The sequence below is a fragment of the Streptomyces sp. NPDC028928 genome, assembly GCF_055564915.1.
Window position 1 is genome coordinate 206,916 of record NZ_JBVHVI010000008.1, and the last position, 56,296, is coordinate 263,211.

Sequence of the window (56,296 nt, forward strand, 5' to 3'; positions counted from 1 at the left end):
GGAAGCGGCCTGGGCCCTGGCCGCGATGACGCTGATGCGCTTCTGCTACGGCGCACTCCTCGTCCTGCTGCTCATGCTCTGCCGTTACGCCCTCGCCGGAACCCCCGAGGAGGGGCTGCGGCTGCTCGGGCTGGCGCTGGCGCTGTCCGGCGCGGGATTCTTCGCGGCGGCGGTGGTGACGCCCTGGACGGCGGGGCGGCTCGGCCCCGGCCGCTGGATCGTGGTGTGTTCCGGGGCGGCCATGGTGCTGGAACCCGCCCTGGGTCTTCCGTTCGCCACCGGGCCGCTCATGGTCGCGTCCTTCGTTCTGGGCCTGATCACCCAGGGCGCCAAGATCGCCACGGACACGATCGTGCAGGCCTGTGTCGAGGACGGCTTCCGCGGTCGCGTCTTCTCCGTGTACGACGTGCTCTTCAACGTCGCTTTCGTCGGCGCGGCGGGGGCGGCAGCCCTGATGCTGCCGCCGGACGGCCGCTCGGCGGCGCTGGTGGTTCTCGTCGCCGTTCTCTATGGAGTGGTCGCCGCCGGGCTGACCCGCGTCGAGCGTCGCTAGGACAGGGCGAGGGGCGATGTTTCACGTGAAACATCGCCCCTCGGCGCCGGCGGTCGGTGCCGCCCTGCTGTGTCGCCGGTTCCGGACGGGTGTTTCACGTGAAACACCCGTCCGGTTCTCCCTCAGCCCTGCTCGGCCCACCACTCCTTGAGAGCCGTCACCGCAGCGTCGTGCTCCATCGGCCCGTTCTCCAGGCGCAGCTCCAGCATGTGCTTGTACGCCTTGCCGACGGCCGGGCCCGGACCGATGCCCAGGATCTCCATGATCTGGTTGCCGTCCAGGTCGGGACGGATCGCGTCCAGCTCCTCCTGCTCCTGCAGCTGGGCGATGCGCTCCTCCAGGCCGTCGTAGGCCCGGGACAGCGCCGCCGCCTTCCGCTTGTTGCGCGTGGTGCAGTCGGAGCGGGTCAGCTTGTGCAGGCGGTCCAGCAGCGGACCCGCGTCACGGACGTACCGCCGGACCGCCGAGTCCGTCCACTCCCCGGTGCCGTAGCCGTGGAAGCGCAGATGGAGCTCGACCAGCCGGGAGACGTCCTTCACCAGCTCGTTGGAGTACTTCAGGGCGGTCATGCGCTTCTTGGTCATCTTGGCGCCGACCACCTCGTGGTGGTGGAAGGAGACCCGGCCGTCCTTCTCGAAGCGGCGGGTGCGCGGCTTGCCGATGTCGTGCAGGAGCGCGGCCAGGCGGAGCGTGAGGTCCGGGCCGTGCTCCTCCAGCGCGATCGCCTGCTCCAGGACGATCAGTGTGTGCTCGTAGACGTCCTTGTGCCGGTGGTGCTCGTCCCGCTCCAGGCGCAGCGCCGGCAGCTCGGGCAGCACATGTCCGGCGAGCCCGGTGTCGACGAGCAGCGACAGCCCCTTGCGCGGATGTGCGGAGAGGATGAGCTTGTTCAGCTCGTCCCGGACCCGCTCCGCCGAGACGATCTCGATCCGCCCGGCCATCTCCGTCATGGCGGTGACGACCTCGGGGGCGACCGTGAAGTCCAGCTGGGCGGCGAACCGGGCGGCCCTCATCATGCGCAGGGGATCGTCCGAGAATGACTCCTCGGGAGTGCCCGGCGTCCGCAGCACCCGCGCCGCGAGATCCTCCAGACCGCCGTGCGGGTCGATGAACTCCTTCTCCGGCAGCGCCACGGCCATGGCGTTGACCGTGAAGTCGCGGCGGACCAGATCCTCCTCGATGGAGTCGCCGTACGACACCTCCGGCTTGCGCGAGGTGCGGTCGTAGGCCTCCGACCGGTAGGTGGTGATCTCGATCTGGTAGCCGCCCTTGTGCGCGCCGACCGTGCCGAAGGCGATTCCCACCTCCCAGACAGCGTCCGCCCAAGGCCGGACGATCTTCAGTACGTCCTCGGGGCGGGCGTCTGTGGTGAAGTCCAGGTCGTTGCCGAGCCGGCCGAGCAGCGCGTCGCGGACCGAGCCGCCGACGAGGGCGAGTGAGAACCCGGCCTCCTGGAATCGGCGGGCGAGATCGTCGGCGACAGGGGCCACCCGCAGCAGCTCGGCGACCGCGCGCTGCTGCGCCTGGCTCAGGGCAGAGGGAGTGTCTTCGTTGGGGTTCGGCACAACAGAAGAGGGTACGTGCCCCGCACGACCAGGGGCGCCCCCATTAAGGCCGTGCGGACAGCTCCCGGCATACCCGCCGCAAGCGCTGCTCTTGCGGCGTACAGCCGCTCTCCCCTCGATACTGGATATAGAGGACGGGCCGCGGCTGTTCTTGGATCTTGTGGAGGAGACCGCGGCACTTCCGTTCCGCGCGCATCGTTACCATGCGTGGACGCACATTCCGACGACCACTGACGACGACGAGGGACGGGCGAGCGCGTGGCCGAGGCGGCTGACTTCCAGGGGACCAGTGCCTCACCTGCCCGCCGGTGGCTGCGGCGCGCCGGAGCACTGCTCACCGGAGCACCACTGCTGGCCGGCCTGCTCCAGCTGCCCGCCGCCGGAGCCGCGCAGGCCGCGTCCTCCGACACGGTGTCCGTCTCCCTGGACTCGCTCAGCCCCAGCGCCCCCACGGACGGCGACACGCTGACCGTGTCCGGCACGGTGACCAACAACGGCAAGCAGGCCGTCACCGACGCCCACGTGGGCCTGCGGGTGGGCTCCCAGCTGACCACCCGGTCGGAGATCGACTCCGTCGCCCGGCACTCGGACGAACTGCAGGGCAGCACCGGCTCCGAGGTCGACGACAAGTACGAGGACACGTTCGACACGCTGGCCCCGGGCGTCGCCCAGCACTTCAGCATCTCCGTCCCCGTGGACAAGCTCGACCTCGGCGAGGACGGCGTCTACGAGCTGGGGGTCACCCTTTCCGGCGAGACCTCGGCCCAGGCGTGGGACCACGTACTCGGCATCCAGCGGACGTTCCTGCCGTGGCAGCCGTCGGAGGCCGACACCAAGACGAAGACCACGTTCCTGTGGCCGCTGATCTCCACGGTCCACATGACGGCCAAGACGGGCGCGGGCGAGCTGCAGACGCCGGAGTTCCTCAACGACGACCTGGCCAAGGAGCTGGCCCCCGGTGGCCGGCTGGCCCAGATGGTGGACCTGGGCAAGGACCTCGACGTCACCTGGGTGATCGACCCGGACCTGCTGGCCTCGGTCGACGCGATGGCCGCGGGCAACTACCGGATCCAGGGCGCGGACGGCACCAGCACCCCCGGCTCACGGGAGCACCAGACGGCCGCCAAGCAGTGGCTGGCCGGCCTGCAGAAGGCGGTGGCCGGCAAGGAGGTCGTCGCGCTGCCGTTCGCCGACCCGGACCTGGCCTCCCTGGCGCACAGCGGCACCAGCGTCACCGGCTCGCTCAGCCACCTCAAGGACGCCACGGACGTAGCCGCGGTCACCGTCAAGACGGTGCTGCACGTCACGCCGAGCACCGACTTCGCCTGGCCGGTGGAGGGCGCGGTGGACCCGTCGATCATGAAGGTCGCGACCTCCGCCGGAGCCGACCGGGTGATCGCCCGCAGCGACAGTCTCCAGGACACCGCCGGGCTGCCGTACACGCCGTCCGCGCCCCGCCCGGTCGGCGGGGGCACCACGGCGGTGGTCGCCGACGCCCGGCTGTCCACGGCTTTCGAGGACGACCTGTCGAAGGCGGGCTCGGCCACTCTCGCCGTCCAGCGGTTCCTGGCCCAGAGTCTGGAGCTGAACGCGCAGACGGACAAGCAGCGCAGCATCGTCGTCGCCCCGCAGCGCAGGCCCACGGCGAGCCAGGCCCAGGCGATGGCGGCGGCGGTGAAGGCGCTCCAGGGCGGCACCTGGTCGCAGTCCCAGAACCTCACCGCGGCGGCCAAGGACAAGCCCGACCCGGGCGCCACCACGCGCATCCCGTCGAGGTCCGCCTACCCGAAATCGCTGCGCCGGCAGGAGCTGCCGCGGACGGCGTTCGAGCAGATCGCCCGCACTCAGGAGAAGCTCGACAAGTTCCGGGTGATCCTCTCCGACCAGTCCCGCGTGGTCACCCCCTTCGGGCGGGCCATAAACCGCGAGATGTCCACGTCCTGGCGGGGCCGGAGCGGCCCGGCGGACGGCTACCGCGGCGGCGTGGAGGCATGGCTCGACGAGCTGGCCGACCAGGTCAAGCTGATCGACAAGTCCGAGACCAAGCTCTCGGGCCGCAGCGCCACCATCCCGGTGACCGTCCAGAACAACCTCGTCCAGCCCGTCGGCCATCTGGTCCTGCGCCTGACCTCGACCATGCCGACCCGCCTGAAGATCGGCGGCAAGGCGTACTACGAGCAGCCCGTGGAGGTCTCCGGCGGGCACAGCCAGTCGGTGAAGTTCACCACCTCCGCCAACGCCAACGGCCGGGTCACGGTGATCGCCCAGTTGTACACCGAGGACGGCCAGGAGTACGGCGACCCCGTCAGTTTCGACGTGAAGGTCACCGAGGTCACGCCCACCGTGATGCTGGTCATCGGCGGCGGTGTGCTGCTCCTTGTGCTCGCCGGCTTCAGGATGTACACCCAGCGCAAGCGCGCCGCCGCCCGGCAGGCCGAGGAGGACGGCCCCGGTACGACGGGGGAGGACCCCGACGAGCCCGGGAACCCCGGAGCGCCCGGGGACCGTCTCACCGAGGAATCCGACTCCGCCCCCGGGGCAGACGACCCGGAGCAGCCGAGTGACCCTGCGCCGGACACCGCACCGGAAAGCGCCGACCCGTCCGGGACGGGTGAGAGAGTGGACCGTTGAGCGATGTCGTGGCCGGTGGGCCCGGGACGATGAGGTGGGGTAAGCATGAACGCGCCGTACGACGGTGACCGCGGCCAGGGCGCGGCCGGCTCGGGCTACCCCGAGCCGCCGCCCGAGTCCGGCCAGGTGCCGCCGCAGCACGCTGCGGACATGTATCTCCAGGACGCCTACGAGCAGGATCCCTACCGGGCGCACGACCTGGCCGCCCAGGACCCGGTCGCCGAGGCGCTGTACGACCGCGCCGCGCACCCGCCGCCACCCCCGGGCCCGTACGACCAGCAGCAGCCGCTGTACGCCCCGCCCGCCCAGTCGCCCTACGCCCCCGACCCCAACGTGTGGGCGCAGACCCCGGCGCCGGAGCCGGGAGGCGCGACCCAGTACCTGCCGTACGGCGAGGACCCGCGCACGACCCAGTTCGTCGGCGTGGACGACCTCGTCACGCACTCCGGCGAGGAGTACCACGAGCCGGACGCCTTCGCGCACCTCTTCAAGGACCAGCAGCAGGGCGGCGGGCACACGCCCATGGATCCCGCGGCCGTCCCGGGACCGGCCGCCGCGCCGGACGGTGGGGTCGGCCCCGGCGGCCAGTACCCGCCGTCGCACGGCCGGAGCCCGCAGCAGGGCCCCCCGTACGCCGGCGCGGGGTACCCGGCCGGTCCCTCCGCCGCCGCCTACCCTGCGCAGTCCCCGGTGCCCGCCCCGGCTCCCGGCGCTCCCTCCGGGGCCGTCGAGCCGGAGGCCGTCACGGCCGAAGCCGCTCCCGCAGCCCCCGCCAAGAAGGGCGGGCGGGCCGCCGGGCTGCTGAAGTCCAGCGCGGTCATGGCGGCGGGCACGATGGTCTCCCGTCTCACCGGTTTCATCCGCTCCGCGCTGATCGCCGCAGCGCTGGGCCTCGGCTTCCTCGCCGACTCCTTCCAGGTGGCCTACCAGCTGCCGACGATGATCTACATCCTCACCGTCGGCGGCGGCCTGAACTCCGTGTTCGTGCCGCAGCTGGTCCGCTCCATGAAGGAGGACGAGGACGGCGGCGAGGCCTTCGCCAACCGGCTGCTGACCCTGGTGATGGTGGCCCTGGCCGCGCTGACCGGGCTCGCGATGCTGGGCGCGCCCCTACTGGTGCGGGCGCTGGCCAACCCGGTGGCCAACAACCCGGCCGCGAACGAGGTCGCGGTCACCTTCACCCGCTACTTCCTGCCCTCGATCTTCTTCATGGGCATCCACGTGGTGATGGGGCAGATCCTCAACGCACGCGGCAAGTTCGGCGCGATGATGTGGACCCCGGTCCTGAACAACATCGTCATCATCGTGACGCTCGGCATGTTCATCTGGGTCTACGGCACCGCCGCGAACTCGCACATGACCGTCGACAGCATCCCGCCGGAGGGCCAGCGCCTGCTCGGCGTCGGTGTACTGCTCGGCCTGGTCGTCCAGGCCCTGGCGATGATCCCCTACCTGCGCGAGACCGGCTTCCGGATCAGGCTGCGCTTCGACTGGCGGGGCCACGGCCTGGGCAAGGCCGCGATGCTCGCCAAGTGGACGGTGCTGTTCGTCCTCGCCAACCAGGCGGGCGCCCTGGTGGTCACCCAGCTGTCCATCGCCGCAGGCAAGGACTCCGGTGTCGTGGGCACCAGCTTCGCCGCCTACGCCAACGCCCAGCTGATCTGGGGGCTGCCGCAGGCCATCATCACCGTGTCCTTGATGGCCGCCCTGCTGCCGCGGATCTCCCGCTCGGCCGCCGAGGGGGACTCGGGTGCCGTCCGCGACGACATCTCCCAGGGCCTGCGCACCACCGCGGTCGCCATCGTCCCCATCGCCTTCGGGTTCATCTCGCTCGGTGTCCCGATGTGCACGCTGGTCTTCGGCTCCGCCGGCACCGGCTCGGCCACGAATATGGGCTACATGCTGATGGCCTTCGCCCTCGGCCTGATCCCGTACTCCGTGCAGTACGTCGTCCTGCGTGCCTTCTACGCCTACGAAGACACCCGCACCCCCTTCTACAACACGGTCATCGTGGCGGCGGTCAATGCCGGTGCCGCAGCGCTGTGCTACTTCCTGCTGCCGGCGCGCTGGGCGGTCGTCGGGATGGCCGCCGCCTACGGTCTCGCCTACGCCATCGGTGTGGGCGTCGCCTGGAGCCGGCTGCGCAGGCGGCTCGGCGGGGACCTGGACGGGGCCCGGGTGCTGCGCACATACGCGCGGCTGGGCATCGCCTCGGTGCCGGCGACCCTGCTCAGCGGCGCCGTCTGCTACGGCATCGGGCACACCCTCGGCCAGGGCGTCGTCGGCTCCCTCGCCGCACTGATCGCCGGCGGTGCCGTGTTGTTCGGAGTCTTCTTCGTCGCCGCCCGCCGGATGCGGATCGAGGAACTCAACTCGCTCGTCGGTATGGTGCGCGGGCGTCTGGGGCGTTGAGGCGGGGGTAGGCGCACAACCATCGTCCGCCGCCGTGTGTCGTGCATAGCGGCGGACTGTGGGCACAATTGGTTTCGGCGTCGGACAGCGTGCAACGGATGGGGAGGCAGGGACGACGGTGGCGGAACGGAGCACGGCTGCCGTCGACGTGGCAGACAACAGCGGTGAGCAACCGCTGACCGCCAAGGCGGACCAGTCCACGGCCGACGGGGTGGCCAAGAACCCGGAGCGGGACACGGACAGCGACGAGGCACAGGGCGGTGGAGCCGAGGGTCCCGGCCGGAAGGCCTCTCCTCCGGAGCTGCACAGCGGCCACAAGCTCGCCAGACGCTACCGGCTGGAGGAGTGCGTCACCCGTCTGGACGGATTCAGCAGCTGGCGTGCGGTCGACGAGAAACTCCGTCGTGCCGTTGGCGTCCACGTACTGCCCGCGGACCACGCCCGGGCCCGCTCCGTCCTCGCCGCCGCCCGGTCCTCGGCCCTGCTCGGCGATCCGCGCTTCGTCCAGGTCCTCGACGCCGTCGAGGAGAACGACCTCGTCTACGTCGTCCACGAGTGGCTGCCCGACGCCACCGAGCTGTCCACGCTCCTCGCCGGCGGCCCGCTGGAGCCGCACGACGCCTACCAGATGGTCAGCCAGGTCGCCTCGGCCATGGCGGCCGCGCACCGGGAGGGCCTGGCCCATCTGCGCCTGAACCCGAACGCCGTGCTGCGCGCCTCCACCGGTCAGTGGCGCATCCGGGGCCTCGCCGTGAACGCGGCGCTGCGGGGCGTCAGCTCCGACACGCCACAGCGCACCGACACCGAGGCGATCGGCGCCCTGCTGTACGCGGCGCTGACCCAGCGCTGGCCGTACGAGAACGACGCCTACGGCCTGTCCGGCCTGCCCAAGGACATCGGTCTCATCGCCCCGGACCAGGTGCGGGCCGGTGTGCACCGCGGCCTGTCCGAACTGGCCATGCGGGCCCTCGTCAACGACGGGGCCACGGCGTCCCGGCACGAGGCGCCGTGCACCACGCCGGAGGAGCTGGTGAAGGCGATCGGCGAGATGCCGCGCATCCGCCCGCCCGAGCCGGCGTTCACGGCCCCGCCGGAGTACCAGCGCACCACCTACCAGCAGGGCACCTACGGCCGCTCCGCGCCGCACGCCGGTGCCACCCAGCCGCTCACGGCCCCGCCGCCCCCGCTCCAGAGCCGCACCGGCAGGGCCCTGAAGTGGGCGGTGTCGGCCCTGCTCATCGCCGCCCTCGGGCTGGGCAGCTGGCAGCTGGCGGACGCTCTGATGGACCAGAGCGACAAGTCGGACGACACCCACAAGAGCCAGACGACGGAAGGCGGCGACAAGAACCGGAAGAAGCCGGCGTCCGGCAAGCCGATCGCCATCAAGGGCGCCCGTGACTTCGACCCGTTCGGCCCGGATGGTTCTGAAAAGCCGCGCGACATAGGCAAGGCGTACGACAACAGCACGGCCACGTACTGGCAGACGGACTTCTACCTGAGTCCGGAGTTCGGCAACCTGAAGTCAGGCGTCGGCATCATTCTCGATCTCGGCAAGGTGCAGCAGGTCGGCAAGGTCACGGTCACGTTCGTGGGCGAGACCTCGGTGGAACTACGGGCCGCCCCTGCCGACGCGGGGTCGGAGCCGACGTCGTTCGACGCCTACAGCAAGGTTGCCGACGGCTCGGGCACCACCGTGGTGCTCCAGCCCGGCAAGTCCTTCAAGAGCCAGTACCTCCTCGTCTGGCTGACCAAGCTGCCGGCGGACAGCGAAGGCCATTGGCGAGGCCGAGTGGCGGACATCAAGGTGACCAGCTGAGACGGCAAAGACTGTTGTCGTTGCCGGAAGGGCCGGGGCGCGAGAGGTGATCACATCGACACCGAGGTGACGGACGCGGACCTGCTCGCCCGCCACGTGGAAGGCGACCCGGAAGCCTTCGGCGAGATCGTGCGGCGGCACCGGGACCGGCTCTGGGCGGTCGCCCTGCGAACCCTGGGGGACCGCGAGGAGGCCGCTGACGCGGTCCAGGACGCCCTGGTCTCGGCCTACCGGGCCGCCCACACCTTTCGAGGACAGTCGGCTGTCACGACCTGGCTGCACCGGATCACGGTGAACGCCTGCCTGGACCGGGCGCGGAAGGCGGCCTCGCGCAAGACGGCTCCGGTCGACGACACCGAGCGGCTGGAGCAGCTGCTGGAGCCGTACGAGTCCGCCTCGGCGCCGGCCGAGCGGAAGGACGTGCACCGCCAGCTCGTCGAAGCGCTCGGCACGCTTCCACCGGAGCAACGGGCCGCGCTGGTCCTGGTCGACATGCAGGGATATCCCGTGGCGGAGGCCGCGCGGATCCTGGACGTGCCGACGGGGACGGTGAAGAGCCGGTGCGCCCGAGGCCGGGCCCGGCTGCTCCCCCTGCTCACACATCTACGGCCCGAAGGCACCGCGAACCCACGAACGAGTGGTAGCGGGGCCGGGAAAGAAACCGGCTCGGGACGGAACCGCGGACAGGGGTCATCCGTCCCACCGGCAACGGGGCCACCGAGCGGGCGCCCCAAGGAAGCGGGACCGAGCGATTCAGCCGTAGTGAAGGGCGGAGGTGGGCGAGCGTGACTTCCACGACAGACACGGCCGGGCACCCGGACGTCGCGGAGATCTCCGACCTCACCGAGGGCCTGCTGGCGCCGGACCGCAGCACGGATATACAGCGTCATCTGGACGCGTGCGAATCGTGCGCGGACGTGTATGCCTCGCTGGAGGAGATCCGGGACCTGCTGGGCTCCGTCCCGGAGCCCGAACGGATGCCGGACGATGTGGCCGCACGCATCGATGCCGCGCTCGCTGCCGAGGCACCACTGACGTTCACCGGCGAGGACGCCGCGGGTCGTGTTTCACGTGAAACATCGCCCCCAACCGGTCGCGCCACTGAGCACGCTACCGATCACCCCGCTGAACCCGCTGCTGACCGTCCCGCAGGCCGTCCGCGTGCGGCCACGGGGCCCGGGCGTAAAGAAACCAAGCGAGGGCGGCGGCGCGGCCGGTTCGTCCTGGGTGCGGTCCTCACCGCCGCGGTGCTGGGCGCCGGCAGCCTGGTCCTGACATCGCTGGGCGACAAGGGCGACCACACGACGGCCCACGGGACGCCGACCCCCTCCGCCGACACCTTCTCCGGCGACAGCGTGCAGCATCAGGCGCAGGCCCTCCTCACCACCAAGAAGGGGTTGCAGCGGGGCAGTGAGAAGCCCCGGCTGAACCCCGGTGGTGGGTCGGAGACGCCCTCGACCGAGGGTCCGAACACGTTGATCCAGACCGCGACCCCTGTCCCTGACTGCGTCCGACAAGCGCTCCACCACAGCGCTGACGTCCTGGGCGCCAAGACGGGAACGTACGGGGGCAAGGCCGCCTACCTCGTCGTCGTGGCCGACCACCAGGACAGCAAGCGGGTCACGGCCTATGTGGTCGACGCGGCCTGCGTACACCAGCAGACCGCCTCCGCCGGCAAGGTTCTGCTGAAGCAGTCCGTCGCGCGTCCCTGAGTCCGCTGGAACACTTCTTCGGTCGGTCGCCCCTGGGCACGCGTGTGCCCGGACACACCGGGAATGCGCGCCCCGTAGGATCCGTTGGGTGGGGTGAGAGTCCCGAAAGGGGCCTCGCACCGGTCGACTGACGCAGACCAGAGACGAGGAATCAAGCCGTGAGCGACGTCCGTAACGTGATCATCATCGGCTCCGGGCCCGCAGGCTACACGGCGGCGCTCTACACCGCCCGTGCGTCGCTGAAGCCCCTGGTGTTCGAAGGCGCCGTCACCGCGGGTGGTGCGCTGATGAACACCACCGAGGTCGAGAACTTCCCGGGCTTCCGCGACGGCATCATGGGCCCCGACCTGATGGACAACATGCGTGCCCAGGCCGAACGCTTCGGCGCCGAGCTGGTTCCGGACGACATCGTCTCCGTCGACCTGACCGGTGAGATCAAGACGGTCACCGACACCGCGGGCACGGTCCACCGGGCCAAGGCCGTCATCGTCGCCACCGGCTCTCAGCACCGCAAGCTGGGCCTGCCCAACGAGGACGCGCTCTCCGGCCGTGGTGTCTCCTGGTGCGCCACCTGTGACGGATTCTTCTTCAAGGAGCACGACATCGCCGTGATCGGCGGCGGTGACACCGCGATGGAGGAGGCCACCTTCCTCTCGCGCTTCGCCAAGTCCGTGACGATCGTCCACCGCCGGGACACCCTGCGCGCCTCCAAGGCGATGCAGGAGCGCGCCTTCGCCGACCCGAAGATCAAGTTCATCTGGGACAGCGAGGTCGCCGAGGTCCAGGGCGAGCAGAAGCTCTCCGGCCTGAAGCTGCGCAACGTCAAGACCGGCGAGCTGTCCGAGCTGCCCGTGACGGGCCTGTTCATCGCGATCGGCCACGACCCGCGCACCGAGCTGTTCAAGGGCCAGCTGGACCTGGACGAGGAGGGCTACCTGAAGGTCGACTCCCCGTCCACCCGCACCAACGTGACCGGTGTCTTCGCCGCCGGTGACGTGGTCGACCACACCTACCGTCAGGCGATCACCGCGGCCGGCACCGGCTGCTCCGCCGCTCTGGACGCCGAGCGCTTCCTCGCCGCCCTCGCCGACGAGGACCAGGCGGAACCCGAGAAGACCGCCGTCTGACCTTCCCCTTCCCCTCCGCCCCACCGCACGACCAAGGTAAGGAGCCCCCCGTGGCCGGCAACCTGAAGATTGTGACCGACGACTCCTTCGATCAGGAAGTCCTCAAGAACGACAAGCCCGTCCTCGTGGACTTCTGGGCGGAGTGGTGCGGCCCGTGCCGCCAGATCGCCCCGTCCCTGGAGGCGATCGCTGCCGAGCACGGCGACAAGATCGAAATCGTCAAGCTGAACATCGATGAGAACCCGGGCACGGCCGCGAAGTACGGCGTCATGTCCATCCCGACCCTGAATGTCTACCAGGGCGGCGAGGTCACCAAGACCATCGTCGGTGCGAAGCCCAAGGCCGCGCTTCTCCGGGACCTCGAAGAGTTCATCGCGGAGTGACGTTTCACGTGAAACAAGAATGGGCCAACCCCTCGGGGTTGGCCCATTCGCATAGAACGGACTGCTGCTGGAACGGCCTCGGACTACAGCGGTCTCAGCGCCGGCTCCTTCTGGACCGCCCCCAGCAGCCGGTCGAGTGCCATCTCCACGTCTTCCTTCCAGGAGAGCGTGGACCGCAGCTCCAACCGCAGCCGGGGATGGGCGGGATGCTGGCGGACCGTCTTGAAGCCCACGGCCAGCAGATGGTCGGCGGGCAGCACGCAGGCGGGCTCCTTCCAGCGGGCGTCTCCGAACGCCTCGATCGCCTTGAAGCCCCGGCGCAGCAAGTCCTTGGCGACCGTCTGGACCAGCACCCGGCCCAGCCCCTGCCCCTGATAGCCGGGCATGACGAAGGCCGTGATCAGCTGGACCGCGTCCGGCGACACCGGGCTCGTGGGAAACGCCGTCGAGCGGGGGACGTAGGCCGGCGGAGCGTAGAGGACGAAGCCCACCGGTACGTCATCGACGTACACCACACGGCCGCACGATCCCCAGTCCAGCAGGACGGCGGAGATCCAGGCTTCCTTCTCCAGCGCGGAGGTACCCGCCTTCACCGCCGCTTCGCCGCTGACCGGGTCCAGTTCCCAGAAGACGCATGAGCGGCAGCGATGGGGAAGGTCCTGAAGGTTGTCCAGCGTGAGCGGCACGAGCCGACGCCCCATGAAGGCTGATCCTCGCTTCCTTCGCCCGCCGTATCGCGAACGGCTGTCCGAGCGGGCAGACGGTGTCCGGTGGATGTGCCCTATCTGATCGCATCGTATCCACGATGCGATTCACTCGATACCGCCTCAAAGCAAAGAGCGGACCGTGTTCCGGTACACACCGGACACGATCCGCTCCACTGCCTCGCTGGGCGGCACCACACGAGGGTCAGTCGTACGTCTCCTCGCCGTCGCTCTCCTGGAGGCTCTTCTGGAGGGCCAGCTTCTCGCCCGGGGCGAGCGTGCTGAGGATCCTTTCGAGGTCGTCCGCGGAGGCGAACTCGACGGTGATCTTGCCCTTCTTCTGGCCCAGCTCGACCTTCACCCGGGTCTCGAAGCGGTCCGAGAGCCGCGTGGCCAGCTCGCTCAGCGCGGGAGAGGGCACGGAACCGGCCCGAGGACCCCGGGCGCGCGAGGCCTTCTGCGGCCGCGAGCCCATCAGCGTCACGATCTCTTCCACGGACCGCACCGACAGCCCCTCGGCCACGATCCGGTGTGCCAGCCGGTCCTGCTCCTCCGAGTCCTCGACGGCCAGCAGCGCCCGGGCATGGCCGGCCGAGAGCACCCCGGCGGCCACCCGCTTCTGGACGGTCGGGGAGAGCTTCAGCAGCCGCAGGGTGTTGGAGACCTGCGGGCGGGAACGCCCGATCCGGTCGGCCAGCTGGTCGTGTGTGCAGTTGAAGTCCTTCAGCAGCTGATCGTAGGCGGCGGCCTCTTCGATCGGGTTCAGCTGCGCGCGGTGCAGGTTCTCCAGCAACGCGTCCAGGAGGAGCTTCTCGTCCTCCGTGGCCCGGACGATGGCCGGGATGGCCTCCAGGCCGGCCTCACGGCAGGCGCGCCAACGGCGCTCGCCCATGATCAGCTCATAGCGGCCGGGCCCCAGCTGTCGTACCACGACGGGCTGGAGGAGACCGACCTCCTTGATGGAAGTGACCAGTTCCTGCAGCGCGTCCTCGTCGAAGATCTCACGCGGCTGACGAGGGTTCGGCGTGATGGCGTCGAGGGGGATCTCGGCGAAGTGGGCCCCCAACGGGGGCGCGGGCACCTCGGCGGCCGGGCTCGCCGGGATCTCCTCGGGTTCCTGTGCCACCGGCGGCAGCGTGGCCACCTTCGCCGCGGCCACTCCGCGGTCGGTCGTCAGCACCGGCACGGCCGCGGGGGAGGCGGACGCTCCGCCCCCCATCGCCGCCGGGGCCGGGGTCTTCTCGGTCGGGGCAGCGGGGATCAGTGCGCCGAGACCACGCCCCAGCCCCCTCCGTCGCTCACTCACTGGATCCCCTCCACCATGCTCGGGTCTTTCTGGGCGCCGATGTGGGCCTGGCTCGCGTCGTAGCTGATGCCGACGCCCCTCAGCGCGATTTCTCGGGCCGCCTCAAGATACGAGAGGGCGCCGCTCGATCCTGGATCGTAAGTCAGCACCGTCTGCCCGTAACTCGGCGCCTCGGAGATACGGACGGAGCGGGGAATGCTCGTCCGCAGCACCTCGTCGCCGAAGTGGTTGCGCACCTCTTCCGCGACCTGGGAAGCAAGACGCGTCCGGCCGTCGTACATGGTGAGCAGGATGGTCGACACATGCAGGGTCGGGTTGAGGTGACCCCGCACCAGGTCGACGTTGCGCAGGAGCTGGCCGAGGCCCTCCAGCGCGTAGTACTCGCACTGAATCGGGATGAGGACCTCGGCGCCCGCGACGAGCGCGTTGACCGTCAACAGGCCGAGCGAGGGCGGGCAGTCGATGAGGATGTAGTCCAACGGCTGCTCGTACGCCTGGATGGCGCGCTGCAGCCTGCTCTCCCGGGCCACCAGGGACACCAACTCGATCTCCGCACCGGCGAGATCGATGGTGGCGGGGGCGCAGAAGAGGCCTTCCACATCAGGGACGGGCTGGACGACCTCGGCGAGCGGCTTGCTCTCGACCAACACGTCGTAGATGGAAGGCACCTCGGCGTGGTGGTCGATCCCGAGAGCCGTGGATGCGTTGCCCTGGGGGTCGAGGTCGATCACCAGGACGCGGCCACCGTGCAGAGCCAGCGAAGCGGCAAGGTTGACGGTCGTCGTCGTCTTGCCCACGCCGCCCTTCTGGTTGGCGACCACGATGACTCGGGTCTGCTCCGGTCGTGGCAGGCCTTCGCCGGCGCGGCCGAGAGCCTCCACCGCCAGTTGGGCCGCACGACCGATGGGAGTGTCGTCCATCGGGGGCGGTGTTTCACGTGAAACATCCGCCCCCATCGACTCGGTACGGGGACCGGGGACCGGATCGGTCATCGGTCCCGCGATGTTGGCGTCGGACCGCAAGGATTCACTCTCCTCGACTTCAGGCTCGCAATGAACAGAGCCTCCCATGTCTTCGGGGTCGTGAACCAGTGAGGCCTGGTCTTCTGTGGAGAAATCCACCTCTGTGGACAACTCCGTGCCCCTTGAGGGGGACGGAGTCTCCGGGGAAGGGGGCTCCTCTCGGAGTGAACCGAGAGGCTTCCGGTCGCGAGGTTCGGCCGCAGCGCGGCCACGACTGATGATGCCGTGCAGCAGTGAGCGACGTTTCACGTGAAACACGATGCACAGCGGCTGCGACCGGACCTTCGCGACACTCCGGCTTGCATAGGTTTGGCAGCTTGTGTGGAGTACGTCTCGTCGTCAGGACGGATCAGCGACGCCGACGTGCCCGCCCTGTCCGCGCGGCCTTCGCGCGCTTCGCGGCGAAGCGCACACCGCCCGGGCTCTCCCCGACCTCGACCCGCACGACCGTGGACGGCGGGTCCACCACACCCTCGCCGACATGCAGGATGGACGTCTCGACGGCACCCAGCTTGCTGAGGGCGGTGGCCGCGGCCTTCAGCTCCTCCTCGGCGGTGTCGCCCTTGAGCGCGAGCATCTCCCCGTACGGGCGCAGCAGCGGAATGCCCCAGGTGGCCAGGCGGTCCAGCGGGGCCACGGCCCGGGCGGTCACCACATGGACCGGCGGCAGCTTGCCCATGACCTCCTCGGCGCGGCCGCGCACCACGGTCACATGGTCCAGGCCCAGCAGCTCGACAACCTCGTTGAGGAAGTTGGTCCGCCGCAGCAGGGGCTCCAGCAGGGTGATGTTCAGGTCGTCGCGGACCAGGGCCAGCGGGATGCCCGGCAGCCCGGCGCCGGAGCCGACGTCGCAGACCGTCACCCCCTCGGGAACGGCCTCGGAGAGCACAGCACAGTTCAGCAGGTGCCGCTCCCACAGACGGGGCACTTCCCGCGGGCCGATCAGACCCCGCTGCACGCCCGCCTCGGCGAGCAGCTCCGCATAGCGCACCGCATCGGCGAAGCGATCACCAAACACTTCCCGCGCCTGTTCGGGCGCGGGGGGAAGCTCCGCTGCCTCCGTCACGGGGACCGTCCTTCCGTACAGCGCCGGCGCTTCGCGCACCGGCCACCAGAACAACCAGGCTGACAAAATTCGGCCCCGCCTGCTCAACAGACGGGGCCGGTGGAACGAGGGACCGATCAGGCGGGCAGTACGACGACGAACCGCTGCGGCTCCTCGCCCTCGGACTCGCTGCGCAGTCCCGCGGCCTTGACCGCGTCGTGCACGACCTTGCGCTCGAACGGGGTCATCGGCTTGAGCTTCACGGGCTCACCGGTGCTCTTCACCTCGGCGGCGGCCTTGGCGCCCAGCTCGGACAGCTCGGACCGCTTCTTGGCCCGGTATCCCGCGATGTCCAGCATCAGCCGGCTGCGGTCGCCGGTCTCCCGGTGCACCGCCAGGCGCGTCAGCTCCTGCAGCGCCTCCAGCACCTCGCCGTCCCGGCCGACCAGCTTCTGCAGGTCGCGGCTGCCGGTGTCGCTGATGATCGACACGGAGGCGCGGTCGGCCTCGACGTCCATGTCGATGTCGCCGTCGAGGTCGGCGATGTCCAGCAGACCCTCCAGGTAGTCCGCCGCGATCTCACCCTCCTGCTCCAGTCGGGTGAGGGTGTCTGCACCCTCGACAGCGGCGGAGGTGGTGCCTTCCGTCACGGGATGGGCTCCTTCTTACTTCTTGGACGGGGACTTGGGCCGCTGCGGGCCACCCTTGCGCTGGCCGGACTGGGCCTTGCTACGGGTGCCGGAGCCGGGCTTCTGGGACTGCTTGGCAGCGGCGGGCCGGGTGTCCTGCGGCTCGTCGGACTTCTCCAGCGACGGGGTGTCGCCCGCCTGCTTGGGCCCGCCGGACTGACGCTGGGACTTGCTCTGGCGCTTGGGCTGCTGGCGCCGGACGGCGGTGGCCGTGGCGGTGCCGGTGACCGCGCCTTCCTCGGTCTGCGCCGCGGCCTGGACCGTGCTCTTGGCCACGGTGCCGTCGGCCTGGGCGGCGAGGCCGGCCTTGTTCAGCGCGTTGATGAACTTGCGCTCGAACTCGTTGCGGTCGCGGCCCTTGGCGACGATCGCCTTGACGATGACCTTCTCGCTGCGCCGGCGGACCTTGCCGTGCTGCGTGACGTGCTTGGTCAGGCGCTCCAGGTAGGCGGCCTGGGCCTTGGAACCCGGGGTCGGGTTGTTGTGGATGACGTACATCTGCTGGCCCATGGTCCACACGTTGGTGGTCAGCCAGTAGACGAGGACACCGACCGGGAAGTTCACACCGAAGACGGCGAACATGACCGGGAAGACGTACATCAGCATCTTCTGCTGCTGCATGAACGGCGTCTTCACCGTGGTGTCGACGTTCTTCGTCATCAGCTGGCGCTGCGTGTAGAACTGCGACGCCGACATCAGCACGATCATGATCGCGGTGACGACACGGACGTCGGTCAGCGAGGCGCCGAGGGCGCTGATCTGGCTCTCGCTGCTGAAGAACTTGGCGGCCAGCGGCGCACCGAAGATGTGCGCGTGCCGGGCGCTGGCGAGCAGCGGCTCGTTGATGACGCCGATGGTCTTGCCCGTGGCAATGCCGTTGAGCACGTGGTACAGGGCGAAGAAGAACGGGGACTGCGCCAGGATGGGAAGGCACGAGGAGAGCGGGTTGGTACCCGTCTCCTTGTACAGCTTCATCATCTCTTCGGACTGACGCTGCCGGTCGTTCTTGTAGCGCTCCTGGATCTTCTTCATCTCCGGCTGGAGCGTCTGCATCGCGCGCGTCGACTTGATCTGCTTCACGAAGAGCGGGATCAGGCAGATGCGGATGAGGATCACCAGGGACACGATGGACAGGCCCCAGGCCCATCCGGTGTCAGGGCCGAAGATCGCCCCGTACACCTTGTGGAACTGGACGATGACCCAGGAGACGGGCCAGGTGATGAAACTGAAGAGGCTGGCAATCGTGTCCACTAATCATGCTCCTTGGGCATGGGACGAGGTCTCTGCGGCCGGGCTCGAAGGAGACTCGGAAGCAAGATTCGCTTCGGTGGCCGGTTCGGCGGCGGAGGGCCCGCCCCTGCGTGCGCGCCACGCGTTGCGCAGTATTTCGTGCCACCGCGGGCGCTTACGCGGCGGAACATGGTCCACACCGCCGAGCGACCACGGATTGCACCGGAGGATGCGCCAGGCGGTGAGTGCCGTGCCCTTGATCGCACCGTGCCGGTCGATGGCCGTGTAGCCGTAGTGGGAGCACGACGGGTAGTACTTGCACACCGGCCCCAGCAGCGGACTGATCGTCCACTGGTACAGCTTGATCAGAGCCAGCAGCGGGTACTTCATCGCGCGCCCCCTCCCAGCAGCCGCTCAAGAGCGGCGTCCAGGTCTCGGGCCAGCTGTGCGTGGTCTGCGTCGCCCGCTCCGGGCAGCGCTCGTACGACTACCAGGCTACCGGGGGGAAACAGGGCGACTCGGTCACGCATCAGATGGCGCAGTCTGCGCTTCACTGTGTTGCGCACGACCGCGCCACCCACGGCCTTGCTCACGACGAAACCCGCACGCGTCGGGGGAGCGCTCTCCCCAGGCGCGTGCGGGTCCGTGGCACCGCTACGAAGGTGGACGACGAGGGTCGGGCGTCCGGCCCGACGACCCCGTCGTACCGCGGTCGCGAAGTCCTCGCGCCGCCTCAGCCGGTTCTCGGTGGGCAGCACGACGTCATGACCTGATCGGAATCAGGCGGACAGACGGGCGCGACCCTTGCTACGGCGGGACGCGAGAATCGCGCGGCCGGCACGGGTGCGCATACGCAGCCGGAAGCCGTGGGTCTTCGCGCGACGACGGTTGTTCGGCTGGAAGGTGCGCTTGCTCACTCGGGGGCTCCAGAAAGAATCGGTAGTGGCGGGGTGCCGTCCTGGCTGTCACCGTGCGCCCACGAGTAGCTCGCGCCACGCCCGAGTGCACCGCTTCCCGATCACCTGACGTGACCTGTGCCCATCGGAGGCAGGCGGCAGCAGCCATCGACAACTCGACCTGGTTACGGTACGCGGGGCTACGCCATCCGGTCAAACCGGGGGTCGCCGAGAGACACTATCCACAGGCTGGGGACAACAACTTGAACCCTACCCGCCGCGCTGACTACCGTGGCTGGACTCCGATTCGTTCCCTTATCCCCGCCCGACCCGATTTTCATCCCGACCCGTCCCTGAACCACACGTTCGTGGGACCTGTGAGAGAGCGTGCCCTGTGGCTGACGTACCTGCCGATCTTGCCGCAGTGTGGCCACGAGTACTGGAGCAGCTCCTCGGCGAGGGCCGCGGACAGGGTGTGGAGGCGAAGGACGAGCACTGGATCCGGCGCTGCCAGCCGCTCGCGCTGGTCGCGGACACCGCCCTGCTCGCCGTGCCGAACGAATTCGCGAAGGGCGTACTGGAGGGCCGTCTCGCGCCCATCGTCAGCGAGACCCTGAGCCGTGAGTGCGGCCGCCCCATCCGAATCGCGATCACCGTGGACGACTCGGCGGGCGAACCGCCGGCGCCCGCGACGCCGCCCGCCCAGCAGAGCCCGAAGCCGCGCTACGAGGAGCCGGAGCTGCCCTCCGGACCGTACGAGGGCTACGGCCGCCACCGCGGCGACCAGCTCCCGGACACCGAACCGCGCACCGAGCACCCGCCCGCGCGTGCGGACCAGCTCCCCACCGTCCGCCCGGCCTACCCCTCCGAGTACCACCGTCCCGAGCCCGGCGCCTGGCCGCGCCCCGGCCAGGACGAGTACGGCTGGCAGCAGCCCCGCCTCGGCTTCCCCGAGCGGGATCCGTACGCCTCGCCGCCGTCCCGGGACGCCTACGGACCGTCGTCCGACTACCGCCCGCAGGGCATGGACCGGCCGCCGTACGAGCAGCAGCGCGGCGAGTACGACACCCCGCGCGCGGATTACGAGCCGTCCCGCGGGGACTACGACTCCGGGCGCCCCGGCTACGAGACGTCCCGGACCGAGTACGACCAGCGCGACCCGGTCCGCCGTGAGCTGCCCGAGCCGCCGGCCCACCGCGGCGGCCCCGGCCGCCCCGACGTGCCCTCGACCGGCGCCCCCGGTCCGCTGGCCGCGCAGCCTGCGCCGGCGAGCGGCCCCGGTGAGCCGACCGCGCGTCTGAACCCGAAGTACCTGTTCGACACGTTCGTCATCGGCGCCTCCAACCGCTTCGCGCACGCGGCGGCGGTCGCGGTCGCCGAGGCACCGGCGAAGGCGTACAACCCCCTGTTCATCTACGGGGAGTCGGGGCTCGGCAAGACGCATCTGCTGCACGCGATCGGGCACTACGCGCGCAGCCTCTACCCGGGCACGCGCGTGCGGTACGTCAGCTCGGAGGAGTTCACCAACGAGTTCATCAACTCCATCCGCGACGGCAAGGGCGACAGCTTCCGCAAGCGCTACCGCGAGATGGACATCCTGCTCGTCGACGACATCCAGTTCCTCGCGGACAAGGAGTCGACGCAGGAGGAGTTCTTCCACACCTTCAACACGCTCCACAACGCCAACAAGCAGATCGTGCTCTCCAGCGACCGGCCGCCCAAGCAGCTGGTCACGCTGGAGGACCGGCTGCGGAACCGTTTCGAGTGGGGGCTGATCACCGACGTCCAGCCGCCCGAGCTGGAGACGCGTATCGCGATCCTCCGCAAGAAGGCGGTCCAGGAGCAGCTCAACGCCCCGCCGGAGGTGCTGGAGTTCATCGCCTCCCGCATCTCGCGGAACATCCGTGAGCTGGAGGGTGCGCTGATCCGGGTGACGGCGTTCGCCTCGCTCAACCGGCAGCCGGTGGACCTGGGGCTGACCGAGATCGTCCTCAAGGACCTGATCCCCGGGGGAGAGGACTCGACGCCGGAGATCACCGCGACGGCCATCATGGCGGCGACCGCGGACTACTTCGGGCTCACGGTCGAGGACCTGTGCGGCAGCTCGCGGGGCCGGCAGCTGGTCACGGCCCGGCAGATCGCCATGTACCTGTGCCGGGAGCTGACGGACCTGTCGCTGCCGAAGATCGGGGCGCAGTTCGGGGGCCGGGACCATACGACGGTCATGCACGCCGACCGGAAGATCCGGGCGCTGATGGCCGAGCGGCGCTCGATCTACAACCAGGTCACCGAGCTGACCAACCGCATCAAGAACGGCTGAGACCGGCCGTACGGCGACGCCGAGGGCGCCCTGGGACACGCATCCCAGGGCGCCCTTTCGTATCCCCAGGCATGCCCCCGACGCCCACCCGTGGGGCCCCGGCGGCACGACTTCCCGCAGCCACGACGGCACGGCCGCCGCTGTGCGCGGTTCCTCGGGCGTCATCCGGTGTTCGAATAGTCGCCGGGTTACGGCCACTCTCCACAGATTCGGTGACTTTCTTCCGTCCACATCCTGGGGACTGCGGAGTTGTCCCGAACTGCGTCCACAGGGAAGCTGGCTCCACGGCTTCTGCCCAGCTCAGGGGCCTGTGGAATCGTGGACGAACGATCTCCACAGGCTGTGGAAAACAGCAAGATCCACAACGGGCCCACAGAGTTGTCCACCGGCACCCCACAGGTTCGGGGCGGTTGTCCCCAGCGATCCCCCGCTTCTCCACAGCGCTGTCCACTGTTCGGCAACCAGGCACCCCCTCTCACTGCGTCGAGTGAAAGGCGTCACAGGAAGTTGCCTGGTTGGGGTGTGGGAAACCTGGGTATTCCTGGGGACACAGCTGGGGAGAACTGCCCTCAGCCTGTGGGCGCTGTGTGCAGAACTTTCCGTTCTCCACAGAAGGCCCTGGTTGTCCACTGCCTCCACCCACAGGGTCGGTGGATAAAAAACCCGCGCTGAGCTGGGCAAACGTGGTTATCCACGGTATCCACAGGCCCTACTACTACTCCCGACTAGAGAGAGCTCGGCAATCGTTTGGAAGCGGGGCCTGTGCACAACTCGCTGCTTCGCGCCCGGCTGCCCCTCGGACCGACTTGACCCCGACGGGCACCTACTGTCAGTGCCGTGCGTCAGACTGGTCCCCGGTGTCCTTCCCGTCGCAGTGGGCGGTGACACCGAGTCGGAGGACTCAGTAGCAACAGCAGGAGGCGGCTTACGGTGAAGATCCGGGTGGAACGCGACGTACTCGCGGAGGCAGTGGCCTGGGCGGCACGCAGCCTCCCGGCCCGTCCGCCGGCGCCTGTCCTCGCCGGCCTGCTGCTGAAGGCGGAGGACGGCCAGCTGAGCCTGTCCAGCTTCGACTACGAGGTCTCCGCGCGGGTGAACGTCGAGGCGGAGGTCGAGGAGGAGGGCACCGTCCTGGTCTCCGGCCGGCTGCTCGCCGACATCTCCCGCGCGCTCCCCAACCGGCCGGTGGAGATTTCCACAGACGGTGTACGGGCGACCGTGGTGTGCGGCTCCTCGCGGTTCACCCTCCACACCCTGCCTGTGGAGGAGTACCCGGCGCTGCCGCAGATGCCGAACGCGACCGGCACGGTGCCCGGTGAGGTCTTCGCCGCCGCCGTCTCCCAGGTGGCCATCGCGGCCGGCCGTGACGACACGCTGCCGGTGCTCACCGGTGTGCGCATCGAGATCGAGGGCGACACGGTCACCCTGGCCTCCACCGACCGCTACCGCTTCGCGGTCCGCGAGTTCCTGTGGAAGCCGGAGAACCCGGACGCCTCCGCCGTCGCCCTGGTCCCGGCCAAGACGCTGCTGGACACCGCGAAGTCGCTGGGGGCCGGGGACAGCGTCACGCTGGCGCTGTCCGGCTCCGGTGCCGGTGAGGGCCTGATCGGTTTCGAGGGCGCCGGGCGGCGTACGACCACGCGCCTGCTCGAGGGCGACCTGCCGAAGTACCGGACGCTGTTCCCGACCGAGTTCAACTCCGTCGCCGTGATCGAGACCGCGCCGTTCGTGGAGGCCGTGAAGCGTGTGGCGCTGGTGGCCGAGCGGAACACGCCGGTGCGGCTGAGCTTCGAGCAGGGTGTGCTGATCCTGGAGGCCGGGTCGAGCGACGACGCACAGGCTGTGGAAAGGGTCGACGCGCAGCTCGAGGGCGACGACATCTCGATCGCCTTCAACCCGACGTTCCTGCTGGACGGTCTGAGCGCGATCGACTCGCCGGTGGCGCAGCTGTCGTTCACCACGTCCACGAAGCCGGCGCTGCTCAGCGGGAAGCCGGCGGTGGATGCGGAGGCCGACGACGCGTACAAGTACCTGATCATGCCGGTGCGGCTCAGCGGCTGACGTTTTCCACAGGTGTGCACAGCGCCGGGCGCCTTGGTGGCGCCCGGGGCTGTGGTTGGGCGGGGGCTGCGTCTCCGCAGGTCAGCGGGGTCTCGCATGAGCGCGTATGCCCACAGCTGTGCAGGCATGGTCGGGTTTAGGCTCGGCTCGGCACTGCGGTGCCTGTCACGCCACACAGCGACCTAAGGAACACAACTGATGGAGCTCGGTCTCGTCGGCCTCGGCAAGATGGGCGGCAACATGCGCGAGCGGATCCGCCGCGCGGGCCACACCGTCATCGGATACGACCGCAACGCGGACCTCGCCGATGTCCACAGCCTGGAAGAGCTTGTGGGCAAGCTCAGCGGCCCGCGCGTGGTCTGGGTGATGGTCCCTGCCGGCGAGCCCACCCAGTCGACCATCGACCAGCTCGCCGAGCTGCTGCAGCCCGGCGACGTGGTCGTGGACGGCGGCAACTCCCGCTGGACGGACGACGAGAAGCACGCCGAGCAGCTGGCCGCCAAGGGCATAGGCTTCGTGGACTGCGGCGTCTCCGGCGGCGTCTGGGGCCTGGAGAACGGGTACGCGCTGATGTACGGCGGCGACGCCGAGCACGTCGCCAAGGTGCAGCCGGTCTTCGACGCGCTGAAGCCGGAGGGCGACTTCGGTTCGGTGCACGCGGGCAAGGTCGGCGCGGGCCACTTCGCGAAGATGGTCCACAACGGCATCGAGTACGCCATGATGCAGGCCTACGCCGAGGGCTGGGAGCTGCTGGAGAAGGTCGACTCCGTCACGGACGTCCGTGAGGTGTTCCGGTCGTGGCAGGAAGGCACCGTCATCCGGTCCTGGCTGCTGGACCTGGCGGTCAACGCCCTCGACGAGGACGAGCACCTGGACGGCCTGCGCGGTTATGCACAGGACTCCGGTGAGGGACGCTGGACTGTGGAGGCCGCCATCGACAACGCGGTGCCGCTGCCGGCGATCACCGCGTCGCTGTTCGCGCGGTTCGCCTCCCGCCAGGAGGACTCGCCGCAGATGAAGATGATCGCCGCGCTGCGCAACCAGTTCGGCGGTCACGCCGTAGAGAAGAAGTAATCCACAGGGTCGCCCCCGCGATCCACAACCCTGGGGGAGGTCGGCGCACGACCATGCACGTCACGCATCTTTCGCTGGCCGACTTCCGCTCGTACGCCCGGGCCGAGGTCCCGCTCGACCCGGGCGTCACCGCCTTCGTCGGCCCCAACGGGCAGGGCAAGACCAACCTGGTGGAGGCGGTCGGGTATCTGGCGACGCTCGGCAGCCACCGGGTCGCCTCCGACGCGCCCCTGGTGCGCATGGGCGCCGAGCGGGCGGTGATCCGGGCACAGGTCCGGCAGGGCGACCGGCAGCAGCTGATCGAGCTGGAGCTGAACCCGGGCCGGGCCAACCGCGCCCGCATCAACCGGTCCTCGCAGGTCAGGCCGCGGGACGTGCTGGGGATCGTACGGACCGTGCTGTTCGCGCCCGAGGATCTCGCCCTCGTCAAGGGGGACCCGGGTGAGCGGCGGCGGTTCCTGGACGAGCTGATCACCGCGCGGTCGCCGCGGATGGCGGGCGTGCGCTCCGACTACGAGCGGGTGCTCAAGCAGCGCAACACCCTGCTGAAGACCGCTGCCCTGGCGCGTCGGCACGGCGGGCGGTCCATGGACCTGTCCACGCTCGACGTGTGGGACCAGCACCTCGCGCGCGCGGGGGCGGAGCTGCTCGCCCAGCGGATGGATCTCGTCGCCGCGCTGCAGCCGCTGGCCGACAAGGCGTACGAGCAGCTGGCTCCCGGCGGCGGTCCGGTGGCGCTGGAGTACAAGCCGTCGGCGCCGGGCGAGGCCCACACGCGCGAGGAGCTGTACGCGCAGCTGACGGCGGCACTGGCGGAGGCGCGGAAGCAGGAGATCGAGCGGGGTGTCACCCTCGTCGGCCCGCACCGGGACGACCTGGTGCTCAAGCTCGGCCAGCTGCCCGCCAAGGGGTACGCCTCGCACGGCGAGTCGTGGTCCTACGCGCTGGCGCTGCGGCTGGCCTCGTACGACCTGCTGCGGGCCGAGGGCAACGAGCCGGTGCTGATCCTGGACGACGTCTTCGCCGAGCTGGACGCCCGCCGCCGCGAGCGGCTGGCGGAGCTGGTGGCGCCCGGTGAGCAGGTGCTGGTCACGGCCGCTGTGGACGACGACGTACCGCACGTGCTGGCCGGTGCCCGGTACACGGTGGCGGACGGGACGGTGGAGCGCGTATGAGCACCGAGAAACCCACCCCGGACAAGAAGGACCCCTCCGGTGTCGACCTCGCGCGCGTGGCGTTGCGCGCGGCGAGGGAGCAGGCACGCGCGCGTGGGGACGCGGCGCGGCAGAAGAAGCAGGCGCGCAGGGGCGGCGGGCTGCGCTCCGGCGCGCGTGCCGACGGCCGTGACCCGATGGCGCTCGGGGCGGCGATCAACCGGCTGATCACCGAGCGGGGCTGGGAGGCGCCGGCCGCGGTGGGCGGGGTGATGGGCCGCTGGCCGCAGATCGTCGGCGAGGACCTGGCGAAGCACTGTGTGCCGCAGCGGTACGACGAGGACGAGCGCGTGCTGTCCGTGCAGTGCGACTCGACGGCGTGGGCGACCCAGCTGAGACTGCTGGCCCCGGCGCTGGTGGCCCGGCTCAACGAGGACCTGGGCCACGGGACGGTCCGGCTGATCAAGGTGCACGGCCCCGGCGGCCCCGCCCGGCACTACGGCCCGCTGCGGGCTCCGGGCAGCACGGGTCCCGGCGATACGTACGGGTGACGTACCTCACGTCCTGACGCCGGCGCGCGGTGTCGTCGTATCTCCGTACGGGCGTCGTACGTGCGTTGCCGCATGCCCGGATCCGGGTGCGGACCGCCATCTGACCCGGGAGTAGCCAAGGGTTGACGGCTCGAAGCGCTGAGTGCCGCTGTGAGCCCCTCGGAGCCCCCTTCCGCATATCGGGACCCGGCCGAGACCGGTTGAGGGCGGCACATGGGGGCTCAGGTACCGGCAAACCCCCATCGATGTCAGTGCTACCGGTAGACTGGAAGACAATCCCGCCCCAACGTGGGGACCGCCCGGGAAAAGCTGAGCAACGCTGATCAAGGCTTACCAACGCAACATGCCGCAGCCGCTCCGGCAACCTGCCGACGAGCCCGGCTCGTGCTGTGCCAGAAAGGGCGCTTCGTGGCCGATTCCGGCAACCCCAACGAGAACATCCCGTCCACCGACGCCGGCGTGAACGCCGAGGCCACCGAAACCGGCGCGGCCTCGGCGTCCTACGACGCCAGCGCCATCACCGTGCTCGAAGGGCTGGACGCGGTCCGCAAGCGGCCCGGCATGTACATCGGCTCCACGGGCGAGCGCGGTCTGCACCACCTGGTGTACGAGGTCGTCGACAACTCCGTCGACGAGGCGCTGGCCGGTTACGCGGACACCATCGACGTGACGATCCTCGCCGACGGCGGCGTGCGCGTGGTCGACAACGGCCGTGGCATCCCGGTGGGCATCGTGCCCTCCGAGGGCAAGCCGGCCGTCGAGGTCGTGCTGACCGTGCTGCACGCGGGCGGCAAGTTCGGCGGCGGCGGGTACGCCGTCTCCGGTGGTCTGCACGGTGTCGGTGTGTCCGTCGTGAACGCGCTGTCGACCAAGGTCGCCGTCGAGGTGAAGACCGACGGTCACCGCTGGACGCAGGACTACAAGATGGGCGTGCCGACGGCGCCCCTCGCCAAACACGAGGCGATCGAGGAGACCGGTACGTCGGTCACCTTCTGGGCCGACCCGGAGATCTTCGAGACCACCGAGTACTCCTTCGAGACGCTGTCGAGGCGTTTCCAGGAGATGGCGTTCCTCAACAAGGGCCTGACGATCCGGCTCACCGACGAGCGTGAGTCGGCGAAGGCGACCAGCGGTGCGGACGAGGCGGGTGCCGACGAGAAGGCCGAGGTCAAGACCGTCACGTACCACTACGAGGGCGGCATCGTCGACTTCGTGAAGTACCTCAACTCCCGCAAGGGAGAGGCGGTTCACCCGACGGTCGTCTCGCTGGAGGCCGAGGACAGGGACAAGAGCCTGTCCCTCGAGGTCGCCATGCAGTGGAACAGCGGCTACAGCGAGGGCGTGTACTCCTTCGCGAACATCATCCACACCCACGAGGGCGGTACGCACGAGGAGGGCTTCCGGGCCGCGCTGACGTCGCTGATCAACAAGTACGCGCGCGACAAGAAGCTGCTGCGGGAGAAGGACGACAACCTCACCGGTGACGACATCCGTGAGGGTCTGACGGCGATCATCTCGGTCAAGCTGAGCGAGCCGCAGTTCGAGGGCCAGACGAAGACCAAGCTGGGCAACACGGAGGCCAAGACCTTCGTGCAGAAGGCGGTCTACGAGCACCTCAACGACTGGCTGGACCGCAACCCGGTCGAGGCCGCCGACATCGTCCGCAAGGGCATCCAGGCGGCCACCGCGCGCGTGGCGGCCCGCAAGGCGCGTGACCTGACGCGCCGCAAGGGTCTGCTGGAGACGGCGTCGCTGCCGGGCAAGCTGGCCGACTGCCAGTCCAACGACCCGGCCAAGTGCGAGATCTTCATCGTCGAGGGTGACTCCGCCGGCGGCTCGGCCAAGTCCGGCCGGAACCCGCAGTACCAGGCGATCCTCCCGATCCGAGGCAAGATCCTCAACGTTGAGAAGGCGCGGATCGACAAGATCCTGCAGAACCAGGAGATCCAGGCGCTGATCTCGGCCTTCGGCACGGGTGTGCACGAGGACTTCGACATCGAGAAGCTCCGCTATCACAAGATCATCCTGATGGCGGACGCCGACGTCGACGGCCAGCACATCAGCACCCTGCTGCTGACCTTCCTGTTCCGCTTCATGCGGCCGCTGGTCGAGGCCGGGCACGTGTACCTGTCCCGTCCTCCGCTGTACAAGATCAAGTGGGGACGGGACGACGTGGAGTACGCCTACTCGGACCGCGAGCGCGACGCGCTGATCGAGATGGGCCGCCAGCGCGGCAAGCGGGTCCGCGAGGACTCGATCCAGCGCTTCAAGGGCCTCGGCGAGATGAACGCCGAGGAGCTGCGCGTGACCACCATGGACCAGGAGCACCGGGTCCTCGGCCAGGTCACCCTGGACGACGCCGCGCAGGCCGACGACCTGTTCTCGGTCCTGATGGGCGAGGACGTCGAGGCCCGGCGCCAGTTCATCCAGCGCAACGCCAAGGACGTCCGCTTCCTCGACATCTGAGTCGGTCTCAGCTGACCGCACCAGGAAGGATCTTCACCAGCAATGGCCGACGAGAACACTCCCGTCACCCCTGAAGAGGGCGGCGAACTCGCGATGCGTGTCGAGCCCGTCGGGCTCGAGACGGAGATGCAGCGCTCGTACCTCGACTACGCGATGTCCGTCATCGTGTCCCGCGCGCTGCCCGACGTCCGGGACGGTCTCAAGCCCGTCCACCGCCGTGTGCTGTACGCGATGTACGACGGCGGCTACCGCCCCGAGCGCGGCTTCTACAAGTGCGCCCGTGTCGTCGGTGACGTCATGGGCAACTACCACCCGCACGGCGACTCCTCCATCTACGACGCGCTGGTGCGCCTCGCCCAGCCGTGGTCGATGCGGATGCCGCTGGTGGACTCCAACGGCAACTTCGGCTCCCCGGGCAACGACCCGGCGGCGGCGATGCGCTACACCGAGTGCAAGATGGCGCCGCTGTCGATGGAGATGGTCCGGGACATCGACGAGGAGACCGTCGACTTCACGGACAACTACGACGGCCGCTCGCAGGAGCCGACCGTCCTGCCGGCCCGCTTCCCGAACCTGCTGATCAACGGCTCGGCCGGTATCGCGGTCGGTATGGCCACCAACATCCCGCCGCACAACCTGCGCGAGGTCGCGGCCGGCGCCCAGTGGTACCTGGAGAACCCCGAGGTCTCGCACGAGGAGCTGCTGGACGCGCTCATGGAGCGCATCAAGGGCCCGGACTTCCCGACCGGCGCCCTGGTGGTGGGCCGCAAGGGCATCGAGGAGGCGTACCGCACCGGCCGCGGCTCCATCACGATGCGTGCGGTGGTCGAGGTCGAGGAGATCCAGAACCGCCAGTGCCTGGTGGTGACGGAGCTGCCGTACCAGGTGAACCCGGACAACCTGGCGCAGAAGATCGCCGACCTGGTGAAGGACGGCAAGATCGGCGGCATCGCGGACGTCCGTGACGAGACGTCGTCCCGTACGGGCCAGCGCCTGGTGATCGTCCTGAAGCGGGACGCGGTCGCCAAGGTCGTCCTGAACAACCTGTACAAGCACACGGACCTGCAGACCAACTTCGGCGCGAACATGCTCGCGCTGGTCGACGGCGTTCCGCGCACCCTCTCCCTGGACGCGTTCATCCGCCACTGGGTGACGCACCAGATCGAGGTCATCGTCCGCCGGACCCGCTTCCGGCTGCGCAAGGCCGAGGAGCGGGCGCACATCCTGCGTGGTCTGCTGAAGGCCCTGGACGCCATCGACGAGGTCATCGCGCTGATCCGGCGCAGTGAGACCGTCGATGTCGCGCGTACCGGCCTGATGGACCTCCTGGAGATCGACGAGATCCAGGCCAACGCCATCCTGGAGATGCAGCTGCGCCGCCTGGCGGCCCTGGAGCGGCAGAAGATCGTCCAGGAGCACGACGAACTCCAGGCGAAGATCAACGAGTACAACCAGATCCTGGCCTCGCCGGTCCGCCAGCGCGGGATCGTCAGCGAGGAGCTGGCCGCGATCGTCGAGAAGTACGGTGACGACCGCCAGACCAAGCTGATCCCGTACGAGGGCGACATGTCCATCGAGGACCTGATCGCCGAGGAGGACATCGTCGTCACCGTCACGCGTGGCGGTTACGTCAAGCGGACGAAGACGGACGACTACCGGGCGCAGAAGCGCGGCGGCAAGGGCGTGCGCGGTACGAAGCTGAAGGAAGACGACATCGTCGACCACTTCTTCGTCTCCACCACGCACCACTGGCTGCTGTTCTTCACCAACAAGGGCCGGGTGTACCGGGCGAAGGCGTACGAGCTGCCCGAGGCCGGCCGGGACGCGCGCGGCCAGCACGTCGCGAACCTGCTCGCCTTCCAGCCGGACGAGGCGATCGCCGAGATCCTCGCGATCCGCGACTACGAGGCGGCGCCCTACCTGGTGCTGGCCACCAAGTCCGGTCTGGTCAAGAAGACGCCTCTGAAGGATTACGATTCGCCCCGCTCCGGCGGTGTCATCGCGATCAACCTGCGTGAGCGGGAGAACGGCACGGACGACGAACTGATCGGTGCCGAACTGGTGTCGGCCGACGACGATCTCCTTCTGGTCAGCAAGAAGGCACAGTCGATCCGGTTCACCGCCTCGGACGAGTCCCTCCGCCCGATGGGCCGGGCCACCTCCGGCGTCAAGGGGATGAGTTTCCGCGAAGGCGACGAACTTTTGTCGATGAATGTTGTTCGACCCGGTACGTTCGTGTTCACTGCGACGGACGGTGGGTACGCGAAGCGGACCGCCGTCGACGAGTACCGCGTCCAGGGCCGCGGCGGCCTCGGTATCAAGGCCGCCAAGATCGTGGAGGACCGTGGTTCGCTCGTCGGCGCGCTGATTGTCGAGGAGAACGACGAGATCCTCGCGATCACCCTCTCCGGCGGTGTGATTCGTACGCGAGTCAACGAGGTCAGGGAGACGGGCCGTGACACCATGGGCGTCCAACTGATCAACCTGGGCAAGCGCGATGCCGTGGTCGGTATCGCACGTAACGCCGAGGCGGGGCGCGAGGCGGAGGAAGTCGACGGTGATGTGGCCGTGGACGAGACCGCCGAGGATGCCGCGACCACCGGCACGGACGAGGGTGAGGCACCCTCGGCCGAGTAGCACGAGGAGTGAGTCATCGTGAGCGGAGCCACGGGCGCCGGATCGGCCGGTACCTCGACGGGTACGGAAACGGACGGCGGCGGCCGTGGCTCCGCCGCGCGTGCGGGGAGCGCGAGCGATCCGCACACGACCAACCTGAAGCCGGTGAAGGCTTCCGTGGCGGAGTCCTCCGGCACGCAGGAATCCCAGCAGGAGTCGCAGGGGGGAACCGTGACGGACACCCGAGGCCCGGCCGCGGCCGGTGAGGCGCGGTCGGCGTCGCCGCTCCCCGGCGAGCGGCGCACGGAGGAGCCCGCCGGGCCGTACCACCCGCCGCAGGCCTATCCGGCGCAGGCGCCCGCCGGCGCGGTGCGCAAGCCGCGTACGGGGGTGCGGCCGACGGCGCCGCGGACCCGCAAGGCGCGGCTGCGGGTGGCCAAGGCCGATCCGTGGTCGGTGATGAAGGTCAGCTTCCTGCTGTCGATCGCGTTCGGCATCTGCACGATCGTCGCCTCGGCGGTGCTGTGGATGGTCCTGGACGCGATGGGCGTGTTCTCGACGGTCGGCGGCACGATCTCGGAGGCGACCGGGTCGAACGAGGCGAACGGCTTCGACCTCCAGGCGTTCCTCTCGCTCCCCCACGTCCTGACGTTCACGACGATCATCGCGGTCATCGACGTGGTCCTGGCCACCGCGCTCGCGACCCTCGGCGCGTTCATCTACAACCTCTCCGCGGGCTTCGTGGGCGGCATCGAACTGACCCTGGCGGAGGACGAGTGACCCCCGGACCAGCGGCGTTCTGACGGTCCCCCGACAACCGATTTTGGGACTGAGCCGGTCGTGCGCTAACCTTCAGGAGTCAGCGCGCGGGACACACACCGCAGAGCGCGGCGGGGCTATAGCTCAGTTGGTTAGAGCGCATCCCTGATAAGGATGAGGCCACAGGTTCAAATCCTGTTAGCCCCACCAGCGAAAAGACCCCCAACCGATCATGGTTGGGGGTCTTTGACATCAACGGCTGACATCAACCGATCAGCGGATCTTCCAGAAGCTCAGCGAGCATGGCGACGGCCTCTCGTTCGTCGGAGCCGACCACGTGCGTGTACACGTCCATGGTCATGCTGATCTGGCTGTGCCGCAGGATCGCCTGAGCCACCTTGGGATGCACCTTCAGGAAGGCGAGCAGGGTGCCGCAGGTGTGCCGGGCGAGCCGGACCGTGATCCGGCGGACGCCGGCGCGCTTCACGAGCCGATCGAAGGTCCGCGAGAAGCCCACGGGGTCGATCATGCCGCCATGCTCCGAGGAGAAGATCAGGTCATGGTCCGGCTCCTGCGACCAGTGTGCACCGGCGATCTTCCGTTCCAGCTCTTGCAGCTCTCGGCGCTCTTCCAGGGCACGAGCGCAGAACTCCGGGAGCGGCAGCACGGCCTGTGAGGACTCGGTCTTGAGGTCCTTGAGGACCAGGCCCTCACCCTTGACCCGCTGCACCTGCTTGACCGGGGTGAACTGGCGAGCCTCGAAGTCGATGTCTTGCCAGCGCAGGCCCAGGACCTCACTGCGACGCAGGCCGAGGACCAGGACCAGGACACACGCCGCGTAGAGCCGGTGAGCACGAGCGGTACGGAGGAACAGGACCGCCTCACGCGCGCTCCACGCCTTCCCCTTGTCCTTGCTGACCTTGGGCATGTCGACCAGGAGGGCGACGTTGCGCGTCAGGATCTCCTCGCGGATGGCCCGGTTCAGCGCGTTGCGGAGGACACGAAGCACCTCGAAGCGTGCGGAGGCACCGACCTTCTCACGCCTCAGCGTGGCCATGAAGGTGCGAATCTGCGCCGGCGTGAGCTTGGCGAGAGGCTTCTTGGCCAGGTGCGGTAGCAGGTACAGGCGGACCTTGGACTCGTACTTGACGTACGTGTTGTGCTCGCGCTCAGGCGCCACGATGTGCTCAAGCCAGTAGTCCAGCCACTCGCCGAGCGTCCACGAGCGGGAGGGCACCGGGATGCCGTTGCGCTCCTGGTCCTGGAGCTTGGCGAGCTTCTCGGCGGTCTCGTCATAGGTGGCGCCGTAGACGAACTTCCGGACGCGGTTGCCGTCGGTGTCGGTGACGTACGCGGCGCCCTGATAGCGGCCGTCCTTGCGCTTGGTGATCGTGCCGCCGCCGTTGGGGCGCTTCTTCACCATCAGGCAGCCCTCTCCATCTGGCCCTGAATGAAGGCCCCGACAGCGTCAGCCGGGATGCGGCGGCAGCCGTCGACCTTGATCGAGACGAGGCGGTGGGTACGGATCAGGTCGTAGACCTTGGTCCGGCCGACCTTGAGCCGCGCCATGACTTCCGGCACGGTCAGGAGTTCGGCGGTGGCGGTGGTCATGCGGCGGCTCCTTCCAAGACGAGTTGATCCCGCAAGGCTTCGCGGGCGGTTTCGCGGTTGAGTTCGAGATCCCGGCGGATCGAAGCGGCAAGGGCGGACTCGCCGGGGGTGTGGCCGTGGCCGGCGTACTGCCAGTCAGCGAGGACGAGGACGGTGTCCGGCTCGCGTTCGTCCAGGCCGAGGGCGGCGCGTTCCTGCGCGGCACGGAAGTCGGCGCGAGCCTGACGGAGGGCGCCGAGCGTGGTCGAGTAGCGGCGCGACTTGGACGAGAAGTGCCCGCGGAAGCCGAGCATGTGAGCCCAGGCCCACAGGCGGCGGTCCGGGTACAGCTCATCGAGGTCTCGGCAGGCGGTGATCAGGCGGCGGGCGTGGTCGGGGACGCCGTGGCGGTTGAGTTCGGAGAGTTCGCCGATGCGCCGGTCGAGGGTGCCGGTGTTCTCGGCTGCCTTGGTGGCGTACTTGGCCACGTAGGAGGCGACCGCCTGTTCGGTGAGGTCGGAGCCGTCGCCGAACGCCTTGACCGGCCGTACGTCGAGCTGTCGGCCCCACTGGAAGGTGCGGGCGGGTTGGTCGCTGGCGGCGGGGACGCTGACGCGGCTGTAGGGGTGTGCGGCGGCGGCGCGGATGGCGTCGGTGAGCAGGTCGGTGGTGGCCCAGGACGGCGGGGCGGAGTCGGCTCCGTCGGGACCGTCGAGGCGGATCACGGCATGGAAGTGGACGGCTCCGCGCTTCTGGAACTCGGCGACCTTGCCGTAGGACAGTCGGCAGGTGTCGGCGAGTTCGCGCTGTGTCAGCCCGGCACGCTGGGCGATCTCGCGGCGGAGCCGGTTGATGGTGCGCATCCACAGCTCACCGGCGTGGTTGTTGAAGAGCACGGCGCCGGCGTAGTCGTACGTAGCCGGATCGAGCGCTGTACCGAGGGCGGGGTCGTCGGCGGGGTGGCGGGTGCCGCAGCGGCAGGCGCCATGGTCGGGCCGGTTGTGGACCGGGCCGAACGAGGGTGCGGTGAAGGTGGCGAACACCCGCGGGTGATCCCGGACGGTGGCGGGGATGTCCTTGTCCGGGTCGCCGGCGAGTCCGGCGCGGATCAGGTGGTAGGTGTCACCGGCGTAGGTCCAGGCGCAGGCCGGGCAGCGGGAGGCCCGGCGGTTGCCACAGGCGACGCGGAGCCGTCCGCCGGGCTCGCTCTCGGTGCTGTAGCGGTGCAGGGTCTCGCCGGTGACCTTGTCCTTGTGGACGATCCAGCCGCGCAGGTGGATGGGGTCGGCGCAGCCACCGGTGCGCTTGATCTGGTCTTGCCAGCGGTCGAAGCCGGGGAGCCCGGCCACCCGGAGGAGATCCCCCAGGGTGACCGGGTCCAGGCCCGCGAAGGTCGCGGCATCCGTCACGTGAAGCACCGCCCGGAGTCGCACAGCCCGTCGGCGTCCCACTCATCGAAGGGGAGCGTGTCCCAGCCGTCCGGGATCGCCTGATGAAGCGGCTTGAGGAAGCGGGTCAGATAGACGTGGTCCTTGCCGAGCATGTCCCGGCGCTCGTTGAGCAGTGCTTCGAGCTGGCATGACTTGGCGAACAGGTCCGGGGCCGTACGGCGCATCTCGCGCCAGTCCTCGGGCTTGTGGAAGGGGCAGAAGAAGCACGCTGACTTGGGAGGTACGGGCAGCCCCGCGGATCGGATGATGCGCTGGCAGTCCGTACGCCTCAGACCCATGTCGAGTAGCGGATACGTGATCTGCTCGTAGGGCTGGCTGCGGCGGCTGTTGGCGCGCTGGATCTCGTCCAGGCTGATTCCTACGCCAACCGTGGCCGGGTTGTCGGCGGTGGCGCCATGCTGCTTGAGCCACTTGCCGATGACCTTAATTTTGAAGTCTCCGGTGCAGGCTCGGGTGCCAGGGGCGCCGCTCGGGGACAGGCGGACGGGAATGGGCAGTGACCGGGAGCCGGGCTTGTTGATGCGGCCCCACAGAGTCTCGCGGCTTCCGTCCCGACGGGTGCGGTGCAGCTCTTCGAGGCGGATGCCGTGGTCAGCCGCGTAAGGAGCGGCGTACTGGCGGAAGTAGGCCAGGGTGCGCGGGTCTTCGGAGTCGTCACCGACGTTGGCGAAGAGGAAGGTGTCGAAATCGATGCGCCCCTGTGCGGCCAGGACCAGGCAGGCCACGGACTGAACACCGCCGCCGAAGCTGAAAGTACGAAGCTGGCTCATGGGGTCACCTCCCAATCCGCGCGAAGGCGGCGGTGGGGAGGATGTGCCCGGTGCCCTTGCAGGTCGGGCAGTCGACGCGGAGGGTGACGCGGCTGCCGTCGAGGTGGCGGGTGCCGGTGTCGATGGCGACGGTGGCAAAGCCGTCGCAGTCGCGGCAGATCGGCATGTTCAGGTTGCTCTGGGGCATGATGGGCCGTGCCTTTCTGGTCCGTGGATCGGGAAGGGGAGGCGCCCGGAGCGGCGGAGACTTGGCGGTTGAGGCCGCTCCGGGGGCCGGTCAGCGCCGCTTGGACTCGGAGACGAGCAGCGAGCGCATGACGAGGGCGACTACAGCGACCGAGGCGCCGGTGATGGCGACCGCCAGGAGCATGGAGACGAGGACGGCGCCGACGACCAGGACGACAGCGGTGCCGCCGCCGACGAGGGCGAGCACGGTGCCGGGGGTGAGCTGCACTACCGGGCGGGACGGCGCCGGGGCCGTCGGGGCGACCGGCGACGTCTGGCCGCTGGGAACGATGGCGGTCGGCTCGATGACGGCGGGCGGGGTGACGTGCCCGGTCGGGGTGGGCATGGTCGGGATCTTCGGGCGGAGCATGGTGGGACTCCCTTCCGAGCGAGTTACTTGATCAGGCCGTTGATGGCCGGGGCGAGGACGCTGTCGGCGAGGAGGAAGCCGCCGAGCAGGAGCACGGCGATGAGCCAGGCCGGCGGGCGGATGAGCTTGACGCCGAGGTAGCCGACGACGAGCAGCGCGAACCAGAGGGGAACCTGCATAGCGGTGGACTCCTAGCGGACGCGGCAGCGGTGGGTGCGGGCGGCGAGCTGGGCGGCGGACTGGCTGGAGTAGTCGGCGGACCAGCCGCAGTCGTCGGAGGTGCACACGGCGGCGTGCTTGGTCTGGCCGTGGCGGTCGCGGTGGGTGCCGATCTGCACCGGGCCGATCTGCATCACGGAGTGGAAGAAATCGCGCATGGGCATTGCTGACCTCCTGTCAGGCGAGTTGGGCGGCGATGGCGTCGGCCATGGGCGCGGGGACGCCGAGGCGGGCGCGCAGGGTGTCGGTGTCGATCGGAGAGCCGGTACGGGCCTCGTGGTCGGCGGCGACCTTGCGCGCGTGAGCGACCAGCGGAGCCGGGACCGCCACCTCGGGAGCAGGGGCGGGGGCCGGGTCGGCGGCGGGTAGCGCCGGGGTGTCGTCGGCGGCGGTGACCGGCTCCGGAGCCGGCTCCGGTTCAGGGGCGGACTCGGGGGCCGAGTCCGTGGCCGGGGCAGGAGCCGCCATCACCGCTGCCGGATCGCTGGCCGAGTGGGCGAGCAGGGTGCCGCCGAGGAAGGCGAGCGCGGGCCATCCGGCGATGCCGAGGCGGAGCAGCGCGGGCGGGTTGGCCAGGTCGAGGAAGCCGGCGGTGGCGACGTTGGCGCCGAGCGAGGCGAACAGCGCGATCAGGAACCAGCACCAGGCCAGCCGGGACGGGCCGCTGTTGCGCAGCCGGCGCCAGGCGGCGACCAGGAGCAGGTCGACGCTGATCGGGTAGGCCCATGCCTTCCAGCCGGACTGTCCGGCGGCGGCGGCCAGGTCGTGAAGGTGGGCGAAGGACAGGGCGCCGGCGATCACGGCCTGCACGAGGACGGCGTCCGGGCGGATCGAGCGGGTCATGTCGTCACCTCCCTTTGCGGTTGGGCCAGGGGCGGGGCGGGGATCGAGGTCCGGCCGCCCCACCCCGGCGGGGGTTCAGTCGGTGGTGGCTTCGCCGGATCCCCAGCAGGTCAGGCACAGGCCGGTCTGCCGGTCGTCGGTGGCGCGGCCCTTGCGGGCGCCGACCCGGACGGTTTCGGTGATCTCGCCGGTGCCGTTGCAGTCGGGGCAGGGCTTCGGCCGGGGCTTGCGGCGGGCGGTGGGCTTCTTCGCGGTCGGCACGGTCACCACCCCTCGCCGGGGTACTCGGGGCCCTCGTTCGGGTCGTAGCCGGGCGGGAAGGTGCCGGGCGGCGGCTCGGGCAGCGACGCGGCCAGGCACGGGCCGACGGTGTCGATGAAGTCCTGGTCAGCGCCGGTCCTGTCTGCGTACAGGGCCAGGTCGCCGAGCATCACCACGGTGCGGGTGAAGTCCTCGCAGTCGGGGCACATGGCGGGCGATCTCCCTTCTTCGGGCATGGCTCGGGTAGGGACCTGGCGCGATGCGGTCGCGCCATCCGTGGAGCGGGAGGGATCAGGCGGTAGCCGGGATGGACTCGACGGCCGGGGCTTCAATCGGCTTCGGGATGGCGAGCGCCGGCCGGAAGGGGGCCAGGGCGGGCAGGTCCGGGGCCAGGTCGGCGTGCCGGTTGCAGGTGTTCACGGCTTGGCGCAGGGAGGTGTGCGGGGCGCGGATGCGGGCCCAGCCGCCGGTCGAGTCGCCGGTGATGGCGACGCCGGGCATGTCGGTGGAGATCTGGATCGCGGCGAGGACGGCGTCCGGGGCGATGTCGCCGAAGGCCATGTTCGCGCTGGACTCGTCGTTGACGCGGTGGGCGGTCCGGCCGGTGAGCTGGGCGCGGAGCATGGTGATGCCCTTGCCGAGTTCGGAGCCGAAGCGCTGCCCGCAGATCTCCAGGTAGATGCCGGCGGCGCGGCCGAGCTGGGCGAGCCGGGCGAGCGCGGTGATGATCCGGTCCCGGCGCTTCTCTTCCTCCTTGCTGGCGAACAAGGCGAGTTCGGCGACCTCATCGACCAGGACCACAATCGGCACCGGGCGGAGGTCTTCGGGCAGGTCCCAGATGTCGGCGGCTATATCCGCATCCGGCACGTCAGCGGAGATCCGCTGTTCGGCACGGATGAGCTGGTAGACGTCCTCCATGTGGGACACCAGGGCGTCGAGGAGTTCGGCGGCGGTGTCCTGGTTGTCGGCGAGCGCGGAGAACCGGCGAGCCAGCGGGAACAGCTCCACACCCTGCTTGCAGTCGATTCCGACCAAGGCGACCCGTTGCGGGGCGAGCGCGGCGACGAGGTTGCGCTGATAGACGGACTTGCCGGACTCCGTGGCGCCGAGCGTCAGCGCATGCGGGACGGCCCGGTAGTCGCGGTAGTGGACGGCTCCGTCTTCCCGGAGGGCGACCGGGACCCGCATCGGACGAGTATCGGTCTTGGCCGGCATCTGCACCCGCTTGAGCACGTCGTAGCCGGTCATCCGCACTTCCACGACGCCGGAACGCACCTCTCGCGAGGTCACGCCATACATGGCGAACGAGTGCCGCAACCGGTCACACGAGGCCGCCACGTCGAAGGCGTCCTGACCGGGACGGAGCTTGAGCCGCAGCACCAGCCCGGTTCGGGTCGGCCGCAGACGCAGGATGCGCGGGGCGCGGGGACCTGGGACCGGTCGGTTCGTAGCCCGAGCCAGAGTGAGGCGCCAGCGCGAGGGCGGGACCGTCAGCCCGCAGGCGTCCATGACGGACGCATACCGGACGAGGACTCGCACAACCGCGAGGGAGACGCCGAAGGTAAGCCAGTACCAGGCGGGGCGCCGCCACCGCAGGAGACCCGCAGCGGCGACGACCAGCACCAGGGCGACCAGGAACCAGGTCATGATCAGGCCGCCTTCGGCTTCGAGGCTCCGGCGGCCAGCGAGGTGACGGCGACCGCGCGGAACGCGATGCCGTGCCGCTTCTGGCCGTTGAACTCGTTCTCCCACGGCCGGGCGATCAGGCCGGTCAGCGCGACGGGGGTACCCATCATCAGCTCACCGGTGATGCCCGGCTCCGGGACGGTCACGGTCAGGATCTCGACCTCACCGTTGAGCGCGAACATCACGTCCACGGTCATCAGGTCGGCGCCGGTCTCGGCGTCGGTGGCGATCTCACCGGAGCGGCGGTCGCGGATCTTCTTCTGCGGGGGCTGGGCAACCATCACGGTGGCGGCGGAGGTGTCGACGGGGATCTGACGCATGAGTGCGCTCCTAGATGCGAGTACCTGACGTACTTAGTACGTCGTCTCTGGATAGAGAATGAGCCTGTACTACTTGGTGTGTCAAGTGGTTGGTCTCGACTCCCATGCGCGGGATGTGCTGCACTAGGTACGACAACCACTGAGAGGGGCTATGGCCGACTTCACCGCCGGGCGGGCCGCGTACTTGCAGATCGCCGACGAGTTCAAGCGCAAGATCCGAGACGGGGAACTCGCACCGGGCGACAAGCTGCCCTCAGAGGCGGAGCTGATGACCAAGCACGGCGTGTCGCGCACCGTGGCCCGGCAGGCGATCTCTCGACTCCGTGAGGACGGCTACGCGATCTCTCACCAGGGCAAAGGCAGCTTTGCCGCACTGCCGGGCGAGGGTGCGTCGGCGAAGCGGAGCACCGAGTTCGAGCAGATCACCGAGTACCTGTCGGAGGTCCGTCGGGACGTGCGTCGTCTCGCCGAGCGGATGGACCAACTTGAGGATCTTGTGCGGCAGCAAGGCCAAGCTCGGTGACCAACCTGTTCGCCCGTCGGGCGAGTTGCGTCATCTCTTCGCCAAGCTCCCTTATCTGGTTGAGTAGTTCCAGCCGCTCTACCGGGGTCAGCGCCATGACGGCCCCCCTCGTTGCACTCTCGGTCTGACAGCTCCTTGGGCTGTCAGCAACGCTAGGACCGGTCCGGCTCACCACCCCGGAAAATCTCTCCGGGGTCGCGCGAAGAGACAGGGGGACGCTCTTCCCATGCGAGGAATGACGACGAACCTGACGATCGGTGAGCGAGTCGCTTGGTACCGCCGGCGGCGCGGCATGTCCCAGGAAGTCCTGGCCGGACTCGTCGGCCGTACGGTCGACTGGCTGAGCAAGGCCGAGAACAACCGGCTGGAGCTCGACAGGCTCTCGGTCATTAAGTCCCTGGCCGATGCGCTGGACGTGACCCTTGGCGATCTGCTCGCCGAGCCCACACTGATGGACTGGACGGCGGACAGCGGCACCCGGACCGTGCCGGCGCTGCGGTCAGCGCTGATGAACTACCGGCAGCTCACGCCGCTTCTGGGCGTGACCACCGAGGGAGAACCGACGCCCCTCGATGAGCTGAAGGACAGCGTGGCCGAAGTCTGGGACGCCTACCAGGATTCGCGGTACGGCTTCGCCACCCGACGCCTTCCCTTGGTGCTTGCCGACGCACTCATTGCAGCCCAGGCGTACGAGGGGCGAGAGCGCGAGCGGGCACACGAGCTGATGGCGATGACGTACCAGGGCGCCGCAATGGTGCTGACCAAGGTCGGTGAAACGGATCTCGCGTGGATCGCGGCGGATCGCGGGTTGGCTGCGGCTCAGCAGTCGGACAACGCCGCCGTGACCGGGTCACTCTTCCGATCGGTGGCTCACTGCCTTCTCTCGAACGGCAGGTTCGACGCCGCCGTACAGCTCGTCAGCGACGCCGCTGACTACCTTCGCCCAGGGCTCAGGGAAGCCAGCCCCGAGTTCCTGTCGATCTACGGGACACTCTTCCTCGCGGGGTCGATGGCAGCCGCGCGTGCCGATGATCGCTCCACCACTCGTGACTTCCTCGCCGAGGCGGACCAGGCAGCGCAACAGCTTGGGCGAGACGCCAACCACATGTGGACGGCATTCGGGCCGACGAACGTCGTGATCCACCGAGTGGCGACGGCGGCGGAGCTGGGAGACATGCAGGTCGCCGTGGATCTCGGGCCCCGGGTCGACACCAGCGGACTGCCGATCGAACGGCGGACGCGGCACAACCTAGAGGTGGCCCGTGCACTCAGCGCGCACAACCGGATGGACGATGCCCTGTCCATGATCCTCGAAGCCGAGCAGTGGGCGCCGGAACAGGTGCGCAGCCACTACCTCGCTCGTGAGCTTGTACTTACGTGGGTGCGCAACCAGCGCGGCCGGCCGAGCCGAACCTTGGCGGAGCTTGCCGATCGGCTGCATGTCGTCTGAGGTGGGTACGCTCGGGGCCATGGCAGCGAGCGAGCACGAAGCGAAGATGGCGCATCCGCGCATGGCCGCGGGTGCGCTCTTCTTTGATGCCGACGGGCGTGTCCTCATGGTGGAGCCCACCTACAAAGACTACTGGGACATCCCCGGCGGCTATGTCGAGGTGGGGGAATCCCCGCTCCAGGCAGCCGTTCGTGAGGTGGAGGAGGAGTTGGGGATCACTCCTCCCTTGGGGCGCTTGCTGGCAGTCGACTGGGCTCCCAACGATGCCGAGGGCGACAAGGTGCTGTACCTCTTCGACGGCGGTCAGCTCACCCCGGAGGCTCTGGCCGAAGCGACCTTGCAGGCGGACGAGCTGAAGAGCATCGCGTTCCTGGGCCCCGACGAAGTCGCCGAGCGAACGATTCCGCGCTTGGCCAGGCGGATCCTTGCCGCCATCGAGGCCCGATCATCGGGGACGGCGCCGATCTATCTCGAACACGGGCAGCAGCCCAACAGTGTCGCCGCATAGCGGCACGGGATCTTTCCGGCGCCCCCGACACGGAACGCGGTGGAAGTTTCCCTACATCATCAAGGGCTCGCTTCGCTCGCCGTTGCTCCCGGCCTCCTGAACTGCAAGCAGTCCGATCACAGATCGGAGGTGCCGCGCACAGCGCGGCGGCGCCGGCCGGTCGCCGGCGCGCCGCCCCTCCTTGCCTTCGTCACCGGGGCCGCGCGCCGGCGCCCGTCCGCGCCCACAAGGGGGCGAAGACCAGGCCGGGGTAAGGGTGAGACGGCCCAGCCGAGGTCAGAACACCGTCGTGGCTGGGGCGGCCGGCTCCACGGCTTTAGGCAGCCACTTTGGCGCGAGCCTCGAAGATCAGGGCCCAAAATCGGGCACTAACGGGCAGGTCCACAAGCCTGCCCGATTCGCGGGCTAGCGTAATGGGCCCTGATCACTCGCGCCAAAGCAGCTCCAGCCCAAAGCCGCTCCACCGGCCGCGTGGTCACCCGCGCCGCCCCGGTCCATCCGCGCCCCACCTGCGCAAGTGCCCCCACGGGGTGGTTGATGAGATGGGAGTATGTGGTGGGCGGATCTGTCAAGAGGGCCACGGATGCCTGACATCAACGGCTGACATCAACAAGCGCGGACACCGGCGACCGAGGCTGAACCAGACCGGACGATCAGCCGAGCACTCCGACGGGTTGACCGATGTCGCCGACTCCCCATGATCGACCTGATAAGGATGAGGCCACAGGTTCAAATCCTGTTAGCCCCACCAGCGAGAAGACCCCCGGTCCACTAGGGCCGGGGGTCTTTTGACATTCATGGTCGAGATCAGGACGCCGAGGTGGCTCGCCTCGAGGCTCTGGGCGCGAAGCGGCCGACGCCGGGAGTGCGCAACCGTGAAAAAAGGCCCGACCGCTGGCGACGGGGGATGCACCAGCGATCGGGCTATGGCCAAGGGTAACAAGGTTGTCGGTTCCGTGGGGGCAAGTCCGGGGTGAATCAGGGATGTTGGCCGATCATCGACCGCACGGGGGGTCGTAGGAGAGGCGGGGCAGGTACTCGTGCCAGCGGCGCTGGGTCAGTACGCCCCGGGTGACCGCGCAGATGTGCCGGATCGCCGCGTCGTCGTCCAGGCTCCACAGGCGGACCGTGTCGGTGCCGCTGGAGACGCCGAGGACATGGCTGGTGGGGCTGAAGGCGAGGAAGGTGCCCGTCGTGGCGTTGGGGCTCATCGACTGGCCGATCGGGGTCGCCGCGGCGGGGTCGGTGACGTTCCACAGGCGGACCGTGTTGTCGTTGCCGCCGCTGGCCAGGGTGTGGCCGCCGGCGCTGAACGTCAGGGAGGTGACCGCCTCGGTGTGGCCGGTGAGCGGGTCGCCCAGCGCGCTCGCCGCGGCGGGCTCGGTGACGTTCCACAGGCGGACCGTGTCGTCGTCGCTGCCGCTGGCCAGGGTGTGCCCGTCGGGGCTGTAGGCGAGGGCGTTGACCGGGCCCGAGTGTGCCGGGAGCGGCCCTTTGAGCGGGACGGCGCGGGCGGGGTCGGTGACGTTCCACAGGCGGATGGTGCGGTCCGCGCTGCCGCTGGCCAGGGTGTGGCCGTCCGGGCTGAAGGCGAGGGCGTTGACGTAGCCGCGGTGGCCGGTGAGCGGCCTCCCGAGCGGGGTGGCGCGGGCGGGGTCGGTGACGTTCCACAGCTGGATGGTGCGGTCGTCGTAGGCCGTGGCGAGCACTTTCCCGTCCGGGCTGTACGCCAGCGTGCGGGGGCCGGCGAAGCGGGTGCGCAGGGCGAGGGACGCGGCGCGGACCGGGTGGGACGGGTCGGTGACGTCCCACAGGTACAGCGTGCTCATGCCGTTCAGGACGGCGAGGGTGTGTCCGTCGGGGGAGAACATCAGCGAACGGTGGGCGCCGTCGTCGCGCATGAACGGCGTGCCCAGCGCCACGGGCCGGCCGGGAGCGGCCACGTTCCACAGCCGGACCTTGCCGTCGCGCGCGGCCGTGGCGAGCACCTTTCCGTCCGGGCGGAACGCCCCGCTGCGCCCGATCATGTCCGAGGTCGGTATCGACCACAGCCGCACCTTGCCGTCACCGCTGCCGGTGGCGAGGGTACGGCCGTCGGGGCTGAACCCCAGCGCGTACATCTCGCCGCTGCTGCCCGCCAGCGGCTCGCCGACCTGGGAGGGAGAGCCGGGGTCGCTGACGTTCCACAGGCTGGCCGTGCTGTCCGCGCTGGCGGCGGCGAGCCTGCCCCCGTCGGGGCTGAAGGCGACGGACCAGATGGGGCCGGTGTGTCCGGTGAGCGGTGAGCCGAGCGGGGACGGGTGCGCTGGCTCGCGCAGGTCCCACAGCCGGATGGTGTCGTCCGCGCCGCCGCTGGCGAGGGTGCGCCCGTCGGGGCTGAAGGCCACCGAGTGCACGAGGTCCGTGTGGCCGGTCAGCGCCGCGGGGATGCGCCGGGGGCGGCCGGGACCGGAGGTGTTCCACAGCAGGATCTTCTCGTCGTCGCCGCCCGCCGCGAGGGTGCGCCCGTCCGGGCTGAACGCCACGCAGCGCACCGCGGCACTGTGCCCGCGCAGCGTCCCGGCCGCCTCCGGCCGGCGCGGGTCGGCGACGTTCCACAGGCGTACGGTGTGGTCCTCGCCCGCGGAGGCCAGGGTGCGGCCGTCCGGGCTGAAGGCGACCAGGTAGATCGTGCCCTTGTGACCGGTGAGGGGCCTCCCGAGCGGGGCCGGGTGGGCGGGGTCGGTCACGTCCCACAGCCGGATCGTGCCGTCGTCGCCGGCGCTGGCCAGGGTGTGTCCGTCCGGGCTGAAGACCGCGCTGCTCACCCAGCTGCCGTGGCCGGTGAGCGGCCCCCCGAGCGGGGCCGGGCGGTGCGGGTCGGTCACGTTCCACAGCCGGACCGTGCGGTCGTAGCTGGCGGTGGCCAGGGTGTGTCCGTCCGGGCTGAACGACGTGAGGTAGACGGCACCGGTGTGGCCGGACAGCGGGGTGGCCAGCGGCGCGTTCACGATCGAGATCAGGCGGCTGTACGTGCCCTCGTCCCCGGGACGCAGCCGGTGCGCGACCAGGTCGAGCTGCGCGGCCAGCGACGGATCCGTGTGCTGCACCCGGTCGGCCTCGGCGAGGACCTGCTCGAACACGGCGTCGTCGCGCTGCTTCCAGGCGATCACCGCGGACCCGGCGGCGAGCAGGGCCAGGACCACCAGCGCCGCCACCGCGGCCCGGCTCAGCCACACCGTGCGCTTGCGCAGCCGTACCGAGGCGGCGAGGAACTCCACGGCGCTGCGGGTCAGATAGGTGTCCCCGGCCGACCGGGCCCAGCTGCGGGCCTGCTCCAGCCGGGATCCCCGGTACAGCAGCGAGCTGTCCCGGCCCGAGTCCTCCCAGGCCCGGCCGTCCTCCTCCAGGCGCTGGCGCAGCAGATGGTCGCCGCGGCCCTCGTCGATCCAGTGCCGCAGCCGGGGCCAGGCGTGCAGCAGCGCCTCGTGGGTGATCTCCACGGTGTCCGCGTCCAGCGTCACCAGCCGGGCCCGGACCAGGGCCTCCAGCGACTCCTCCGTCTTGCCCGGGTCCGCCGACTCCTCCGCCAGCTGCCGCCGGGTGCCGCGCCGGCGCGTGGCCTGGGTGTCCTCGCCCAGCCGGACCAGGCGCAGCAGGAGCAGCCGGGCGGCGGTACGGGCCGCCGGGTCCAGACCGGACCAGGCACGTTCGGCGGTCGCCGCGACCGCGCCCTGGATCCCGCCCGCCGCGCGGTAGCCGGCCAGCGTCAGCCGTCCGGCCTTCCGGCGCTGCCAGGTGGCCAGCAGGGCGTGCGACAGCAGCGGGAGCACGCCCGCGTCGTGCGCGCCGCGGGGGCCGTCGGCGCTGACCTCGCGCACGATCAGCTCGGCGAGCCCCGGCTCCAGTTCGAGTCCCACCGCCTTGGCCGGACCGGTCACCGCCTCGCGCAGTTCGGTGCTGGTCAGCGGGCCGAGCACCATGTGCCGGTGCTGGAGCGCGTCGGCCAGTTCCGGATAGCCGAGGCACTGCTCGTAGAAGTCGGCGCGGATGCCGAGGACGACCTGCACGGGAGCGGGCCCGGCGGAGCCGGCGGGCGGGGTGCAGGCGGCGTGCAGGAGCTGGATGAAGGTACGGCGGTCGGCCTCGTCGGCGCAGAGGGTGAACGTCTCCTCGAACTGGTCCACGATGACGACCGGCCGGACGTCCGGGCCGACGGCGCGGCCCGCCCAGGCCGCGACCGCCTCGCGCACGGCGCGGGCGAGGTGCGGGGCGTCGCCGCCCGGCAGCGCCGGGTTCTCCGACGCCTCCCGCTCGGCCCTGCGCGCCTCGGCGGCGACGGCGGCCAGCTGCGGGACGCGGCGCACCAGCTCGCCGAGCGGATCGGCACCCGGCACGAGCTGCAGGACGGGGTCGGGCGGGGCGGTGGGGGGTGTGGCTTCGGGGTCGGGGGCGGAAGAGTCCGGGGACTGGGGTGAGTGGGGGGCCTGGGGGGAGTGGGCGCCGCTGCGGAGGGCGGGGACCAGGCCGGCGTTCAGCAGGGAGGACTTTCCCGCTCCGGAGGCGCCGACCAGCATGACCAGCCCGCCGGACCGCTCGGCCGCGCGGAGCTGGGCGACGAGGGCGTTCGTACTGCGCTCGCGGCCGAAGAACCAGCGGGCGTCCTCCCGCCGGTACGGGGCCAGGCCCCGGTAGGGACACACGCCACCGGCGACCGGCGGGGCCTGGGCCGGTGGCCGCCGGTTCTCCTCCGCGGGCGCCGCGGGCCGGTCGGCGGCCGGGCCGGCCAGCGCCAGCTCCCACAGCCGCTGCCAGTGGGCGAGGTCGTACAGGCCGGCGGAGACCGGAGCGGGCCGCAGCCGCCGCGCCTCCGGGATGAGGATCTGCAGGACCGCCGCGAGGGCGGCGAACTGGGCCGGTACGTTCCTGGCCCGCCGCCAGTCGCTGATCCGCTGCGCCGACACCCGTACGGGCCGGCCGCGCTCGTCCACCCTCTGCAGCCGTACGACGGCCTCGGCGACGCTCTTCAGGGGAGGATTTCCGGCCTCCTTGTACAGCAGCGCGAGGCGCTCGGCGAAGGCTGTGCGTGCCCCTGAGTCGGAACTCAAGGTCCCACCCCTTACTCTCCCGCGACTTTCCCGCGTGTGTGGACGTCCGGACCGGAAAACTCACCTTATACGGCTGACCTGCGGCTAAGGCCCGGACCGGAGACCGGAACCTCCTCGGCGGGGGCGACAGATGGCAGGATCCGAACCCGGTAGCGGACCCGTCACGTACCGTCCGGACAGGCCACCGGCTCAGCGCTCGGAGAGACAGCCCATGGCACCGATCGTTCTCGGCCATCGTCGATCAGCTCGTGTCGCGCCCTGTGGGTGAGCCCGCGCGCACCCCCAAAAGCCCCGGAACCGGCCTCCGTCCCTCGGCGGCCCGTGTTCTTCGACCCGCGCCGACACGGCACGGGTCGATCGCCCCGCACCGCCCGGCACCGGTCCCCACGAGGGGAGGGACCGGTGCCGGGCGGGCCGGGAACCCGCCTAGCGCGCCCCGCGGACCTCGCGAACCCTGGAATTCTGACGGTCCGTCAGCTACGGTCGGCTCCCCGGTCGTTCCCGAAGGGGCCTCCCGAAGGGGTGAGTGACATGGACAAGCAGCGTTCCCGGTGCCCGCGGCCACCCGGTGAACCGCGCTGGGTCGCGATGTTCCACGAGCCCGCCCGGGACACCTGGACGGTGGGCGCGCAGTCCCCGTACCGGGGGCCGGTGCTGTACGCCGTCGGGGACATGACCCGGACCGTGCGGGCGCGGGGGGGCGAGGCGACGGTCGCGCTCTGGGGGCCCGAGGACGGCGCCTGGCGCCTCTTCGACCCCCCGTCCGTCGCGGCCACCGCCCCCGCCCCCGTGCCGGAGACACCCGCTCCCGGCTCCCCGGAACCGGACCGGCTCACGGAACGCATGACGGACCGCCGGCACCAGGTGCTCATGGCCGGACTGAGCAAGGCGGGCCTGTACGACCTGAGCCCCGAGGACGGCGAGGCGGTCCGCGCCCTGGCCGACCGGCTGGACGAGCCCACGGTCCGCCGCGTGGCCCACTGGCTCTCGGCCGCGGGCGGACAGCGGTAGCCCGGCGGCCGGTTCAGCGGGGCTGCGGCCGGGCAGTGACGTCCTGGAGGTCACCGCCCAGGACTGGAGGACACATGCAGGTCTCCGTCGACCGCTCCCTGTGCTACGGCTCCGCCGAGTGCGCGCACCGGGCACCGGCCGTGTTCGCGTTCGAGGACGGCTACGGCGTCGTACGGCCCGGCGCGGCGGAGGCGGCCGAGGACCCCCGGACCCGGGAGGCGATCCGGGAGGCGGCCGAGAAGTGCCCCTCGCAGGCGATCGTCCTCACCGAGTGACCGTCGCGGCGGACGGGGCCGGCGGATAGCTCCAGCCGAAGGCGGCGAGCGCGCGGGCCCGGGCCTCGGCGACCGCCGTCCGGGCCGCGCGCTCGGCGGGGTCGACGTGGGCGGCCTGGCCGGTGACCTGCCCCTCCCACTTGCGGTACAGCAGTCCGGCCTCCGCCGAGAACCAGCCGCGGCTCACCGCGTCCAGCGCCAGCAGCAGACCGGTGTCCTCGGAGGCCGGCAGCGCCATCCAGCCGCCCAGGGCGGTGAGCAGATCCCGTCGTACGCACAGGCTCGCCGGGTGGACCGGGGCGAGGAAGTCGTTCCGCTTCCACTGGTCGAGGACGGTGCCGCGCTCGATCGGGCCCTCGTCGGGGTCGCCGGGGAAGCCGGCCGTGGAGCCGTCGGGCAGCAGGTCCAGCACGCGGGACGTGGTCCAGCCGACGCTGGGCTCCGCCTCCAGCACGGCGAGGTCCCGGGCGAGCGCGCCCGGCGTGAGCTGGTCGTCGGCGTCCAGCACCTTGACGTATGTGCCCTCGGCGCGCGCCAGCGCGATGGTGCGGGCTACCCCGGGCCCGCCCGGCCGGCCCTGGTGGAAGGACACCCGGGGGTCGTCCGGGACGTACGGCCGGATCTCGTCCGTCGTGCCGTCCTGCTGCACGACCCACTCCCACTCCCAGCCGGCGGGCAGCAGCTGGGCGCACAGGGACGCGTACGCGTCCGGCAGGAACCGGGCGGAGGGGCCGTGGACAGCGGTGACTACGGTGACGCGCCGGTTCACGGCAGCGCTCACCACCTTTCCGGGTCGTACGTCTGTGATCTACGAGGTGCTATGAGCATGTCGTACCGGGGCCGGAACAGCGCGAGACCCCCGGCCGAGCCCGGCCGGGGGTCTGTTCGTGTCGACTGGTGCGTACGCAAGTCGCCGTGGGTCGAGACGTTGCGGTACTGCGGTACGGGAGGATCAGCAGTCGAGGGAGTGGGCGGGGTCAGAGGGGTCCGAGGGCTCCCAGGGGTTCTCCTGGGCCGCGGTCTCTGCCTGGGTCTGGGACTCGGTGACCGGGCGGTGGCGGCAACCCGGGGTCTTTCCGTGGGCCTCGGCCCGGATCCGCTGCTTCATCGTGGGGGGCAGGGCCCTGCCGTGGGACCAGGCCCAGTGGCGTGCCGCCGGGATCGTCGCGATCGTGCGCTGCGCGGTGTCGGTGCGGGGGCTCTCGGTGCGGGGGCCGGCCGCGGCGGCGGGCGCGGTGGCGGCGGTGACGAGTCCGAGCGCCGTGCACAGCGCGAGGAAGGCGGTGACGATGGCGGTCCACAGCTTCATGACCTTGTTCCGGGCCATGGCCCCTCACTTTCGGGTCGGGCGATTTGCGTACTTTCCTCATGATGTGTATGAGGGCCGCGAAGTGGTGGACCGACGCCCGTGGCGCGTCGATGTTCAGATCAACACCACTCGTATGGACGCACAGGGCTGGAGAACTTCCGCGCCGCGCCCAGGCGGGAGTTGGGGCCCGACGCAGGTCACCGATCGATATCGGTCGGTGTGTATAGTCGGGCGCCAGAGGTCCCCTACGTCAAGGAAAGACGAGGTCGCGCGGTGAAGAAGCTGCTCCTGGTCGCACTGGCCGCCATCGGCGGGCTCCTCGTGTACCGCCAGATCCAGGCGGATCGCGCCGAGCAGGACCTGTGGACGGAGGCGACTGACTCCGTGCCCACGGGTTCGTGAGTCCCCAGTACCCGAGCTGAACCGACCCCGGCCGCCTGCGCGGTCGGGGTTTTGCGTCCCCCGTGTTGCGGGGTCCCGGAGCCTGGGTTAGGCGGCGCGCGGGGGTTGCCGGATCTTGCCGGGCGTTTCGGACGGGCGTACGCGTTGCCCGGATGGCCGAGCGGCGCGCGGGGCAGGATGGGGCCTGCGGTCCGGTGCGGCCGTCCGACGACTGGGGGTGGTGGCGCGTGCGGGCGCGAGGGGGTACGGCGACGTGGGCGTGGCGGCGGGCCGTAACGGCCCGGTACGCCGTGGCCGCCCGGTGGCCGGTGGCCGTCCGGTGCGCCGTGATCGCGCTGGCGGCACTGGCCGTCACGCTCGCCCCGCCGGCCGGGGTCCCGGCCAGTGCCGTGACCGCCGACGCCGAGGCCGACGCCGACGCGGGCCCGGGGTCGTACGCCTTCGCTCCCGGCGCCCGGACCGTCGCCGGCGCGGAGCGCACCGCGGACGCCGCCCCGCTGGACCCCGGTCGCACCTACCGCAGCTCCCTGCCCCCGCGCGGCAGGCTCTTCTACCGCCTCCGGCTCTCCGCCGCGGACACCGCGTACGTCCCCGTCACCGCCGTACCGCCCGCGGACGCGACCGTCTCCGCCACCGACGGCATCCGGGTCTCGGTCCAGGACGCGAACGGCACCTCCTGCTTCTACGCCTCCGCCCGCTTCGGCGCCGGGCTCAGCCCGCGGCCGGTCACGGCCCTGGGGCAGCGCGAGGCCGGCAAGGCCCTGTGCCAGGGCGCGGGCACGTACTACCTGCTGGTCGAGCGTCTCGACGCCGAGGGCTCCGGTACGGCGGTCCCGTCCGGGCGGTGGGACCTGGAGCTCGCGCCCGTCACGGAACCGGCCCTCGCGAAAGCCGGCCCCACCACCGCGCCGCGGACCTGGGACTCCGCCACGCCGGAACCCCTCACCGGCACCCCCCGCGACCGCCCCGGCGGCACCGGGTTCGCCACCGCCCGACCGCTGGGCCAGGGCGTCTGGCGGACCGCCCTCGCTCCCGGCGAGACCCGGTTCTACAAGGTGCCGCTGGACTGGGGCCGGCGGCTGCACGCCTCCGCCGACCTGGCCGGCGCCCCGGGCCACGGCTATGCCGGCGGCGCCCTGAACCTCTCCCTCTACAACCCCGTGCGCGGCTACGTCGACGACGCCTCCCTCGGTTACACCGGCACCACCAAGTCCGCCGCCCTCGCCCCGCTGCCGCCGGTGGACTACACCAACCGGTACGCCGTACCCGCCGGGGTCACCTCCGTCCGCTTCGCCGGCGAGTACTACCTGGTCCTGAGCCTCGGCACCCAGCTGACCGGCGCGTTCGGGCCGGGGCCGTTCGAGGTGACCCTGCGGGTCCGGGTGGACGGCCAGGCGCACGCGGGGCCCGGGTACGCCGGCCGGCCCGTGCCGGACGACGTCTTCACGGTCACGGAGGAGGACCGGGAGGCCGCGCTCACCGGGGACACCGGGGCCGGTGACGATCACCGGGTGATGCTGCTGGTCGCCGTCGGCGGGATCGGCACCGGAACCGCGCTGCTCCTCCTCCTCGGCGGGTGGACGGTGGCGGCCCGCCGGGCTCAGACCCGGGCCAGCGCCCAGAAACCCACCGCGTAGCAGGCGAGCGCCAGCAGCAGGATCGGGATCGCGGCCCTGGCCGGCGGACCGGGCCGGCGGGCCGCGCGCCGCGCCCGACGGCCGCGGGCGCGCGGTGCGGGCGGGGCCGGCGGAGGGGTGTAGGGCGGTGGCACCTGGGGATCGCGGGCGGTGTACGCGGCGGTGCCGGTGTCGACGCGGGGGTCGCGCAGGGCGTACGACACCGGGGGCGGGGGCTGCGGGGACTGCTGGGGTTTCCCGGCCTGCTGGTCCTGCTGGGCTTGCTGGGCTTGCTCGGTCTCCTGGGTCTGCTGGGGAGGGGGCAGGCGGAAGCTGCCGGTGTCGGAGAGGGAGCCGGTGCCGGTCGCCTCGGCGGCCGTGGCCGACCTGCCGTCCGGGACCAGCTCCAGGGCCACCCCGGAGGCCTGCTGGAGCGGGCCGTCGGGGCCGAAACCGGGCGGCAGCGGGCCGAGTTGGTCGAAGATCTCGATGAGTTCGTCGTCGGGGCCGGGCTCCGGCAGCAGCTCCGCGGCGGCGGCCAGCGCCTTGCGCGCCCCCGTGGCGGTGCGGAACCGGTCCGCGGGGTCCGGCTGGAGCAGTGAGGCGATGACCTGCCAGAGCGGTTCCGGGATGCCCTGGGGCGGGCCGGGCGTCCCGTGTTCCAGGAAGTACTGCACGATCGCCTTGGCGTCGGGCTTGGCGCCCTCCAGGAGGTAGAGGGCGACCAGGCCGACGGCGAACAGGTCGGCCGGGAAGTCGGGTTCGGCGCCCAGCACCTGCTCGGGGGCGAGATAGCCGGGCGTGCCGACGACCAGGTTGGTCTCCGTCAGCCGGGGCTCACCGAGCCGCATGGCGATGCCGAAGTCGGACAGCCTGAGCCGCGGCCGGCCGGTGCCGGTGGCTTCGAGGAGCAGGTTGGCGGGCTTGATGTCCCGGTGGACCACGTCCTCCGCGTGGACGGCGGCGAGCCCGGACAGCAGCTGGTCGAGCAGGATGCACACGTACGCCGGCGGCAGGGGGCCGTAGTCGCCGACCAGGTGGACCAGGGAGCCGCCGGCGACCAGGTCCATGGTGAACAGCACCTGGTCGTCGTCGGCGGCCCAGCTGGCCGGGGCCAGGACGTGCGGGTGGTCGATGCGCAGGGCCTGCTCGCGGACGAAGCGGAGCAGGGAGTGGGCGTCGCGCTGCTGGAGGACCTTGGCGGCCACGTAACGCCGTCGGCGGTGGTCCCAGGCACGCCATACGGCGCCCACGCCACCGCGTCCGATCGGGTCGGCCAGCTCGTACCGGCCGGCGAAGACCTCACCCATGGCAGCCGCCGCTCCTCCCCTGGTCCGACGAACCTCACGCGTCCCCCGTGCCGCTCGCTACTCCCTACCCACGAGACGAGCGCCACGCCCCCCGGACCCCGTGCCCGGCCGGCGGGTCAGTTCTGGTGGGACTGGTAGTGCGCCACGGCGTCGGAGGTGCGGCCGGCGCCGTAGACGCGGAGGAACTCCGCGAGTTCGGGGTGGCTCGGGGCGAGGGCGTCCGCGGCCTCGATGATGTCGCCCGCCGCGGCCACCGAGCGGAGCAGCGACTGGATCTCGCGGACCACGCGCTTGACGGTCGGCGCACCCGAACTGTTCGTCGTGTGCGTCGTGTTGCTGAGCACGGAGCCCCCCTGCGACTTCTTGATCTCGTCCATGCGCTCGGTCGCCTCGGCGGCGCTCACGCTGCCGTCGGCCACCTGGGACGCCAGCTCCTGCAGCAGCTGCACCCGCTGGACCACCGCGGGATTGCCGATCTTCGCGCGCTGGCCGCTCATCAGCTGCGAGAGCATCGGAGCGGACAGGCCCAGGACCGCCGCGAGCCGGGCCTGGTTCAGCCCGAGATCGTCGATGAGCTTACGGAAGAGCGCCCCCAACGGCTCCCCGTACCAGTTCCGCTGCAGCTCCCGCGCTCTGGCGGTGGCTTCCTGCTGTGCGGCGTCCATTGCGTCTCCCCATCGCTTCCCCTGAAAACCGCGGTTCGCTGTAGCGAACCACGTCGAGCATCTTACGGAGAGTGGTCATCCGCGGGGACCCCCAATCTTTTTGCGGGATATGGGGGGTGACCCGGTACTCTGGTCTGCGGCACCCGCCGGAACACGATCCTTCCGGCCGGTCCCTCGTTCTCGGGGCCTTAGCTCAGTTGGTAGAGCGCCGTCTTTGCATGGCGGATGTCAGGGGTTCGACTCCCCTAGGCTCCACTTCAAAAAAATGCCCTCTGACCTGCGGAATCGCGGGTCAGAGGGCATTTTGGCGTGGGCTACGCGTCACGCCGGTCCCGGTACCGCCGCCGCCCCGGGACGGCGGTAGACGTACGGCGGGGGCTCGGGGAGGGGGGTGTCGGCCGGGTCGCGGACGAGGTGGTGGTCGGGGGAGAGGGCGCAGGCCGGGTCGGTGCGGGTGGCGTCGCCGGTGAGGGCGAAGGCCTGGCAGCGGCAGCCGCCGAAGTCCTCCTCCCGGCGGGGGCAGCCCTGGCAGGGACCCGTCATCCAGTCGGTGCCGCGGTAGCGGTTGAAGGCTGGGGAGTGCTCCCAGATCCAGGCCAGTGGGTGGTCGCGGACGCTGGGTGGGGCGAGGTCCGGGAGGGAGGCGGCCGCGGGGCAGGGGAGGACGGTTCCGTCCGGTGCGACGGTGAGGGAGACCGCGCCCCAGCCGCCCATGCAGGGCTTGGCCACGCCGTCGAAGTAGTCGGGGACGACCCACACCAGGTCGATCCGGTCGGCCAGTTGGGCCCGGCGGCGTTCCACCGTCTCGCGGGCGCGGGACAGTTGGTCGCGGGTGGGTAGCAGCGCGGAGCGGTTGAGCAGCCCCCAGCCGTAGAACTGGGTGTTGGCCAGCTCGATGCGGTCCGCGCCCCAGGTCACGCCCAGATCGATGAGGGCGTCGACGGCGTCGAGGTTGTCGCGGTGCAGTACGACGTTCAGGCCGAGCGGGAGCCCGGCCCGGCGGACCAGCGCCGCGGCCCGTTCCTTCGCGGCGAAGGAGGAGGGGCGTCCGGCGATACGGTCGCCGGCCCGCGGGTCGGCGTGCTGCACGGACAGCTGGACACTGCGCAACCCGGCCGCGGTGAGCGCGGCCAGCCGGGCCTCGTCCAGGCCGGTGCCGCTCGTGACCAGCTGGGTGTAGATCCCGGCGGTCTCGGCGGCGGCCACGATCCGCTCCAGGTCGGGCCGGAGCAGCGGTTCGCCGCCGGAGAGATGGGTGTGTACGACGCCCAGCGCGCCGGCCTGACGCAGGACGTCGGTCCACTCGTCGGTGCTCAGCTCGGCGGAGCGGCGGGCCAGTTCCAGGGGGTTCGAGCAGTACGGGCAGTGCAGCGGGCAGGCGTGGGTGAGTTCGGCGAGAAGGGCCCACGGGGGTGCCACGGCGGCTTTGGGGTTCGCGGGGTTCACGGGGGTGGTCATGTCAGCCAGCCCTCCTGGCGCAGGCTGTCCAGGAAGGCGGGGACGGTGCCGGCCACCGGCGCGCCGGGGAAGCGTGCGGACAGCTCGCCGACGATCCCGGGCACGGTACGGGTGCCGTCGCACAGGCCGACGACGGTGCCGGCGTGCCCGGTGAGGACGACCACGCGTTCCGGCAGGACCAGCAGGTCCGTGCCGCGCACGGGGTCGTGCCGCAGCATCAGCGCGGGGGCGAGCGCCGGGCACCACCGGTCCGTGGGCTGCGCTCTCACACCTGCTCCCGCGAGCCCTGCTGCACGGCGTCGAGCAGGGACCACAGGACATCGCACTTGAAGGAGAGCGCGGCCACGGCCTTCTCCTGCTCCTCGCGGGTGCGGGCCCACTCCCGTACGAGGTCCAGCGCCTCGGCGCTGTCGCGTCGGCCCTGGTCGACGCGGGCGCGGAAGTACGCGAGTCCGTCGGCCGAGATCCAGGGGTAGTGGCGCTCGAACGCCTCGATGCGCAGGCGCATCAGATCGGGCGCGGTCAGCTCCGTGAGCGAGGCGGCGACGGCCTCCAGGGGTGAGCGCAGGCGGCAGAAGTTGACGTAGCCCTCGACGGCCAGCCGGACCCCCGGCAGCACGGTCTCGCCCGACAGCAGGGTCGCGCGGTCGAGGCCGGCCGCCTCGCCGAGCCGCAGCCAGCGCTCGATGCCGCCCTCGCCCTCACCGCGTCCGTCGTGGTCCTCGATCCGCCGCAGCCACATGCGCCGCAGGAACGGCGAGTCCAGCTTCGCGAGGATCAGCGCGTCCTTGACCGGGATGTGGCGCTGGTAGTGGAAGCGGTTGGTGATCCAGCAGCGCACCTCGTCCGGGGAGA

54 protein-coding genes and 2 tRNA genes (2 of these 56 only partly in view) are annotated in these 56,296 nt (G+C 70.5%); 25 read left to right on the top strand and 31 right to left on the bottom strand.

What is annotated here, in order from left to right:
• Positions 1 to 553, top strand: partial view of an MFS transporter gene (locus ACZ4U1_RS20775; RefSeq protein ID WP_467904995.1) — the 3' portion only. It extends 710 nt beyond the left edge of the window; only the last 553 of its 1,263 coding nucleotides appear in the window; its start codon lies off the left edge, out of view; the stop codon is at positions 551 to 553.
• Between the two features lie 122 nt (positions 554 to 675).
• Here ACZ4U1_RS20775 and ACZ4U1_RS20780 read toward each other — a convergent pair whose 3' ends face one another.
• Positions 676 to 2,118 carry a CCA tRNA nucleotidyltransferase gene (locus tag ACZ4U1_RS20780; RefSeq protein WP_467904997.1) on the bottom strand — a complete coding sequence of 481 codons (1,443 nt, stop codon included), beginning with the start codon at positions 2,116 to 2,118 and terminating at the stop codon, positions 676 to 678.
• A gap of 258 nt (positions 2,119 to 2,376) precedes the next feature.
• Between ACZ4U1_RS20780 and ACZ4U1_RS20785 the strand changes: the two genes are divergently transcribed.
• The 7 genes from ACZ4U1_RS20785 (at position 2,377) to trxA (ending at position 12,199) form a co-directional block, all read left to right on the top strand.
• A complete protein-coding gene (locus tag ACZ4U1_RS20785) occupies positions 2,377 to 4,749 on the top strand; it encodes a DUF6049 family protein (RefSeq protein WP_467904999.1) in 2,373 nt (790 codons plus the stop codon).
• Between the two features lie 45 nt (positions 4,750 to 4,794).
• Positions 4,795 to 7,161 carry a murein biosynthesis integral membrane protein MurJ gene (murJ, locus tag ACZ4U1_RS20790; protein ID WP_467905001.1) on the top strand — a complete coding sequence of 789 codons (2,367 nt, stop codon included), beginning with the start codon at positions 4,795 to 4,797 and terminating at the stop codon, positions 7,159 to 7,161.
• Positions 7,162 to 7,279: 118 nt separating this feature from the next.
• Positions 7,280 to 8,977, top strand: a complete 1,698-nt coding sequence (locus ACZ4U1_RS20795) for a protein kinase family protein (RefSeq protein ID WP_467905002.1) — start codon at positions 7,280 to 7,282, stop codon at positions 8,975 to 8,977.
• Between the two features lie 66 nt (positions 8,978 to 9,043).
• A complete protein-coding gene (gene sigM / locus ACZ4U1_RS20800) occupies positions 9,044 to 9,766 on the top strand; it encodes an RNA polymerase sigma factor SigM (RefSeq protein WP_467905004.1) in 723 nt (240 codons plus the stop codon).
• A complete protein-coding gene (locus tag ACZ4U1_RS20805) occupies positions 9,763 to 10,689 on the top strand; it encodes an anti-sigma factor family protein (RefSeq protein WP_467905006.1) in 927 nt (308 codons plus the stop codon). The genes sigM and ACZ4U1_RS20805 overlap by 4 nt, the downstream gene beginning before the upstream one ends.
• 158 nt (positions 10,690 to 10,847) lie before the next feature.
• The gene (trxB, locus tag ACZ4U1_RS20810) at positions 10,848 to 11,816 is read left to right on the top strand and encodes a thioredoxin-disulfide reductase (RefSeq protein WP_467905007.1); all 969 of its coding nucleotides are present in this window, start codon (positions 10,848 to 10,850) and stop codon (positions 11,814 to 11,816) included.
• Between the two features lie 50 nt (positions 11,817 to 11,866).
• Complete coding sequence (gene trxA, locus ACZ4U1_RS20815) at positions 11,867 to 12,199, top strand: thioredoxin (protein ID WP_467905008.1); 333 nt, start codon at positions 11,867 to 11,869, stop codon at positions 12,197 to 12,199.
• 83 nt (positions 12,200 to 12,282) lie between these two features.
• On the opposite strand, the gene ACZ4U1_RS20820 is transcribed toward trxA, so the two are convergent.
• From ACZ4U1_RS20820 to rpmH, 9 genes are all read right to left on the bottom strand, one after another.
• A complete protein-coding gene (locus tag ACZ4U1_RS20820; RefSeq protein WP_467905010.1) occupies positions 12,283 to 12,900 on the bottom strand; it encodes a GNAT family N-acetyltransferase in 618 nt (205 codons plus the stop codon).
• A gap of 208 nt (positions 12,901 to 13,108) precedes the next feature.
• Positions 13,109 to 14,209 carry a ParB/RepB/Spo0J family partition protein gene (locus ACZ4U1_RS20825; RefSeq protein WP_467905012.1) on the bottom strand — a complete coding sequence of 367 codons (1,101 nt, stop codon included), beginning with the start codon at positions 14,207 to 14,209 and terminating at the stop codon, positions 13,109 to 13,111.
• Positions 14,206 to 15,279: a ParA family protein gene (locus ACZ4U1_RS20830; RefSeq protein ID WP_467905292.1), complete on the bottom strand. Its 1,074-nt coding sequence runs from the start codon at positions 15,277 to 15,279 to the stop codon at positions 14,206 to 14,208. The genes ACZ4U1_RS20825 and ACZ4U1_RS20830 overlap by 4 nt, the downstream gene beginning before the upstream one ends.
• A gap of 301 nt (positions 15,280 to 15,580) precedes the next feature.
• On the bottom strand, positions 15,581 to 16,297 hold the full coding sequence (gene rsmG / locus ACZ4U1_RS20835; protein WP_467905013.1) for a 16S rRNA (guanine(527)-N(7))-methyltransferase RsmG: 717 nt from the start codon (positions 16,295 to 16,297) through the stop codon (positions 15,581 to 15,583).
• 116 nt (positions 16,298 to 16,413) lie between these two features.
• A complete protein-coding gene (locus tag ACZ4U1_RS20840) occupies positions 16,414 to 16,926 on the bottom strand; it encodes a Jag family protein (protein ID WP_467905015.1) in 513 nt (170 codons plus the stop codon).
• 15 nt (positions 16,927 to 16,941) lie between these two features.
• Positions 16,942 to 18,216 carry a membrane protein insertase YidC gene (yidC, locus tag ACZ4U1_RS20845; protein ID WP_467905017.1) on the bottom strand — a complete coding sequence of 425 codons (1,275 nt, stop codon included), beginning with the start codon at positions 18,214 to 18,216 and terminating at the stop codon, positions 16,942 to 16,944.
• Positions 18,217 to 18,219: 3 nt separating this feature from the next.
• Positions 18,220 to 18,585 carry a membrane protein insertion efficiency factor YidD gene (gene yidD / locus ACZ4U1_RS20850; protein ID WP_189296617.1) on the bottom strand — a complete coding sequence of 122 codons (366 nt, stop codon included), beginning with the start codon at positions 18,583 to 18,585 and terminating at the stop codon, positions 18,220 to 18,222.
• Positions 18,582 to 18,953, bottom strand: coding sequence for a ribonuclease P protein component (gene rnpA, locus ACZ4U1_RS20855; protein ID WP_079080991.1), 372 nt, complete (start codon positions 18,951 to 18,953; stop codon positions 18,582 to 18,584). Before rnpA ends, yidD begins: the two co-directional genes overlap by 4 nt.
• Positions 18,954 to 18,974: 21 nt before the next feature.
• On the bottom strand, positions 18,975 to 19,112 hold the full coding sequence (gene rpmH, locus ACZ4U1_RS20860; RefSeq protein ID WP_003956500.1) for a 50S ribosomal protein L34: 138 nt from the start codon (positions 19,110 to 19,112) through the stop codon (positions 18,975 to 18,977).
• Between the two features lie 373 nt (positions 19,113 to 19,485).
• Between rpmH and dnaA the strand changes: the two genes are divergently transcribed.
• From dnaA to ACZ4U1_RS20905, 9 genes are all read left to right on the top strand, one after another.
• On the top strand, positions 19,486 to 21,411 hold the full coding sequence (gene dnaA / locus ACZ4U1_RS20865; RefSeq protein WP_467905019.1) for a chromosomal replication initiator protein DnaA: 1,926 nt from the start codon (positions 19,486 to 19,488) through the stop codon (positions 21,409 to 21,411).
• Between the two features lie 930 nt (positions 21,412 to 22,341).
• Positions 22,342 to 23,472, top strand: a complete 1,131-nt coding sequence (dnaN, locus tag ACZ4U1_RS20870) for a DNA polymerase III subunit beta (protein ID WP_059250041.1) — start codon at positions 22,342 to 22,344, stop codon at positions 23,470 to 23,472.
• Positions 23,473 to 23,670: 198 nt separating this feature from the next.
• On the top strand, positions 23,671 to 24,546 hold the full coding sequence (gene gnd / locus ACZ4U1_RS20875) for a phosphogluconate dehydrogenase (NAD(+)-dependent, decarboxylating) (protein WP_230920015.1): 876 nt from the start codon (positions 23,671 to 23,673) through the stop codon (positions 24,544 to 24,546).
• Positions 24,547 to 24,599: 53 nt separating this feature from the next.
• On the top strand, positions 24,600 to 25,721 hold the full coding sequence (recF, locus tag ACZ4U1_RS20880; RefSeq protein ID WP_467905021.1) for a DNA replication/repair protein RecF: 1,122 nt from the start codon (positions 24,600 to 24,602) through the stop codon (positions 25,719 to 25,721).
• Positions 25,718 to 26,251 (top strand): DciA family protein, encoded by a 534-nt coding sequence (locus ACZ4U1_RS20885; RefSeq protein WP_467905022.1) that lies wholly within the window; start codon positions 25,718 to 25,720, stop codon positions 26,249 to 26,251. The genes recF and ACZ4U1_RS20885 overlap by 4 nt, the downstream gene beginning before the upstream one ends.
• Positions 26,252 to 26,635: 384 nt before the next feature.
• On the top strand, positions 26,636 to 28,717 hold the full coding sequence (gyrB, locus tag ACZ4U1_RS20890) for a DNA topoisomerase (ATP-hydrolyzing) subunit B (protein WP_467905023.1): 2,082 nt from the start codon (positions 26,636 to 26,638) through the stop codon (positions 28,715 to 28,717).
• A 42-nt stretch (positions 28,718 to 28,759) separates the two neighbouring features.
• Positions 28,760 to 31,354 carry a DNA gyrase subunit A gene (gene gyrA / locus ACZ4U1_RS20895; RefSeq protein WP_467905025.1) on the top strand — a complete coding sequence of 865 codons (2,595 nt, stop codon included), beginning with the start codon at positions 28,760 to 28,762 and terminating at the stop codon, positions 31,352 to 31,354.
• A gap of 18 nt (positions 31,355 to 31,372) precedes the next feature.
• The gene (locus ACZ4U1_RS20900; RefSeq protein ID WP_467905027.1) at positions 31,373 to 32,113 is read left to right on the top strand and encodes a DUF3566 domain-containing protein; all 741 of its coding nucleotides are present in this window, start codon (positions 31,373 to 31,375) and stop codon (positions 32,111 to 32,113) included.
• A 112-nt stretch (positions 32,114 to 32,225) separates the two neighbouring features.
• A tRNA-Ile gene (locus tag ACZ4U1_RS20905) sits at positions 32,226 to 32,302 on the top strand.
• 55 nt (positions 32,303 to 32,357) lie between these two features.
• Here the strand turns inward: ACZ4U1_RS20905 and ACZ4U1_RS20910 are convergent.
• The 13 genes from ACZ4U1_RS20910 to ACZ4U1_RS20970 form a co-directional block, all read right to left on the bottom strand.
• Positions 32,358 to 33,515: a tyrosine-type recombinase/integrase gene (locus tag ACZ4U1_RS20910; protein WP_467905029.1), complete on the bottom strand. Its 1,158-nt coding sequence runs from the start codon at positions 33,513 to 33,515 to the stop codon at positions 32,358 to 32,360.
• Positions 33,515 to 33,703, bottom strand: a complete 189-nt coding sequence (locus tag ACZ4U1_RS20915; RefSeq protein WP_467905031.1) for a helix-turn-helix domain-containing protein — start codon at positions 33,701 to 33,703, stop codon at positions 33,515 to 33,517. Before ACZ4U1_RS20915 ends, ACZ4U1_RS20910 begins: the two co-directional genes overlap by 1 nt.
• On the bottom strand, positions 33,700 to 35,091 hold the full coding sequence (gene repSA, locus ACZ4U1_RS20920) for a replication initiator protein RepSA (RefSeq protein WP_467905033.1): 1,392 nt from the start codon (positions 35,089 to 35,091) through the stop codon (positions 33,700 to 33,702). The genes ACZ4U1_RS20915 and repSA overlap by 4 nt, the downstream gene beginning before the upstream one ends.
• Positions 35,088 to 35,903, bottom strand: coding sequence for a phosphoadenosine phosphosulfate reductase (locus tag ACZ4U1_RS20925; protein ID WP_467905034.1), 816 nt, complete (start codon positions 35,901 to 35,903; stop codon positions 35,088 to 35,090). The genes repSA and ACZ4U1_RS20925 overlap by 4 nt, the downstream gene beginning before the upstream one ends.
• A gap of 4 nt (positions 35,904 to 35,907) precedes the next feature.
• A complete protein-coding gene (locus ACZ4U1_RS20930) occupies positions 35,908 to 36,090 on the bottom strand; it encodes a hypothetical protein (RefSeq protein ID WP_467905036.1) in 183 nt (60 codons plus the stop codon).
• A gap of 90 nt (positions 36,091 to 36,180) precedes the next feature.
• Complete coding sequence (locus tag ACZ4U1_RS20935) at positions 36,181 to 36,498, bottom strand: SpdD-like protein (RefSeq protein ID WP_467905037.1); 318 nt, start codon at positions 36,496 to 36,498, stop codon at positions 36,181 to 36,183.
• Positions 36,499 to 36,521: 23 nt separating this feature from the next.
• The gene (locus tag ACZ4U1_RS20940; protein WP_103838579.1) at positions 36,522 to 36,677 is read right to left on the bottom strand and encodes a hypothetical protein; all 156 of its coding nucleotides are present in this window, start codon (positions 36,675 to 36,677) and stop codon (positions 36,522 to 36,524) included.
• A 12-nt stretch (positions 36,678 to 36,689) separates the two neighbouring features.
• Positions 36,690 to 36,881, bottom strand: coding sequence for a mobile element transfer protein (locus ACZ4U1_RS20945; RefSeq protein WP_030610028.1), 192 nt, complete (start codon positions 36,879 to 36,881; stop codon positions 36,690 to 36,692).
• 13 nt (positions 36,882 to 36,894) lie between these two features.
• Positions 36,895 to 37,560, bottom strand: coding sequence for a DUF2637 domain-containing protein (locus ACZ4U1_RS20950; protein WP_467905040.1), 666 nt, complete (start codon positions 37,558 to 37,560; stop codon positions 36,895 to 36,897).
• A 75-nt stretch (positions 37,561 to 37,635) separates the two neighbouring features.
• Positions 37,636 to 37,821, bottom strand: a complete 186-nt coding sequence (locus ACZ4U1_RS20955; protein ID WP_467905293.1) for a hypothetical protein — start codon at positions 37,819 to 37,821, stop codon at positions 37,636 to 37,638.
• Between the two features lie 2 nt (positions 37,822 to 37,823).
• Positions 37,824 to 38,030 carry a hypothetical protein gene (locus tag ACZ4U1_RS20960; RefSeq protein ID WP_103838577.1) on the bottom strand — a complete coding sequence of 69 codons (207 nt, stop codon included), beginning with the start codon at positions 38,028 to 38,030 and terminating at the stop codon, positions 37,824 to 37,826.
• Positions 38,031 to 38,112: 82 nt separating this feature from the next.
• A complete protein-coding gene (locus ACZ4U1_RS20965) occupies positions 38,113 to 39,468 on the bottom strand; it encodes an FtsK/SpoIIIE domain-containing protein (protein WP_467905042.1) in 1,356 nt (451 codons plus the stop codon).
• Positions 39,469 to 39,470: 2 nt separating this feature from the next.
• A complete protein-coding gene (locus tag ACZ4U1_RS20970; protein WP_467905043.1) occupies positions 39,471 to 39,827 on the bottom strand; it encodes an SCO3933 family regulatory protein in 357 nt (118 codons plus the stop codon).
• A gap of 151 nt (positions 39,828 to 39,978) precedes the next feature.
• Here ACZ4U1_RS20970 and ACZ4U1_RS20975 point away from each other — a divergent pair, with 151 nt between their 5' ends.
• From ACZ4U1_RS20975 to ACZ4U1_RS20985, 3 genes are all read left to right on the top strand, one after another.
• Positions 39,979 to 40,350, top strand: a complete 372-nt coding sequence (locus tag ACZ4U1_RS20975) for a winged helix-turn-helix domain-containing protein (protein ID WP_103838574.1) — start codon at positions 39,979 to 39,981, stop codon at positions 40,348 to 40,350.
• Between the two features lie 235 nt (positions 40,351 to 40,585).
• Positions 40,586 to 41,800 (top strand): helix-turn-helix domain-containing protein, encoded by a 1,215-nt coding sequence (locus ACZ4U1_RS20980; protein WP_467905045.1) that lies wholly within the window; start codon positions 40,586 to 40,588, stop codon positions 41,798 to 41,800.
• A gap of 19 nt (positions 41,801 to 41,819) precedes the next feature.
• The gene (locus ACZ4U1_RS20985; RefSeq protein ID WP_467905047.1) at positions 41,820 to 42,308 is read left to right on the top strand and encodes an NUDIX domain-containing protein; all 489 of its coding nucleotides are present in this window, start codon (positions 41,820 to 41,822) and stop codon (positions 42,306 to 42,308) included.
• Positions 42,309 to 43,303: 995 nt separating this feature from the next.
• On the opposite strand, the gene ACZ4U1_RS20990 is transcribed toward ACZ4U1_RS20985, so the two are convergent.
• Positions 43,304 to 47,395 (bottom strand): nSTAND1 domain-containing NTPase, encoded by a 4,092-nt coding sequence (locus tag ACZ4U1_RS20990; RefSeq protein WP_467905049.1) that lies wholly within the window; start codon positions 47,393 to 47,395, stop codon positions 43,304 to 43,306.
• Positions 47,396 to 47,926: 531 nt separating this feature from the next.
• Here ACZ4U1_RS20990 and ACZ4U1_RS20995 point away from each other — a divergent pair.
• Entirely contained in the window at positions 47,927 to 48,406 is a 480-nt protein-coding gene (locus ACZ4U1_RS20995; protein ID WP_467905050.1) for a hypothetical protein, read from the top strand.
• Between the two features lie 74 nt (positions 48,407 to 48,480).
• The gene (locus tag ACZ4U1_RS21000; protein WP_467905051.1) at positions 48,481 to 48,681 is read left to right on the top strand and encodes a ferredoxin; all 201 of its coding nucleotides are present in this window, start codon (positions 48,481 to 48,483) and stop codon (positions 48,679 to 48,681) included.
• Here the strand turns inward: ACZ4U1_RS21000 and ACZ4U1_RS21005 are convergent.
• Positions 48,671 to 49,462: a glycosyltransferase family 2 protein gene (locus ACZ4U1_RS21005; RefSeq protein WP_467905052.1), complete on the bottom strand. Its 792-nt coding sequence runs from the start codon at positions 49,460 to 49,462 to the stop codon at positions 48,671 to 48,673. The two genes, ACZ4U1_RS21000 and ACZ4U1_RS21005, sit on opposite strands and share 11 nt — an antisense overlap.
• A 171-nt stretch (positions 49,463 to 49,633) precedes the next feature.
• A complete protein-coding gene (locus ACZ4U1_RS21010; protein WP_467905054.1) occupies positions 49,634 to 50,008 on the bottom strand; it encodes a DUF6344 domain-containing protein in 375 nt (124 codons plus the stop codon).
• A gap of 255 nt (positions 50,009 to 50,263) precedes the next feature.
• Here ACZ4U1_RS21010 and ACZ4U1_RS21015 point away from each other — a divergent pair, with 255 nt between their 5' ends.
• Positions 50,264 to 50,392 carry a DLW-39 family protein gene (locus ACZ4U1_RS21015; RefSeq protein WP_003999697.1) on the top strand — a complete coding sequence of 43 codons (129 nt, stop codon included), beginning with the start codon at positions 50,264 to 50,266 and terminating at the stop codon, positions 50,390 to 50,392.
• Between the two features lie 227 nt (positions 50,393 to 50,619).
• Positions 50,620 to 52,029, top strand: coding sequence for a hypothetical protein (locus ACZ4U1_RS21020; RefSeq protein WP_467905056.1), 1,410 nt, complete (start codon positions 50,620 to 50,622; stop codon positions 52,027 to 52,029).
• Here the strand turns inward: ACZ4U1_RS21020 and ACZ4U1_RS21025 are convergent.
• Both ACZ4U1_RS21025 and ACZ4U1_RS21030 read right to left on the bottom strand, forming a co-directional pair.
• The gene (locus ACZ4U1_RS21025) at positions 51,993 to 53,318 is read right to left on the bottom strand and encodes a serine/threonine-protein kinase (protein WP_467905058.1); all 1,326 of its coding nucleotides are present in this window, start codon (positions 53,316 to 53,318) and stop codon (positions 51,993 to 51,995) included. The genes ACZ4U1_RS21020 and ACZ4U1_RS21025 overlap by 37 nt on opposite strands.
• 116 nt (positions 53,319 to 53,434) lie before the next feature.
• Positions 53,435 to 53,983: a helix-turn-helix domain-containing protein gene (locus ACZ4U1_RS21030; RefSeq protein WP_467905059.1), complete on the bottom strand. Its 549-nt coding sequence runs from the start codon at positions 53,981 to 53,983 to the stop codon at positions 53,435 to 53,437.
• Positions 53,984 to 54,165: 182 nt separating this feature from the next.
• Between ACZ4U1_RS21030 and ACZ4U1_RS21035 the strand changes: the two genes are divergently transcribed.
• Positions 54,166 to 54,238, top strand: a tRNA-Ala gene (locus tag ACZ4U1_RS21035).
• A 66-nt stretch (positions 54,239 to 54,304) separates the two neighbouring features.
• Here the strand turns inward: ACZ4U1_RS21035 and pqqE are convergent.
• The 3 genes in view from pqqE to pqqC are tightly spaced (each overlapping or abutting the next) and all read right to left on the bottom strand, a layout consistent with a single transcriptional unit that may run on beyond the window.
• A complete protein-coding gene (gene pqqE / locus ACZ4U1_RS21040) occupies positions 54,305 to 55,441 on the bottom strand; it encodes a pyrroloquinoline quinone biosynthesis protein PqqE (protein WP_467905060.1) in 1,137 nt (378 codons plus the stop codon).
• Complete coding sequence (pqqD, locus tag ACZ4U1_RS21045; RefSeq protein ID WP_467905062.1) at positions 55,438 to 55,710, bottom strand: pyrroloquinoline quinone biosynthesis peptide chaperone PqqD; 273 nt, start codon at positions 55,708 to 55,710, stop codon at positions 55,438 to 55,440. The genes pqqE and pqqD overlap by 4 nt, the downstream gene beginning before the upstream one ends.
• Positions 55,707 to 56,296, bottom strand: partial view of a pyrroloquinoline-quinone synthase PqqC gene (gene pqqC / locus ACZ4U1_RS21050; RefSeq protein WP_467905064.1) — the 3' portion only. Its footprint extends 130 nt past the window's final position; the window shows 590 of its 720 coding nt (coding positions 131-720); the start codon falls outside the window, past its right edge; the stop codon is at positions 55,707 to 55,709. The genes pqqD and pqqC overlap by 4 nt, the downstream gene beginning before the upstream one ends.

Bases quoted from the DNA above. Each gene is read 5' to 3' on its own strand.
- murJ (WP_467905001.1), top strand. From the start codon at position 4,795: ATGAACGCGCCGTACGACGGTGACCGCGGCCAGGGCGCGGCCGGCTCG.
- ACZ4U1_RS20820 (WP_467905010.1), bottom strand. From the start codon at position 12,900: ATGGGGCGTCGGCTCGTGCCGCTCACGCTGGACAACCTTCAGGACCTT.
- ACZ4U1_RS20830 (WP_467905292.1), bottom strand. From the start codon at position 15,279: ATGGGAGGCTCTGTTCATTGCGAGCCTGAAGTCGAGGAGAGTGAATCC.
- yidD (WP_189296617.1), bottom strand. From the start codon at position 18,585: ATGAAGTACCCGCTGCTGGCTCTGATCAAGCTGTACCAGTGGACGATC.
- gnd (WP_230920015.1), top strand. From the start codon at position 23,671: ATGGAGCTCGGTCTCGTCGGCCTCGGCAAGATGGGCGGCAACATGCGC.
- recF (WP_467905021.1), top strand. From the start codon at position 24,600: ATGCACGTCACGCATCTTTCGCTGGCCGACTTCCGCTCGTACGCCCGG.
- ACZ4U1_RS20885 (WP_467905022.1), top strand. From the start codon at position 25,718: ATGAGCACCGAGAAACCCACCCCGGACAAGAAGGACCCCTCCGGTGTC.
- gyrA (WP_467905025.1), top strand. From the start codon at position 28,760: ATGGCCGACGAGAACACTCCCGTCACCCCTGAAGAGGGCGGCGAACTC.
- ACZ4U1_RS20910 (WP_467905029.1), bottom strand. From the start codon at position 33,515: ATGGTGAAGAAGCGCCCCAACGGCGGCGGCACGATCACCAAGCGCAAG.
- ACZ4U1_RS20915 (WP_467905031.1), bottom strand. From the start codon at position 33,703: ATGACCACCGCCACCGCCGAACTCCTGACCGTGCCGGAAGTCATGGCG.
- ACZ4U1_RS20925 (WP_467905034.1), bottom strand. From the start codon at position 35,903: ATGAGCCAGCTTCGTACTTTCAGCTTCGGCGGCGGTGTTCAGTCCGTG.
- ACZ4U1_RS20930 (WP_467905036.1), bottom strand. From the start codon at position 36,090: ATGCCCCAGAGCAACCTGAACATGCCGATCTGCCGCGACTGCGACGGC.
- ACZ4U1_RS20935 (WP_467905037.1), bottom strand. From the start codon at position 36,498: ATGCTCCGCCCGAAGATCCCGACCATGCCCACCCCGACCGGGCACGTC.
- ACZ4U1_RS20940 (WP_103838579.1), bottom strand. From the start codon at position 36,677: ATGCAGGTTCCCCTCTGGTTCGCGCTGCTCGTCGTCGGCTACCTCGGC.
- ACZ4U1_RS20945 (WP_030610028.1), bottom strand. From the start codon at position 36,881: ATGCCCATGCGCGATTTCTTCCACTCCGTGATGCAGATCGGCCCGGTG.
- ACZ4U1_RS20950 (WP_467905040.1), bottom strand. From the start codon at position 37,560: ATGACCCGCTCGATCCGCCCGGACGCCGTCCTCGTGCAGGCCGTGATC.
- ACZ4U1_RS20960 (WP_103838577.1), bottom strand. From the start codon at position 38,030: ATGTGCCCCGACTGCGAGGACTTCACCCGCACCGTGGTGATGCTCGGC.
- ACZ4U1_RS20965 (WP_467905042.1), bottom strand. From the start codon at position 39,468: ATGACCTGGTTCCTGGTCGCCCTGGTGCTGGTCGTCGCCGCTGCGGGT.
- ACZ4U1_RS20970 (WP_467905043.1), bottom strand. From the start codon at position 39,827: ATGCGTCAGATCCCCGTCGACACCTCCGCCGCCACCGTGATGGTTGCC.
- ACZ4U1_RS20975 (WP_103838574.1), top strand. From the start codon at position 39,979: ATGGCCGACTTCACCGCCGGGCGGGCCGCGTACTTGCAGATCGCCGAC.
- ACZ4U1_RS20980 (WP_467905045.1), top strand. From the start codon at position 40,586: ATGACGACGAACCTGACGATCGGTGAGCGAGTCGCTTGGTACCGCCGG.
- ACZ4U1_RS20985 (WP_467905047.1), top strand. From the start codon at position 41,820: ATGGCAGCGAGCGAGCACGAAGCGAAGATGGCGCATCCGCGCATGGCC.
- ACZ4U1_RS20995 (WP_467905050.1), top strand. From the start codon at position 47,927: ATGGACAAGCAGCGTTCCCGGTGCCCGCGGCCACCCGGTGAACCGCGC.
- ACZ4U1_RS21000 (WP_467905051.1), top strand. From the start codon at position 48,481: ATGCAGGTCTCCGTCGACCGCTCCCTGTGCTACGGCTCCGCCGAGTGC.
- ACZ4U1_RS21010 (WP_467905054.1), bottom strand. From the start codon at position 50,008: ATGGCCCGGAACAAGGTCATGAAGCTGTGGACCGCCATCGTCACCGCC.
- ACZ4U1_RS21025 (WP_467905058.1), bottom strand. From the start codon at position 53,318: ATGGGTGAGGTCTTCGCCGGCCGGTACGAGCTGGCCGACCCGATCGGA.
- ACZ4U1_RS21030 (WP_467905059.1), bottom strand. From the start codon at position 53,983: ATGGACGCCGCACAGCAGGAAGCCACCGCCAGAGCGCGGGAGCTGCAG.
- pqqE (WP_467905060.1), bottom strand. From the start codon at position 55,441: ATGACCACCCCCGTGAACCCCGCGAACCCCAAAGCCGCCGTGGCACCC.